This is a genomic window from Rugosimonospora africana, assembly GCF_016862975.1.
GTDB lineage: Bacteria > Actinomycetota > Actinomycetes > Mycobacteriales > Micromonosporaceae > Rugosimonospora > Rugosimonospora africana.
Genome location: NZ_BONZ01000030.1, coordinates 57,672 through 114,575, shown reverse-complemented (window position 1 = coordinate 114,575; position 56,904 = coordinate 57,672). Strand labels below are relative to the sequence as shown.

General features: G+C 70.2%; 51 protein-coding genes and 1 pseudogene (1 of these 52 cut by a window edge). 15 read left to right on the top strand and 37 right to left on the bottom strand.

Features of this window, described 5'->3' with window-relative positions:
* Positions 1–77: 77 nt before the first annotated feature.
* Positions 78–890: an alpha/beta fold hydrolase gene (locus Raf01_RS15550; protein WP_203918589.1), complete on the bottom strand. Its 813-nt coding sequence runs from the start codon at positions 888–890 to the stop codon at positions 78–80.
* A 98-nt stretch (positions 891–988) separates the two neighbouring features.
* Here Raf01_RS15550 and Raf01_RS15545 point away from each other — a divergent pair, with 98 nt between their 5' ends.
* Positions 989–1,576, top strand: a complete 588-nt coding sequence (locus tag Raf01_RS15545; protein ID WP_203918588.1) for a TetR/AcrR family transcriptional regulator — start codon at positions 989–991, stop codon at positions 1,574–1,576.
* 30 nt (positions 1,577–1,606) lie between these two features.
* Here the strand turns inward: Raf01_RS15545 and Raf01_RS15540 are convergent, their stop codons facing one another.
* Positions 1,607–2,650: a YbfB/YjiJ family MFS transporter gene (locus Raf01_RS15540; RefSeq protein ID WP_203918587.1), complete on the bottom strand. Its 1,044-nt coding sequence runs from the start codon at positions 2,648–2,650 to the stop codon at positions 1,607–1,609.
* A gap of 172 nt (positions 2,651–2,822) precedes the next feature.
* Between Raf01_RS15540 and Raf01_RS15535 the strand changes: the two genes are divergently transcribed.
* Positions 2,823–3,404: a mismatch-specific DNA-glycosylase gene (locus tag Raf01_RS15535; RefSeq protein WP_203918586.1), complete on the top strand. Its 582-nt coding sequence runs from the start codon at positions 2,823–2,825 to the stop codon at positions 3,402–3,404.
* 31 nt (positions 3,405–3,435) lie between these two features.
* On the opposite strand, the gene Raf01_RS15530 is transcribed toward Raf01_RS15535, so the two are convergent.
* A complete protein-coding gene (locus tag Raf01_RS15530; protein ID WP_203918585.1) occupies positions 3,436–3,885 on the bottom strand; it encodes a winged helix-turn-helix transcriptional regulator in 450 nt (149 codons plus the stop codon).
* A gap of 77 nt (positions 3,886–3,962) precedes the next feature.
* Here Raf01_RS15530 and Raf01_RS15525 point away from each other — a divergent pair, with 77 nt between their 5' ends.
* The gene (locus Raf01_RS15525; RefSeq protein WP_203918584.1) at positions 3,963–5,012 is read left to right on the top strand and encodes a GlxA family transcriptional regulator; all 1,050 of its coding nucleotides are present in this window, start codon (positions 3,963–3,965) and stop codon (positions 5,010–5,012) included.
* A 257-nt stretch (positions 5,013–5,269) separates the two neighbouring features.
* Entirely contained in the window at positions 5,270–6,286 is a 1,017-nt protein-coding gene (locus Raf01_RS15520) for an SLAC1 family transporter (protein ID WP_203918583.1), read from the top strand.
* A 17-nt stretch (positions 6,287–6,303) separates the two neighbouring features.
* On the opposite strand, the gene dxs is transcribed toward Raf01_RS15520, so the two are convergent.
* The 12 genes from dxs to Raf01_RS15460 all read right to left on the bottom strand — a co-directional run bounded on the left by dxs (position 6,304) and on the right by Raf01_RS15460 (position 18,125).
* A complete protein-coding gene (gene dxs, locus Raf01_RS15515; protein WP_203918582.1) occupies positions 6,304–8,184 on the bottom strand; it encodes a 1-deoxy-D-xylulose-5-phosphate synthase in 1,881 nt (626 codons plus the stop codon).
* Positions 8,185–8,243: 59 nt separating this feature from the next.
* A complete protein-coding gene (locus tag Raf01_RS15510; RefSeq protein ID WP_239133636.1) occupies positions 8,244–9,323 on the bottom strand; it encodes a lysylphosphatidylglycerol synthase transmembrane domain-containing protein in 1,080 nt (359 codons plus the stop codon).
* Positions 9,324–9,602: 279 nt separating this feature from the next.
* Complete coding sequence (locus tag Raf01_RS15505; protein WP_203918580.1) at positions 9,603–10,154, bottom strand: type 1 periplasmic-binding domain-containing protein; 552 nt, start codon at positions 10,152–10,154, stop codon at positions 9,603–9,605.
* Entirely contained in the window at positions 10,151–10,885 is a 735-nt protein-coding gene (locus tag Raf01_RS15500; protein ID WP_203918579.1) for a 2OG-Fe(II) oxygenase, read from the bottom strand. Before Raf01_RS15500 ends, Raf01_RS15505 begins: the two co-directional genes overlap by 4 nt.
* Positions 10,882–11,496 (bottom strand): methylated-DNA--[protein]-cysteine S-methyltransferase, encoded by a 615-nt coding sequence (locus tag Raf01_RS15495; protein WP_203918578.1) that lies wholly within the window; start codon positions 11,494–11,496, stop codon positions 10,882–10,884. The genes Raf01_RS15500 and Raf01_RS15495 overlap by 4 nt, the downstream gene beginning before the upstream one ends.
* Positions 11,493–11,984: an RNA polymerase sigma factor gene (locus Raf01_RS15490; RefSeq protein ID WP_239133635.1), complete on the bottom strand. Its 492-nt coding sequence runs from the start codon at positions 11,982–11,984 to the stop codon at positions 11,493–11,495. The genes Raf01_RS15495 and Raf01_RS15490 overlap by 4 nt, the downstream gene beginning before the upstream one ends.
* Before the next feature lie 49 nt (positions 11,985–12,033).
* Entirely contained in the window at positions 12,034–12,546 is a 513-nt protein-coding gene (locus Raf01_RS15485; RefSeq protein WP_239133634.1) for a methylated-DNA--[protein]-cysteine S-methyltransferase, read from the bottom strand.
* Positions 12,547–12,738: 192 nt separating this feature from the next.
* Entirely contained in the window at positions 12,739–14,760 is a 2,022-nt protein-coding gene (locus Raf01_RS15480) for a sialidase family protein (RefSeq protein WP_203918575.1), read from the bottom strand.
* A 149-nt stretch (positions 14,761–14,909) separates the two neighbouring features.
* Entirely contained in the window at positions 14,910–15,488 is a 579-nt protein-coding gene (locus tag Raf01_RS15475) for a dihydrofolate reductase family protein (protein ID WP_203918574.1), read from the bottom strand.
* Between the two features lie 279 nt (positions 15,489–15,767).
* Complete coding sequence (locus Raf01_RS15470; protein ID WP_203918573.1) at positions 15,768–16,430, bottom strand: DUF4097 family beta strand repeat-containing protein; 663 nt, start codon at positions 16,428–16,430, stop codon at positions 15,768–15,770.
* A 206-nt stretch (positions 16,431–16,636) separates the two neighbouring features.
* Positions 16,637–17,089, bottom strand: a complete 453-nt coding sequence (locus tag Raf01_RS15465; protein ID WP_239133633.1) for a MarR family winged helix-turn-helix transcriptional regulator — start codon at positions 17,087–17,089, stop codon at positions 16,637–16,639.
* Between the two features lie 160 nt (positions 17,090–17,249).
* Positions 17,250–18,125: a LysR family transcriptional regulator gene (locus tag Raf01_RS15460; RefSeq protein ID WP_203918571.1), complete on the bottom strand. Its 876-nt coding sequence runs from the start codon at positions 18,123–18,125 to the stop codon at positions 17,250–17,252.
* A 113-nt stretch (positions 18,126–18,238) separates the two neighbouring features.
* Here Raf01_RS15460 and Raf01_RS15455 point away from each other — a divergent pair, with 113 nt between their 5' ends.
* Positions 18,239–19,483, top strand: coding sequence for an MFS transporter (locus Raf01_RS15455; protein WP_203918570.1), 1,245 nt, complete (start codon positions 18,239–18,241; stop codon positions 19,481–19,483).
* Here the strand turns inward: Raf01_RS15455 and Raf01_RS49575 are convergent.
* Positions 19,480–20,139, bottom strand: a pseudogene (locus Raf01_RS49575) (LysE family translocator). The gene Raf01_RS15455 and the pseudogene Raf01_RS49575 overlap by 4 nt on opposite strands.
* Positions 20,140–20,171: 32 nt before the next feature.
* Positions 20,172–20,453: a hypothetical protein gene (locus Raf01_RS15440; protein WP_203918768.1), complete on the bottom strand. Its 282-nt coding sequence runs from the start codon at positions 20,451–20,453 to the stop codon at positions 20,172–20,174.
* On the opposite strand from Raf01_RS15440, the gene Raf01_RS15435 reads away from it, so the two are divergent.
* The 4 genes from Raf01_RS15435 (at position 20,358) to Raf01_RS15420 (ending at position 26,609) form a co-directional block, all read left to right on the top strand.
* Positions 20,358–20,657 (top strand): cupin domain-containing protein, encoded by a 300-nt coding sequence (locus tag Raf01_RS15435; protein ID WP_203918567.1) that lies wholly within the window; start codon positions 20,358–20,360, stop codon positions 20,655–20,657. The genes Raf01_RS15440 and Raf01_RS15435 overlap by 96 nt on opposite strands.
* 122 nt (positions 20,658–20,779) lie before the next feature.
* Positions 20,780–23,857: an AfsR/SARP family transcriptional regulator gene (locus Raf01_RS15430; RefSeq protein ID WP_203918566.1), complete on the top strand. Its 3,078-nt coding sequence runs from the start codon at positions 20,780–20,782 to the stop codon at positions 23,855–23,857.
* Positions 23,858–24,211: 354 nt separating this feature from the next.
* A complete protein-coding gene (locus Raf01_RS15425; RefSeq protein ID WP_203918565.1) occupies positions 24,212–25,258 on the top strand; it encodes a glycosyl hydrolase 53 family protein in 1,047 nt (348 codons plus the stop codon).
* 13 nt (positions 25,259–25,271) lie between these two features.
* Positions 25,272–26,609 (top strand): right-handed parallel beta-helix repeat-containing protein, encoded by a 1,338-nt coding sequence (locus Raf01_RS15420; RefSeq protein ID WP_203918564.1) that lies wholly within the window; start codon positions 25,272–25,274, stop codon positions 26,607–26,609.
* Positions 26,610–26,687: 78 nt separating this feature from the next.
* On the opposite strand, the gene Raf01_RS15415 is transcribed toward Raf01_RS15420, so the two are convergent.
* The 6 genes from Raf01_RS15415 to Raf01_RS15390 form a co-directional block, all read right to left on the bottom strand.
* Positions 26,688–29,420, bottom strand: coding sequence for an exo-rhamnogalacturonan lyase family protein (locus tag Raf01_RS15415; protein WP_203918563.1), 2,733 nt, complete (start codon positions 29,418–29,420; stop codon positions 26,688–26,690).
* 128 nt (positions 29,421–29,548) lie between these two features.
* The gene (locus tag Raf01_RS15410) at positions 29,549–30,604 is read right to left on the bottom strand and encodes a hydroxyacid dehydrogenase (protein WP_203918562.1); all 1,056 of its coding nucleotides are present in this window, start codon (positions 30,602–30,604) and stop codon (positions 29,549–29,551) included.
* On the bottom strand, positions 30,601–31,530 hold the full coding sequence (locus tag Raf01_RS15405) for a carbohydrate ABC transporter permease (RefSeq protein WP_203918561.1): 930 nt from the start codon (positions 31,528–31,530) through the stop codon (positions 30,601–30,603). Before Raf01_RS15405 ends, Raf01_RS15410 begins: the two co-directional genes overlap by 4 nt.
* Positions 31,515–32,468, bottom strand: coding sequence for a carbohydrate ABC transporter permease (locus tag Raf01_RS15400; protein ID WP_203918560.1), 954 nt, complete (start codon positions 32,466–32,468; stop codon positions 31,515–31,517). The genes Raf01_RS15405 and Raf01_RS15400 overlap by 16 nt, the downstream gene beginning before the upstream one ends.
* A gap of 7 nt (positions 32,469–32,475) precedes the next feature.
* Positions 32,476–33,828 (bottom strand): ABC transporter substrate-binding protein, encoded by a 1,353-nt coding sequence (locus Raf01_RS15395; RefSeq protein WP_203918559.1) that lies wholly within the window; start codon positions 33,826–33,828, stop codon positions 32,476–32,478.
* Between the two features lie 105 nt (positions 33,829–33,933).
* Positions 33,934–35,109, bottom strand: coding sequence for a LacI family DNA-binding transcriptional regulator (locus Raf01_RS15390; RefSeq protein WP_275412992.1), 1,176 nt, complete (start codon positions 35,107–35,109; stop codon positions 33,934–33,936).
* An 83-nt stretch (positions 35,110–35,192) separates the two neighbouring features.
* Between Raf01_RS15390 and Raf01_RS15385 the strand changes: the two genes are divergently transcribed.
* Together Raf01_RS15385 and Raf01_RS15380 are read left to right on the top strand one after the other, a co-directional pair.
* A complete protein-coding gene (locus Raf01_RS15385; RefSeq protein ID WP_203918557.1) occupies positions 35,193–37,163 on the top strand; it encodes a DUF2264 domain-containing protein in 1,971 nt (656 codons plus the stop codon).
* A gap of 165 nt (positions 37,164–37,328) precedes the next feature.
* Positions 37,329–37,784 (top strand): RrF2 family transcriptional regulator, encoded by a 456-nt coding sequence (locus Raf01_RS15380; RefSeq protein ID WP_203918556.1) that lies wholly within the window; start codon positions 37,329–37,331, stop codon positions 37,782–37,784.
* A gap of 29 nt (positions 37,785–37,813) precedes the next feature.
* On the opposite strand, the gene Raf01_RS15375 is transcribed toward Raf01_RS15380, so the two are convergent.
* Complete coding sequence (locus Raf01_RS15375; protein ID WP_203918555.1) at positions 37,814–39,184, bottom strand: FAD/NAD(P)-binding protein; 1,371 nt, start codon at positions 39,182–39,184, stop codon at positions 37,814–37,816.
* 235 nt (positions 39,185–39,419) lie between these two features.
* Here Raf01_RS15375 and Raf01_RS15370 point away from each other — a divergent pair, with 235 nt between their 5' ends.
* Positions 39,420–39,965, top strand: coding sequence for an NAD(P)H-dependent oxidoreductase (locus Raf01_RS15370; RefSeq protein ID WP_203918554.1), 546 nt, complete (start codon positions 39,420–39,422; stop codon positions 39,963–39,965).
* Positions 39,962–41,062, top strand: coding sequence for a carbohydrate kinase family protein (locus Raf01_RS15365; RefSeq protein WP_239133632.1), 1,101 nt, complete (start codon positions 39,962–39,964; stop codon positions 41,060–41,062). The genes Raf01_RS15370 and Raf01_RS15365 overlap by 4 nt, the downstream gene beginning before the upstream one ends.
* 23 nt (positions 41,063–41,085) lie before the next feature.
* On the opposite strand, the gene Raf01_RS15360 is transcribed toward Raf01_RS15365, so the two are convergent.
* The 9 genes from Raf01_RS15360 to Raf01_RS15320 all read right to left on the bottom strand — a co-directional run bounded on the left by Raf01_RS15360 (position 41,086) and on the right by Raf01_RS15320 (position 51,621).
* Positions 41,086–42,246: an LLM class flavin-dependent oxidoreductase gene (locus tag Raf01_RS15360; protein WP_203918553.1), complete on the bottom strand. Its 1,161-nt coding sequence runs from the start codon at positions 42,244–42,246 to the stop codon at positions 41,086–41,088.
* 55 nt (positions 42,247–42,301) lie between these two features.
* Positions 42,302–43,651 carry an LLM class flavin-dependent oxidoreductase gene (locus tag Raf01_RS15355; protein ID WP_203918552.1) on the bottom strand — a complete coding sequence of 450 codons (1,350 nt, stop codon included), beginning with the start codon at positions 43,649–43,651 and terminating at the stop codon, positions 42,302–42,304.
* A complete protein-coding gene (locus Raf01_RS15350; protein ID WP_203918551.1) occupies positions 43,651–44,412 on the bottom strand; it encodes an ABC transporter ATP-binding protein in 762 nt (253 codons plus the stop codon). Before Raf01_RS15350 ends, Raf01_RS15355 begins: the two co-directional genes overlap by 1 nt.
* On the bottom strand, positions 44,388–45,254 hold the full coding sequence (locus tag Raf01_RS15345; protein ID WP_203918550.1) for an ABC transporter permease: 867 nt from the start codon (positions 45,252–45,254) through the stop codon (positions 44,388–44,390). The genes Raf01_RS15350 and Raf01_RS15345 overlap by 25 nt, the downstream gene beginning before the upstream one ends.
* Positions 45,251–46,426, bottom strand: a complete 1,176-nt coding sequence (locus Raf01_RS15340; protein WP_203918549.1) for an ABC transporter substrate-binding protein — start codon at positions 46,424–46,426, stop codon at positions 45,251–45,253. Before Raf01_RS15340 ends, Raf01_RS15345 begins: the two co-directional genes overlap by 4 nt.
* 102 nt (positions 46,427–46,528) lie before the next feature.
* Positions 46,529–47,035, bottom strand: a complete 507-nt coding sequence (locus Raf01_RS15335) for a flavin reductase family protein (protein WP_203918548.1) — start codon at positions 47,033–47,035, stop codon at positions 46,529–46,531.
* A gap of 299 nt (positions 47,036–47,334) precedes the next feature.
* Positions 47,335–48,555, bottom strand: a complete 1,221-nt coding sequence (locus tag Raf01_RS15330) for an ROK family protein (protein WP_239133631.1) — start codon at positions 48,553–48,555, stop codon at positions 47,335–47,337.
* A gap of 421 nt (positions 48,556–48,976) precedes the next feature.
* A complete protein-coding gene (locus tag Raf01_RS15325; RefSeq protein ID WP_203918547.1) occupies positions 48,977–50,854 on the bottom strand; it encodes a sialidase family protein in 1,878 nt (625 codons plus the stop codon).
* A 344-nt stretch (positions 50,855–51,198) separates the two neighbouring features.
* Entirely contained in the window at positions 51,199–51,621 is a 423-nt protein-coding gene (locus tag Raf01_RS15320) for a hypothetical protein (RefSeq protein WP_203918546.1), read from the bottom strand.
* Between the two features lie 259 nt (positions 51,622–51,880).
* Here Raf01_RS15320 and Raf01_RS15315 point away from each other — a divergent pair, with 259 nt between their 5' ends.
* Entirely contained in the window at positions 51,881–53,503 is a 1,623-nt protein-coding gene (locus Raf01_RS15315) for an NB-ARC domain-containing protein (protein ID WP_203918545.1), read from the top strand.
* A gap of 44 nt (positions 53,504–53,547) precedes the next feature.
* On the opposite strand, the gene Raf01_RS15310 is transcribed toward Raf01_RS15315, so the two are convergent.
* The gene (locus tag Raf01_RS15310; RefSeq protein WP_203918544.1) at positions 53,548–54,366 is read right to left on the bottom strand and encodes an NAD(P)H-binding protein; all 819 of its coding nucleotides are present in this window, start codon (positions 54,364–54,366) and stop codon (positions 53,548–53,550) included.
* Positions 54,367–54,485: 119 nt separating this feature from the next.
* Between Raf01_RS15310 and Raf01_RS15305 the strand changes: the two genes are divergently transcribed.
* On the top strand, positions 54,486–54,902 hold the full coding sequence (locus Raf01_RS15305; RefSeq protein WP_203918543.1) for a winged helix-turn-helix transcriptional regulator: 417 nt from the start codon (positions 54,486–54,488) through the stop codon (positions 54,900–54,902).
* 135 nt (positions 54,903–55,037) lie between these two features.
* Here Raf01_RS15305 and Raf01_RS15300 read toward each other — a convergent pair whose 3' ends face one another.
* From Raf01_RS15300 to Raf01_RS50540, 3 genes are all read right to left on the bottom strand, one after another.
* The gene (locus Raf01_RS15300; RefSeq protein WP_203918542.1) at positions 55,038–55,826 is read right to left on the bottom strand and encodes an SDR family NAD(P)-dependent oxidoreductase; all 789 of its coding nucleotides are present in this window, start codon (positions 55,824–55,826) and stop codon (positions 55,038–55,040) included.
* Positions 55,823–56,614, bottom strand: a complete 792-nt coding sequence (locus tag Raf01_RS15295; protein WP_239133630.1) for an alpha/beta hydrolase — start codon at positions 56,612–56,614, stop codon at positions 55,823–55,825. The genes Raf01_RS15300 and Raf01_RS15295 overlap by 4 nt, the downstream gene beginning before the upstream one ends.
* Positions 56,615–56,757: 143 nt before the next feature.
* On the bottom strand, positions 56,758–56,904 hold the end of the coding sequence (locus Raf01_RS50540) for an ATP-binding protein (protein ID WP_203918540.1). The gene runs 2,649 nt beyond the window's last position; only the last 147 of its 2,796 coding nucleotides appear in the window; its start codon lies beyond the right edge, outside the window — the gene reads right to left on this strand; it ends in the stop codon at positions 56,758–56,760.

Genomic DNA, 56,904 nt, shown 5'->3' with positions numbered 1-56,904 from the left:
GCAGCCCGGGTGCCACCAATTCGCACCACGGACCGCGGCACGAGCGGACACCGAGGTCGGCCACCTTAGCGCTGTGGTCAATGAGCCAGGGCGTCGGCCAGCGCGGTGGCGAACTCGTCCGGACGAGACCAATAGCCGGTGTGGTCACCGGGGAACTCGGTGAGTTTCTGGTTCCAACGGTCGGCCAGCGCGGCGGCTGGACGAGAGGGGAAGTGTGCACGTGATTGTCGGCCCGCCGCGGCGGTGATGCGCGTCTGCTGAGCGTCGAGCGCGGCGAGGTCGGGGTTGTAGCTGGGGGCGTTCGGCACCTCCTGGGTCAGGATGGTGTGGACGTTTCCGCTCATCCGCCCGATCACCTCGGGGTCGACGTGGGGCGGCCGTTCGGCGGCGTCCATTCCGATGCCGGTCATGAACTTCTGCATCGCCGGGCCGGCGCCCTCGGTGTGGTACATGGTGCTGACGTCCTGGAAGAACGTGCGCCATCGCGCGGCGTCGGGCAGCAGTTCGGCCAGTGGCGGTTCGTGGGCGATGAGCGTGGCGACCTGCTGCGGGTGGCGGCTGATGAGGTCGAGCCCGATGACGGCGCCGGCGCTGCTGCCGAACACGTGCGCCGGCCCCGCGGCGACGGCGTCGAGCAGTTGCCGCGCGTCCTCGGTGTGCGCGTCGGCCCACGCCACCGACCCCTGCCGCGAGATCGGGCTGCGAGAGAATCCCCGCCGGTCGTAGCTGATGACGGTGTAGCGCTCGGCGAGCCGGTCGGCCAGGGCGGCGTAGAACCCGGCATCGCCGTTGCTTCCGGGGATCAGCAAGAGGGTGGGGCCCGAGCCGCGTACCTCGTAGTAGAGGCGTGCGCCGCTCACGTCCAGGGTGTCGCACCGCCGCGTAGCCATCGTCACTGCTCCTTCGCAACTCCAGATAAGATGCGGACCGCATCTAATATGCCGGACCGCGATAAGATGCGCAACGCATCTAAGGAGTCGACATGGAAATGAGCCGACGGCGTGGGGTACGCCTGGAGCATGCGATCCTCGACGCGGCCTGGGACCTGCTCGGCGAGGTCGGCTACGCGAAGCTGACCATGGAGGCCGTAGCCGCCCGGGCCGGCACCAGCCGGCCGGTCATTCACCGCCGCTGGGCCACCCGGGCGCAACTCGCGTTCGCCGCGGTGGAGCACCGCGCGCCCGTCGAAACCGACACGCCCGACACCGGCAGCCTGCGCACCGACCTGCTCACCCTGATGGAGCGGCTCGTCCGCCGGGTCAACGCGGTCCACGGGGAGGTACTCGCCGGCATTGCGGCCGAGACCGCCCGCGACCCGGAAGCCATGCACGCGCTCCGCGGGCGGTTGGCCGCGACAACGCAGGGCCGGCACGTCACGGCGATAGTCCAGCGCGCCGCGGAACGGGGCGAGATCCCCGCGGTCCAGTTGCCCGCCCGCGTGGCCAGGCTCCCGACCGACCTCGTCCGCAACGAGGTCACCCTGTACGGCCAGCCACCCGACAGGAAGGCGATCGCCGAGATCGTCGACCGCATCATCCTCCCCGCGATACGCGAAGCCCCCACCCCGTCGCGCTGACCGAGCACTGGCCCCCGAACAGCGCGCACTTCAGCATGACCGTCGACTCGATCGGGCCGCGGGCCGCTCTGCACCGGGACGGGAGGGGTCGCGTTGGAACATCGCCACGACGGCGGCGATCACGAGCAGTGTCACGGAAAGCCACAGGCCCCCGGTGATACCGCCGGAGGCGTCCGACAGCAGTCCGGCCACCAGCGGGCCGACCGCCTGACCCGCGCTGAACGCGACCGTCAGCAACGCGATCACCGAAGCGGCGCCGAGCAGGATGAAGAACGCGGATTCGGCGGCGAGGCCCAAGCCCTCCGCGTGCAGGAAGGCGACCACGAACGTCATGTAGGAGACGTAGCCCGCACCGAACAGGATGTACCAGCCGAACGTCGGCGCCAGCCGCCGAAGGTCGGCCGGCTCGTGACCGTCCATCGTGGACGCCGCGGGTACCTGAGCCCGCCTGACCGCCCAGACCGCCGGCAGCACAGCCGCCACCGCGAGCAGACCCATCGCGAGCCAGCCCAGTCGCCACCCCGCCGCACCGAGGCCGGCGATCGCGGCGGGGATGACGGCACCGGATACCACGATGCCGATGCCCACGCCGCTCATGTACAGCGCGACGAGGAAGGCCGAGCGTTGCTGGAGCGCACCGGCGTGGATGCGGGCGGCCAGGACGGAACCGACCACAAATGTGACCGCCGTCGCGGCGCCCCCGACGAAGCGGATCCCCGCGAGAACCGGGTAGTTTCCGGTCGCCGCGGTGGCGAGCAGCATGACCGCGCTGATGAGGATGCCGCCGACGAAGGCGGCGCGACCGCCGACGCGGCGCGCCCACCAGGCAGAGGTAGCGGCGCCCGCCACGTAACCGATGGCGTTGGCGGTGTTCATGCCGCCGGATGCCGCGAAGTTCCAGTGCAGTTGGTCGCGCATCGCGGGCAGCAGCAGGGCGTACGCGAAGCGGGTGAAGCCGAGCGCGACCACTGGTCCAGCTGCCAGCCCGAGCGCGACGAGCGGCCCAGCGGGACCGCGGCCGGAGTTCGCGGCGCCCTTCGTTTCCGCACTGGCTGTCTCGGGCGGCGAGGTCATAGTGGTACTCCGGCTTCCCTGGCGGTGGTTACGCCACAGTTCAAGGCGAGTACGGTCGACCACCATTGCCGGGTTTCCGGACACGCTGCCCACAGATCGGGACAGCGACAGGTCGAATGCGGGAAACGCCCGGGCGCCGCGCCCCACCGGCGCGGGTCAGTAGAGTTCGGCTGTGGGATTTAGCCGTACCGAGCTGGAAGCGTTCCGCGGTGGGACGTTGCCCGACCTCATCGGCCCCGGCGTGCGGCTGCTGTTTGTGGGTATCAACCCGGGCCTGCGCACGGTCGCCGTTCAGGCGCACTTCGGCCGCCGGGGCAACCGCTTCTACCCGGCCTTGTTCCGTGCCGGTATCACCGACCGGCTCATCGACGCCTCCAACGGAATGGCTGACGAGGACCGCGGCCATCTGCTGGCGCGCGGCGTCGGCATCACCAGCCTGGTGCGCGGCGCGACGGCACGGGCCGACGAACTCACCGCGGCCGAACTGGTCGCCGGCGTCCGATCGCTGAGGGACCGGGTGGCACGCTGGAATCCGACGGCGGTGGCCTTTCTCGGCATCACCGCCTACCGCATCGCGTTCGCTCGCCCGAAAGCCGTTGTCGGCCGCCAACCGGAGGCTCTCGCGGGCGCGCAGCTCTGGGTGGTACCCAATCCCAGCGGCCTGAACGCCCACGCGACCATCGCCGCCCTCACCGCCGCCTATCGCGAAGTCGCGGTCGCGGCGGGAGTGGACGTCTACGACGCGGTGCGGTGATGCCGCGCGGGTAAGCGCGTGGTGTCCTGGGTCACCGTGTCCCGGCGCCCGTTTCCTCCAGTACAGTCACCAGTCCGCCTCCCTCAAGGGGTTCGCCGCATTCAGCGCAGACGACCCGGGTCTTCACGTCGGCACCGCAGGTGTGCACGAATCGCGGCGCGGGCGGCGGGTCCTGCAGGTGCCGGATGCCCCACTCGCGCAGCCCGATCAGGACCGGCTCCAGCGCCTGGCCGGCGGGAGTCAGGTGGTACTCGAAGCGGGGAGGGTGGTCCTGGTACCGGCGGCGCTCCAGGATGCCCGCACTCTCCAGAGACCTCAGCCGCTTGGTGAGAACGTCCCGCGGCGCTCCGGTGTTGGCGCGGATGTCGGCAAAGCGACGGACCCCCAGGAACACCTCACGCAGTACCAGCAGCGACCAGCGTTCTCCCACGAGGTCGAGGGTTCCGGCGATGGGGCAGGCGCGCGGCTGGATGTCTACCATGCGGCAATACTAGTCGGTTTGTTTTACGGACTCACTGTGGCTAGCATCGGCGGTACTCGCGGGTCCGGAGGCATTCGATGAACCACAGACACACCGGAACCGGCTCCCTCATGGTGACGATCTTCGTCTTCCCCGGGGTCCGGTTGTTGGATGTGACCGGCCCCATCGAGGTGTTCGCCTCAGCCAACGAATTCGGCGGCCGCTACCGGTTGAACCTCGTGTCGGCCGACGGCAACGAGGTCACGACCTCCGCCGGCACCCGGCTGCGCGCCGACAGGTCTGTCGATGACGCGCGGGAGACCAGCGACGTTCTGGTGGTCCCCGGGGGGCCGGACTGGGATCGGATGATCAGGGACGACGCGCTTCTGGACATCGTCCGGAGGCTCACCGCGAATTCCCGCCGTACGGCTTCCGTCTGCACCGGCGCCTTCCTTCTGGCCGCCGCCGGCCTCCTGGACGGCCGTCGTGCCACCACACACTGGCGCTACTCGCGGCAACTCGCCCTGCGGTTCCCCACCGTCCGGGTCGACCCCGACGCGATCTTCGTTCGGGACGGCACGGTGATGACCTCGGCCGGAGTCAGCGCGGGCATCGACGTCTCGCTGGCTCTCGTCGAGGAGCACTGCGGGGCCGAGGTGGCCCGCGCCGTAGCCAAGGACTTGGTGGTCTTCATGCAACGGCCCGGCGGACAGTCCCAGTTCAGCGTCCGTTCCCGTACGCCGCACTCCCGCCAGGAGATGCTCCGCAAGGTACTGGACGCGGTCGCGGAAGACCCCGGCGCCGACCACACACTGTCCGCCATGGCCCGCAGGGCCGGCATCAGCTCCCGCCACGTGACCCGGCTCTTCTTCGACGAAGTGGGCGCGACGCCGGCCCGCTATGTGGAGCAGATCCGGCTGGAGGCGGCACAGGCGATGCTGGAGACCGGCGACGATCCGCTGGCTGTGATCGCCTGCCGCGCCGGGTTCGGCTCCCCCGAGACGCTGCGCCGCGCCTTCGTACGGCATCTCGGCGTCACCCCCAGCGCGTTCCGGGCGAGTTTCCGCACCACCGGGATGGCGGCCGCCACGGCGCCCGCGGCCGCCGGGTACCCCTCGGACTTGGCGGCGAGCCAGCCGGTGCCGTGACCGGCCCTCCGGTTACGTTGCGGCTCAACGGCTTCGGGGCGGGATCCGGCCCGAGGAGCCGCGTACCGCGCGGCGGCTTCGGCGAGAGCGGGACCACGGGAGGCCGGTCCCGATAACCTTGGTGGTGTAGCTACCTCTCGCGGAGGCACACCTCCGCCACCGGCGACCGTCGCCGCGGAGGCAGGTCCACAGTAGACCGTTCGTCAGTCGATGGACGCGATTGCCGGAGCGACAGCTCTTCCTGACGAGGGGACCTGATGCAAGCCACACATCAGCGGGCCGCCTCCGGCAAACGGCCGCTCCAGTTGCCGGCGAGTCTCTTCGCCATCGCTTTCGGCATGGCCGGTCTGGCGCAGGCATGGTCGACGGTGACCCGGCTCGCCGGCGATTCGAGCTGGCCGGCAAACGCGCTGTGGATCGTCACGGCCGTGGTCTGGCTGATCACCTTGGTCGCCTATCTGAGCAACGTCGCCGCCCGGCACCGGAAAGCCGAGTTGTCCGACCTGACGTTCGGACCGTTCACCGCCCTGATCGTCATCGTGCCCATGTTGCTCGGCGCTCCGCTGGCTCAACAGGCCAAGCGCGCGGGAGAGGTTGTCTTCATCTGCGGCGCCATCCTGATGGTGCTCGTCGGTGCCTGGATCACCGGGGGCTGGGTCACCCTCGACGGTGACATCCAGCGCTGGCACCCCGGCTACTTCCTGCCCACCGCCGCCGGTGGCCTGCTGGCCGGGGGCGAGAGCGCCATGCTGGGCTTCACCACCCTGTCGCGTGTCCTGTTCGGCCTGGGCCTGGGCTGCTTCCTGATACTCGCCTCGATCATCTCGTACCGGCTGTTCGTCGTGGCTGCCCTGCCGCCGCCGCTACTGCCGACGATCGCGATCGAACTCGCGCCGCCGGTGGTGGCGGGCAGCGCCTGGTTCGCCATCAACGGCAACCGGGTGGACATGTTCGCCGGCATCCTGGCCGGTTTCTCGGGGCTGATGCTGGCGGTACAGCTGAGGTTGATTGCGTTGTACCGGCGGGCGAAGTTCGGTCCCGGCTTCTGGGCCTTCTCGTTCCCGTTCGCGGCCGCGGTCACCGACGGCGTCCACTGGCTGGCCGCCGAGCACGTGCCCGGCCGCGGGGCTATCGCGTACGCCCTCGTCGGCGTTCTCAGCGCCGGATTCGTGTTCCTCGCGGCGCGGACGGTCGTCGGCCTGGCGAACGGCACGTTCCTGCCACGGGTACCGGCGGCCGACCAGGGCGGTGCGGCTCCGGCGCAGTCCCGATGAGAGGGCCGGCCGTGTCTTCAGGCCGTCAGGGCGACGCCCGCGACGGAGATGACAGCCTCAGCGATGCCCTGCGCGGTCAGCCCGGCCTCGGTCAGCAACTCGGCGCGGGTGCCCTGTTCGGGAAAGCCTTCCGCCATTCCCAGGACGCGGACGTCGACGTCGATCCCGGCCTCCCGCAACGCCTGCATCAGCGCCGTCCCCACGCCGCCGGTACGCAGGCCGTCCTCGACCGTCACCACCACGGAATGCCGGGCGGCCAGCCGCAGCAACTCGGGCGGCAGCGGTTTGACCCAGCGGGGATCCACCACCGTGGTCTCCACTCCCTGCCGGGCGCACCGGTCGGCCGCCTCCAGCGCCGTACGCGCCATGACACCCACGCCGACGAGAAGGATCCCGCCGCCAAGTGACTCCCGCAGCACATCGACGCCACCGGTACGGCGCAGCGACGGGACGGCCTGTCCCACCGCGCCCCGGGGGAACCGTACCGCCGTCGGGGCATCGCTGACCTCCAACGCCTCCCCCAACTCCTCGGCGAGCGTGGGAAGGTCGCGGGGCGCGGCTATCCGAAGGCCCGGAACCGCCTGCAGCAGTACCAGATCCCACAGACCGTTGTGACTCGGGCCGTCGTCGCCGGTGACGCCTGCCCGGTCGATCGCGAGCGTCACGCCGAGCCGGTGCAGCGCGAGATCCATCAACACCTGGTCGAGAGCGCGGTTGAGGAACGTACCGTAGAGCGCCACCACGGGATGCAGGCCACCCATCGCCAGCCCGGCAGCCGAGGCCACCGCGTGCTGTTCGGCGATCCCGACGTCGAAGAAGCGCGACGGGTAGCGCTCCGCGAAGTCGGTCAGTCCGACCGATCCCGGCATCGCGGCCGTGATGGCGACCACGTCCCGGCGCTCGGAAGCGACCGAGATCAGTTCCCCGCCGAAGGCAGCGGACCAGCTGAGCCCGCCGGGCCGCAGCGGGTTGCCGGTGACCGGATCGATGACACCGACACCGTGGAAGTGGTCCGTCGCATCCTCCTCGGCCGGGCGGTACCCCCGCCCTTTGCGGGTGACGCAGTGCACGATGACCGGGGCCGGGTATGCCTTCGCGCGTTCGAGTGCCTCCTCCAGCGCCGGGATGTCGTGGCCATCCACCGGACCGAGGTACTTCAACCCCAGGTCCTCGAACAGCACCTGCGGCGCGAGAACATCTTTGAGCCCCTGCTTGGCGGCATGCAGGGCGCGGTAGACCGACTGCCCCGGGATGCCCGCGCTGTCGAGCGCCTGCCTCCCCCAGCCCAGCAGCCGTTCGTAGCCGGCGTGCAGCCGAAGCGCCCCCAGGTGCCGCGCCAGTCCGCCTACGGTCGGAGCGTAGGACCGCCCGTTGTCGTTCACGACGATCACCAGCGGACGTTCGGGAGCCGCCGCGATGTTGTTCAGGGCCTCCCACGCCGCCCCTCCGGTCAGCGCGCCGTCTCCTACGATCGCCACGATGTGCCGCTCCGTGTCCCCCGAGAGCTGACGGGCCTTGGCCATCCCGTCGGCGTAGGACAGCGCCATGGAGGCGTGCGAGTGCTCGATGTGGTCGTGAACGGACTCGGTACGGCTGGGGTAGCCGGACAACCCGCCCCGGTGTCGTAACCGGGCGAACCCCGCGGCCCTGCCGGTGACGAGCTTGTGGACGTACGCCTGGTGACCGACGTCCCACAACAGCGTGTCGCGCGGGGAATCGAAGCAGCGGTGCAGTGCCAGCGTCAGCTCGACCACGCCCAGATTCGGCCCCAGGTGGCCGCCGGTCTCCGACACGTGCCGGACGAGAAACCGGCGGATCTCCTCGGCCAGGTCGGCGAGCTGTGCGTGGCTCAGCGTGCGCAGGTCCGCGGGCTCCTCGACGTGTTCCAGCAACGACATGCGTCGAGGCTACGGAGGATTCCCCGCACGGCGGCACGCGCGAACGCGCCAGTACTGCGTCAGATCAGGACATCGTCCGGCGAGTCTGCGGCGTGGGCGACAGGGTTCACGGGTACGTCGGCGGCCTTGCTCAACACTTGGGCGGCGACGCCACCGGCCGGGATGAGAATCCAGTAGGACAGCAGGCGATAGATGATGACCGCGGCGGCGGCGCTCGCCGCGGTGTCTCCCGCCGCGACGAACGCGGTGACGTACACCGTTTCGATGACGCCGACGCCGCCGGGCGTCAGCGGGATCTGCCGCACGATCTGGACGCCAAGGTAGATACCCGCCAGCGTGGTGATGCCGATCGGGAATCCGGCGGCTCTGGTCGCCGCACCCAGGCACAGCAGGTCGGTGAGCCGGTTGACGGCGGCGAACGCGAGGGCGGCCAACCAGTGCGCCGGTCGCAGCCGGGCACCCGTGCGCAGAGCGTCGCGGGCCATCGCGCGCACCCGGGCGGTCAGCCGGCCGAGCCGGCCGCTGGACCGGCGCGTCTGACGTGTCGTTGACGCCGACCAGACCCGAAACCGGCGCGTTCGGCGCACCAGGACTGTCGCGATGGCGCCCAGCACGGCGAACCCGATGATTGCCGACAGCGGCCACGTCCACAACAGCCGCGGCGACCGTACGACCAGTCCCGCGCTACCGATCAGGTAGAGCGCGACCACACCACCCACGGACGCCACCCAGGCGGCGACCATGGTCACGGTCGCGGCCTCCGCGGTCGCGCCGGCCCGGCGGTACTGACGTACCGCGTATCCGGCCGAGAGCGCGGCCCCGGCCGGGAAGGTCATGGAAATCGACGACCGCGCCGTGGCGATGGCGACCATCCGCCACCGGCGTACCCGCACTCCGAGACCGGCGAGGATCACCCGCTCCTGCGACGCGAAGGCATCGATCGACAGTGCCTGCAGCACCGCCGCGGCCGCGATCCACCGCCAGTCGGCATCGGCCAGCGCCGCGCCGATCTGCCGGGGACTGGGCAGCCGCCCATGCAGCCCGATGATGGCGGCGAGGACGGCCACGACGACGAACACCAGCCACGGCCACCGGCGTCGCCGCGCCCGGCCCGACGCGTTCGGGCTGTGCGAAGCCACGGATGTGGCCGCGCGCGGGGAGGTGGGCGCTTGTTCATCCGGCGGGCTCGCCGTCGCTTGCTCACCCGGCGGGTTAGCCGTCGCCGGCCAGGCGACCTTCGGTCGGCGCCGGAGACGCCGCAGGTCGGACAGGTCTCCCGCATAGTGACGAGCGGTCTGGACGAGGGGCAACATGGGCAGTCCAATCGCTCGGAGCGGGTTATGCCCGGTTGCCCGCCGGGGCGGGCGAACAATCCGCTGCCGACGTGCCGAATATATTCGTCGAGGGCATCGCCGTGCTTACCGGCCAGTGAACGATGCGGACGAATCGCATGGCCGGTGCGCCGGCCGGATGAGCTGGCCGTCGGAGACCGTCCAGGTGGTGGCATCGGCGGCGACGCCGGCCAGCCCGTCGAGACGCCGTACGCCGACCAGGTCGAGGGCCTCACGGGTACCGATCGCGGCGGTGGCCAGGGTACGGTCCGGGCGCCAATCCGTGGACGCCAGCAGGCGGCGGGTCAGCTGGGCCCAACCGACCGGCGGGCCGGTCATCACCCAGATGTCGGGCGCCGCGGCGGCGAACCGGGTGGCCTGCCGCAGCCAGGACGCCGCCGTCTCGGGCCAGCTGACCGTGGCCAGGACCTGACCGCCGTCCGCCTCCCAACGCGCGCTCAGGCTGCCGGCCGCGACCCGCGCGGCGCGGGTGCGGCCGTGGCCGACGGCGATGGTCCGCGCGCCGCGCTGCCGGGCGAGCGCGACGAGCCGGCCGAGTTCGGCGTCGGTGGCCTCCGGATCGACCCGGTGCGACGGCGACCCGGTCAGCAACGGGCTGGCCGGCAACAGGCTCGTCATGCCGCGTCGTGGAACACCAGCGCCAGAGTGTGGCGCTGGCCGGAGCGGATCGCGGACACACCGTGGCGCACAGGCGCGGCCGACCAGCCACGGGCCGAGGCGACCGGGCGGTCGCGGGTGGTGAACACGTATCCGTGCCCGTGCGGCAGCAGCGTCGCCGTCCCGCGGGACTGCGCCCGCGGCCGCTGTTCGAGCAGCAGGAACTCGCCGCCGGTGTGGTCCACCCCCGGCTCGTTGAGGTTGATGACGACCTGCAGGGGGAACACGAGTTCGCCGTACAGGTCGCGGTGCAACGCGTTCCAGTCCCTCTCCGCGTACCGCAGCAGGATCGCCGTGGACTTCGTCTGGCCGGCGTCGTGGCACATCCGCAGCCAGTCGTCCAGGGTGTCCGGCCACGGGGCAGGTCGGCCCAGCTTGCCCCACCAGTCCCGGGCGATGGGCAACAGCCGCGGGTACAGGGCCTGCTTGAGCGCTTCGATCGGCTGCGGGTACGGCGCGTCGAAGTACCGGTACTCGCCTTCACCGAAACGGTGGCGGCCCATGTTGACGGTGCTGCGGAACAGCGCGTCCCGGTCGTACAGCTGCCGGATCCGCACGGTCTCCTCCACGGTCAGCAGCTGTGGCAGCAGTGCCCCGCCGTACTCGTTGACCTCGGCGGTGATCGCCTCCCAGTCGCCGGAGTCGACGCGGGAGCGCCACGGGTCGGCGGCTGCGTTCGTCGTGCGGGTCATGCGGCCTCCAGGTTGATCAGGGCGGTCTTGGCCTCCGTGCCTCCGATGTAGCCGCCGAGCGTGCCGTCGGTGCGCAGCACCCGGTGGCAGGGCACGACGATGGGCAACGGATTGGTGGCACAGGCGGTGCCGACCGCGCGCACCGCCTTCGGGTTGCCGACCAGCTCGGCGACCTGCCGGTAGCTGCGGGTCGTCCCGTAGCCGATCTCGGGTAGGTGCTGTTGGACGAGCTGGCGGAACCCGCGCGACAGGGACAGATCCAGTCGCAGGTCGAAGACCTGCCGGCGCCTGTCGAAGTACTCGTCGAGTTCCCGCGCCGCGTCCTCCAGACGCTTCGGCGCGCGCAGGATGCGCAGGCTCAGCTTCTGTCCGAGGACCTCCAGCACCCGGTCGTGGTCCTCGCTGGCATAGGCCACCCGCACCAGACCGCGTCCGGTCGCGGCCAGCAGCAGCTTGCCCACGGGAGAGTCGACGGTGGTGTACGCGACGTCGATCAGACCGGCCCGCTCGGCCTGCTGTTCGAGACGGCGGTGCAGGCGACCGAGCGTCTCGGCGTGCACGGGCGCCGACAAGAGGGCGATGACATCGTCATCGGGGCGAGGGTGACTCATGATGGTGCTCCTTCCCGGCTCGCGTCCGGATAGTTCCTGCGCAGGTTCCTGATGCCGTCGGCTGCCGCCCTGCGTGCCGCGTCGACGGTGCCGCCGAGGATCTGGGCGATGTCGGCGTACGGCAGCCCGGCCACGTAGTGGTACGCCACGGCCTGGCGTTGTTTGTCCGGGAGGTCGCGCACCGCGCGCCACAGGTCCGGGTCGTCGCGTGCGGCGTCGCCGGGTCCGGTGGGCTCCTCGGGCAGCTCGTCCACCGGCACGGGCAGGCGTCTGGCCGCGCGCAGCACGTCGATCGCCTTGCGGTGCGCGATCGTCACGAGCCACGCCTGCACGTTCGCCGTCTCCGGAAGGTCCGGGTAGGCGCGCATGGCGGACAGGAACGTCTCCGACCAGGCGTCGTCGGCGTCGTGCGGTCCGAGGATGACCCGGCATACCCGCAGCACCGTGTCGGCGTGCTGCGCGACAATGTTCTCGAACGGCTGTTTCATACCCATCTCATCGAAGACGCGCCCGGGACCCGATGCGTGAGGTTCGCGCTCAGAACAGTCTGCCGGTGGACACCGCCGCCGGCTCTTCCAGCTCCAGTAGCGCCCGCTTGCGCGTCAGGCCGCCGGCGTAGCCGGTCAGCGCGCCGGTGGCGCCGAGCACCCGATGGCAGGGTACGACGACGCACAGCGGGTTCGCGCCGACGGCCTGGCCGACCTTCTGCGCGAGCGCCCGGTCGCCGAGCCGCTCGGCGATCTCGCCGTAGGTGATCGTCTGCCCGTACGGGATGTCGCTCACGATCTTCCACACCGAACGCTGGAGATCGTTGCCGGCCGCGTCGAGCGGAAGGTCGAAGGTGGTCCGCTGCCCGGCGAGGTACTCCAGCAGCTGCTGGCACGCCTGCCCGAGGAGCGAGTCGCTGATCATGGGAACGCGCGGCCCGAACGCCTCCTGCCGGGGACGGCGAGCGTGCCGGTCGAAGTAGAGGCCGGTGATCGCGTCACCGGTCGCGACGATCGTGATCGGCCCCAGGTCGGTGTCGGTCACCGTGTGCCGTGTGTTCATCCGCATTCCTTCCGCCGCGGGGAGGACGCCCCGTCACGGGGAAGACCCCCGTCACGGGAAGACGCCCCGTCAGAAGGAAGACGCCGCAGACGAACGCGACGTGAGATCGTCGCCGGAAAATTCTGCCGAACGCGGTCGCCGGGCTCCCACCGACCGCTCGAGTCAGTGGGAGCCCGGCAGGCGCCGTCGCGATCAGCCCTTCGCCGGGTCGATCCGGTCGAACGGCAACCTCAGCACAAGGCCGCCGGTGAGGGGCGCGTTCGCCGACCGCACCTGACCCAGTTCCGCGGTGGACAATGCCCGGTTGTAGACGCGTACCTCGTCCAGCGAGCCGTTGAAGTGGAACGCGCCGTCGAGCCGCTCGCCGACCTGGAGCTGGAACGACACGGTCTCGCTCACCGAGCCGGCGACTGCCGGTCCCGCCGCCACCTGGACGCCGTCCACCCACATCAGCAACTGGCCGGTGGACCGTTCCAGGGCCACGTGGTGCCACGCCCGGTCGTTGTACGCCGCTGTCGAGCTGATCTGCTTGGTACCGTTGCGCGTGCTCATCGTGGCGATGAGCCGGTGGTTGGCCGGTTCACCGCGCAGCCAGACCTGCGGTGCGGTGCTGTTCATCCCGCCCAGCCACATGATGACCTGGTTGCCCGAGGTCGCCCCGTAGTTGAACCACGCGGACCAGGTGAAGTCGCCGTCGCCGGGCAGTTGTGTCTGGTCATAGGGCACCCGGACGTAGTCGTCGACGCCGTCGAGCACGAGTGCCTTGCCGAACTTGCCGGTACCCAGCGTGGCGCCGCCCAGGACGTTGGCGGACGCGGCCGGGCGGGACAGGTCAGGGGTGCGCGGGCCGGCCGAGTTGCGGTAGCCGAGGTACTCCGTGTTGAAGACTGCGAACCGGATCTCGTCGGCCGCCGTGGCTGTGCCGCCCTCGTACATCAACCCGACCACAGTGTCGTCCGCCGAGGGATCGGAGATCTGCACCATGTCGGAGTACGCCGCCCGGTCGTTGCTGATGATCGTGCCCTGGTCGGCGTTCTCCCAGGTGCGACCGTCGTCGTACGAGGATCGGATCATCATGGTCTGGCGTAGGTCGGTGTTGGCCGGCGAGGAGAACAGGATGCGGTTGCCGGCGTGGTCCCCGGTCAGCCGCAGCACCGTGCCCTGCACCATCGGGGTCACCAGGTCGGGGATCGTGGTGAACGGCGTGCTCCAGGTCTGCCCGCCGTCCCGGCTGATCGCGAAGTCGCGGTTTCCGATGTCGGTACCGCTCTGTTCGCGCCCGGCCGCGTAGATCACGCCGCCCGGCAACTCCAGCAGGCTGAGTTCGGACGGCTTCTGGGGAAACGTGCCGTCGGGTGCGAATGCGACGCGGTCAACCGCGCCGACCTGCCAGGTCTTCCCGTCGTCGTCGCTGTAGGCCAGCGCGCCGTAGTTGGCGTCCTCGACGGTACCGGTGCCGCTCTCGGCGTTGATGCCGACGACCAGCCGGCCGGCGTGCGGACCCTGGGTGAGCTGGAGGGCGTGCCCCGGGCCGGTCACGAACCACTCGTTCCAGAGGGGCAGCTTGACCTGACTGGTGATGTCGCGCGGCGCCGACCAGGTCAGGCCGTCGTCGTCGCTGGTCTGCTCGTAGGCGGTGCGGTCGCACGGGATCGGGCAGGCGGTCGTGCTCGTACCACCGGGATTGGCGTTGCTGACCAGGATGATCTGCCCGGTGCGGGCGTCCACGACGGGCGTGGGCTGGTCGTGCGAATCGCCGTCACCGCGGTTGAGTACCTGGAGCGGGCCCCAGGTCCGGCCGCCGTCGGTGGAGCGCTTGAGTACGACGTCGATGTCCCCGGCGTCACCGCAACTGGTGACCCGGCCCTCGGCGAAGGCGAGCAGGGTGCCGTGGGTGGACTTGACGATGGCGGGGATGCGGAAGCAGGCGTACCCGGGGTCCTGGCCGGCCTTGAAGATCACCTGCTGGCTGAAGCTGGGCGCCGGGGCGGCGGGGACGGCTGAGGCGGGGGCGGCTGGGGCTGGGATGACGGCCGCGGTGCCGGCGGCGCTCGCCGGAGCCGCGGTGGCCACCAGCAGGGCGCCGACCAGCGCCGCGATGGCTGGCAGGGCGGCTGGTCTGGGTCGTTGCGTGGCGACAGACGCGCCGAGCCAGGCCAGTCGGAGTCGATGCCGATGGCTCGGCGTGGCGTGCCGGAGGGACGGTCTGGACATTCAGAGTCCTCTCTGCGACCCGAGGGATAGGACATCCCACGTGGGATGTCTCCGGACTGTAGTCACATCGACGCGCGCCGGGCAAGGGCGCGATCGACGTGCCGCTCCGGCACGGCCAGCCGAGCCAGGCAGGGGTCCGATCCGCCCCCTCAGCGGACGACGTCGTAGACGAGCTTGGTGATGCCGTTGGCGTACGTCTCGGACTCGGCCACCTTCAGCAGCTGCTTGTCCTTGTCGGTGTCGCTGAACATCCGCTTGCCGGCTCCGAGCAGCACCGGGAAGACCAGCAGGTGGTAGCGGTCGATCAGGCCGGCGTCGGAGAGGTTGCGGGCGAGGGTGGCACTGCCGTTGATGATGATCGGTCCGCCGTCAGATTCCTTGACCGCCGCGACGTCCTGAAGAGAGCGCAGGATCGTGATGTCGCCCCAGTTCTTCACGAGGGCGTCCTCGCCGAGGGTCGTCGAGACGACGAATTTCGGCAGTTCCTTGAGAGCGGCGAAGTCCTCCATGTCCGGCCACACCGGCGCGAATGCCTCGTAGCTGGTCCGACCGAACATCAGCGCGGCGGCTTCCCCGATCTCCCGGCCTTTGAGTTCGTACGCCTCGGGCAGGAACTCGATGTCCCGGAAGGTCCAGCCGCCACTGCGGTGGTTCTCCCCGGGGCCACCGCCGGGAGAGTCGACGACGCCGTCCAGCGAAACGAACGCGGTGTAGATCAACGTGCGCATTTCCCTGTCTCCAATCCGTTGGTCTGGGCCGGTGCCCGACCTTCGCCAGCCTACGCACGCCGGCCTCCGGCACGCGGTGACGTTCGCGGCCACCCGGACTACGGCTGCTCACCGAGGCAGGCCGGCAACTCGAACGAACCTAGGCCGTGGGCCGAGCTGCCGGCGCCGTCCACTGTGGACGGCCGGTCCGGTCCCGCTAACCCCAGGCACGGACGGCCGGGCCGTCACCGACGACTCTCGATCGCGGTGGGGCCCGGCCGTGGTCCCGGTCCTGCTTCTTCACAGGCTGCGGGCGGTGATGTCGCCGTGGGTGGTGGTGGCGCGGATGTCGAGTTCGGCGGCGCCACCGTTCTTGAGGGCGTTGCTGACGCGGCCGTAGCCGGTGCCGGCGTCCAGGGCGGCCGGGACACCGGCGGCGGCTGCGACCGAGATGTTGCCGGACTGGGTGCGCAGCACCACCCTGCCGGAGGTGGCCTCGGCGATCCTGATGTCGCCCCGCGCGGTGCTGATCTCCGCGGGTCCGCCCAGCCGGCCGACCTGGACATCGCCGTCGACCGCGGTCAGCCGGACGCTCGCGGCCTCGTCGAGCTTGATCTGACGGTACGCACCGTCGAACACGACCTCGCCCAGGCGACCGACGCCGCGCAGTTCCGAGGCGGCGGTCTTGGCCTCGACCCGGGAGCCGGCGGGCAGCTGGACGGTGACCTCCACGGATCCGGGGCCGAAGAGCTTGTTCTTGGACTCCGGAGTGTGGATGCGCAGGACGCCGTCGGAGTAGGCGACGGTGGTCTGCTCGGCGACCCGCACGTCCCGGCTCTTGCCGGGGTTGACGGGCAGGACCTCGACGGTGGTGTCGGCCCGGTCGGCGGCGATGAACCGCACCCGCCCCGCGGGGATGTCCAGGACGGCGGAGATCGGGGCCGGGGTGTCGAACTTCTGCATCATGCTCTCCTGTGCTCGCTCTTTGTTTCTGACACAGGAAACGCTACGTTGCATTCCACAATCCGGCAACATGCTTGTTGCCCTGTGTCAGCATCATAGCTGGTCGGAGCCTAGATATTGTTGCAACGAGCCTGTCGCTAACGCAACGACGTTCGATGGCGGCCGTTGCAATGGAATGAGAGTGAACGCGCGAGTCGACGACCCCGCTATTCGCCGGCCGCGCTCTCGTACGCGGCCAGGGTGTCGATGAACAGCTTGCGTTGGGCGGGGGTCAGCGGCTCGAGCGCCTTGCGCCAAGCGCTGGCTCCCCGGCCCAGCCAGCCGTTGATCGCGCCGTGGTACTCATCGGCGATGCTCACGATCGTCCGCCGCCGGTCGGCCTCGTCCTCCTGCCGGCACAGGATCCCCTTGCGGCTCAGGTCACCGACCATCAGGCTCACCGTCGCTGGGGCGACCTGGAGGCGGGCGGCCAGTTCGTTGACGCCCAGCGACCCCTCGAACAGCAGGTACGACAGCAGCGAGAGGTGACGCGGGGCGAGCGAGAACGACGCGAGTTCTTCGGGTACCGGGATGCGCTTGATCCGCCCGACCAGGCGCGGCATCAGTAGCAGCAGAGTGCGGATCGCCTCGTCGACGTCGGGTCCCTGCGACCTTGACACGCCTTGCTCCTCAAGTAGCTTTGCTTTCAAAGCAAATCCGTTCGACGCTGCGAGGATACTCAGGTCCGACTTCAACCAGGAGGTCATCGGGGAGTTTGCGCGGCGAGGAGCGCGACCGGCTCTCCACCGAACAGGGAGAGCCGCGCGTCGAGTTCGGCTTCTACGCGGCCGGGATGTCGAGAATCGCGAGGAAGGCCGTCGCGGCCGGCGCGCGGCCGCCGCGGCTCCAGATGGCGTATTCGACGCGGGCCGGCGCGTCGGCGACCTCGATGGTGACCACGCCGGTCAGCTGGGACACGTAGGCGGATGGCAGCAGGGCGACGGCCAGGCCCGATCTGACCAGTCGAGCGGTGAAGTCCGCGGTGGTCACCTCGAACGCGACCTCACGGTCGAGGCCGGCGGCCGAGAAAGCCTGGTCGGATTCCTCACGTCCGGCCGTGCCGGCCGGCAGGTCCACGAACACCTCGGAGCAGAGCCCGCGAAGGGTGACCGTTGGTTGGTCGGCGAGCGGATGCGCCGGTGCGACCACGGCGACGAGCCGGTCGCGGGCAAGTTCGTGGGCGGCCACGCCGTCGGGTCGCGTGGTGGTCGGCAGCCCGAGGAAGGCCACGTCGATGGCGCCGTGCTTGACCCTGTCGATGAGGTCCTCGCTGGGGCCCACCCGCAGGCTGATCCGCACGTGCGGGTACTGCCGGCGGAACTCGCGCAGCGCATCGGGGATGTCGACCGCGGCGACCGTGGAGATCACGCCGACGGCCAACCGTCCGCGCACCTCGCCGAGCGCTGCCGCGGTCTCGGCGGCGGCGCGATCCGCGGCCTCCAGACACTGGCGGGCGGCCGGCAGGAACGCCTCACCGGCCGGCGTCATCCGCACCCGGCGGCTGGTGCGCTCGAACAGTCTCGCGCCGAGTTCCCGTTCCAGGCGGGCGATCTGGTGGCTGAGGGCGGACTGGACCACCAGGCACCGTTCGGCGGCGCGGGTGAAGCTGTTGGTCTCGGCGACCGCGACCACGTAGCGCATCTGCTGGAGTTCCATGGATCCATCTTGTATCGAGATGGATGCCGTGACAAACATGCGTTGGACTCATCGATTGCGGCCGGGTGAGACTGCGAGCCGACAGGTCCGCTCGTTTCCCTGAGAGAGAAGACATGGCCACCACACGCGATGAACATCCGTACTCCACCTGGAGAGCCTGGCTGGGTGTCGGTGCCATCACCGCCAGCCTGTTCGCCTTTGTCACGACCGAACTGATGCCCGTGGGTCTGCTCACCCGGGTCAGCGCGAGCCTGGATGTACCGGTCGGAGTCGCCGGGCTGATGGTCACCTTGTACGGCGTGTCCGCGGGGTTGGGCGTGCCGTTCATCGTGGCGTGGACCCGGCGGGTCGACCGACGGGTACTGCTGTGCGCCCTGCTGGCGGTACTGGCGCTGGGAAACCTGGTCACCGCCGTCTCGCCGAACTTCGCGCTGGTCTTGACCACGCGACTGGTGATGGGATTCGCCAACGGGGTGTTCTGGGCCATCGGCGTGAGCATGGCGATGCGCCTGGTGCCCGCCCGCCACGCGAGAAGGGCGGCGGCCATCGCGCTGTCGGGCATCTCGATCGCCACCGTGGTGGGCATGCCCCTCGGAACCTTCCTGGAAAGCCTCACCGACTGGCGCACCACGTTCCTGGTCTGGAGCGGCCTCGGTGTGCTGGTGCTCGGCGCGGTCGCCGCGGCGATTCCGTCCCTACCGTCGGACAACGCGGTATCGGTCCGGGAAGTCTTCGGGCTCCCGGTCACCAACGTGCGGCTGCGTCTGGTGATGGTCACCGTCATCTTGTATGTACTCGGCCATTTCGGGGCCTACACCTTCATCCGGCCCTTCGTGGAAGACAACTCATCCGCGAGCTCCGCCGCCATCACAGGGCTGCTGATGATCTACGGTCTCGGAGGCGCGGCCGGAAACTTCATCGCCGGGTACACCGTGACCAAGCACGCGAGGGCCAGCTTCGTCGTCGCCCGCGCGGGACTGGTCGCGTCCCTGCTGTTGCTGCTCGCGATCGGCCACGGGTGGCCCGGTCTGATCGTCTCGGTGCTCCTGTGGGGGCTGTCCTTCGGCGCGGCGAACCTGTGTCAGGTCAACACGACGCTCGCCGCCGCACCCGACACCTTCGAAGCCGCGATGTCAATCAACACCCTGGGGTACAACACCTCCATCGCGCTCGGAGCGCTCCTCGGCGGGCTGTTCGCCGACAGTCTCGGTGTCCGCAGCGCCGTCTGGCTCGGTGTGGCGCTGACGACGGCGTCGCTTCTCGTCACGCTCGGCGCGCGGCGGAGCGCCTCGGGCACCGGCCTCGCAGACGAGTCGGCGGCGGTGGATCAGCCGGCACCCACCGGCAGCCCGGTCTAGTGAGCCTGACCGGTGACCGCGACGGTGACTCCCAGCCCGATCATCGCCATGCCGCCCGTGCCACGCACGAGTGACATCCGCCGTGGAGAACGGCCGAACCAGGCCCGGGCGGCGGAGGCCGTCAATCCCCAGACCGAGTCGGATGCCAGTTGGAGCAGCGCTCCGGCCAGCCCGAACAGCAGCATCTGCACGACCACGTGGCCCGCGCTCTGGTCGACGAACTGCGGAAGCACAGCCATGAGGAACACGATGCTCTTGGGATTGGTCACCCCCACCGTGAACCCCTACCACACGTGCCACGGTCCCCCGCGTACCTCTGCTCGCGCGGCACTTACGACCAGTCCGGCTCGGCGCGTCTGGCGCCGCGTCACGACCCGGACCAGTCGGTCAGCGGCAACGGACCCGCGGCGGCCGCGGATCGCCTGGACCCCGAGCAGGATCAGGTACAGCGCCCCGGCAATCCGGATGACGTTGAAGACCACGACCGATCTCGCCACCACGCTGCCCACTCCCAGGGCCACGGCGATGACGAGGACATAGCCGCCGAGCGCGTTGCCGAACACCGATGCCAGTGCCACCCGCCGGCCGTGCGCCAGGGCGCGGCCGACAACGAACAGCACGCTCGGTCCCGGGATGGCAGACAGCAGAAGGGACATCGCGCAGAAGGCAGCTAGCCGATGAGGATCAATCACCGGTGCATCCTCCCCACAAACCCTCCGCCGGGACAGACAGACTTTAGACCTAGGACCGGATAACACCCCGGGCCGGCACGCATGCCCTCCCACGTGCCGAGCGCTACGTTGGCGGAATGAATGACTTCGTGATTCGTCGATGGGATTTGGATCATTATCCCGGTGATCAGGCGCCACCTCACGTGCATCACGGATCGGATGAGGCGTTCTGTGTCCTTCGCGGCCGCCTCGAGGTACTCGTCGGCGGCGTCCGGCGGGTTCTCCAGCAGGGCGAACATGTGACCGTCCCGGCCGGGACCACCCACACCTTCGCCACCGTCGACGCCGCCGGCGCCCAGGTGCTCGCGGTGATGACGCCCGAGGTGGACCAGTTGGTATCGGCACTGCACGCCGCCTCGTCGGACGAGGAGCGAGCCGAGGTGTGGGCGCGCTACAACTCGGAGGTGACACACCTGCCCGGTCCCGCCCGGTACGAGTCATGAGTGACGACACACCGCGGTCCGCAGCCTCACCGACCCGACCGAGCGGATTGCTAACAAAGTGTTAATGTCCGAGTCGTCCGGGACGCGACACTCGCGTTCCTCGACCGGCGAGGTGACCTGTCGTGGAGTTTCGGCTGCTGGGGGTGGTGGAGGCAGACGCCGATGGGCGGGCACTCGACACCGGCTCTCCCCAGCAGCGACGCGTGCTGGCCGCGCTCGCGGTCGACGCGGGCCGGCCGGTCACCACCGAGACGCTCATCGACCGGGTGTGGGACGAGGCCGTGCCCGGCTCCCGGCGTACGCTCCAGGTCCACCTCACCCGGATCCGGCGGCTGCTCGCCGATGCCGGTGGCACCGACCCGCACCCGGCACGGCTGGTCCGCCGCTCCGGCGGGTACCTGCTGGACATCGACCGCCAGCGGGTGGACGTGCACCGGTTCGGGCAGTTGCTGGCACAGGCCCGTGCGGCGGCGCTACCCACTCGCGAGCGGGTCGCGCTGCTGCGCGAGGCTCTGTCGTTGTGGCGGGGTCAGCCGCTTTCCGGCCTGTCGGGGCACTGGGCCGCGCGGGTCCGCGAGGCATGCCGGCAAGACTTCCTGACGGCAGTCGTGGCCTGGGCCGACGGCGAGCTGGAGGTCGGTGACCCGCAGGCCGTCGTCACCCGGCTGACCGGCCTGGCCGGCGAGTACCCGCTGGAAGAGTCACTGGTGGCCGCGCTGATGCGGTCGCTGCACCTGGTCGGGCGCAGCGCCGAGGCGTTGACCCAGTACGCGAGCCTGCGCCGGCGTCTCGCCGAGGAGTTGGGTACCGACCCGGGACCCACGGTGCAGCGCGTCCACCAGGCGATCCTGCGAGGGCACCCGCCGACGGACCTAGCCGACGAGCCGCGTGAGCGCTCACAACCCAGCGACCGTCTCGTACCGGCGATGCTGCCCGCCGCGCTCGCCGACTTCGTCGGCCGCGATGCGCTGATCGCCGAACTGGTGCGGCTGCTGCACACCGCCGGCGACACCGGGCGACCCGTCCCGGTACCGGTCGTGGCGCTCGTCGGGCGTGGCGGCATCGGCAAGACCGCACTGGCGGTACAGGTGGCGCAGCGCCTGGTCCAGCACTTCCCGGACGGTCAGCTCTACCTCGACCTGCGTGACGGGCAGTCCCAGTCGTTGACGGTCGGCGCCGCGCTCGGCCGGTTCCTGCGCGCGCTGGGGGTGGACGGATCGGTCATCCCCCCGGACCCGGCCGAGCGGGCGGCGCTGTACCGCACGCTGCTGGCCGGGCGGAGGGTCCTGGTCGTCCTCGACAACGCCGCCGACGCCGCGCAGGTGAGCCCGCTGGTACCGGGCGGCCCGGGTTGCGCGGTGCTGGTCACCTCGCGTACCCGCCCGGCCGAGGTACCCGGCGTCCAACTGGTCCCGGTCGAGGTGCTGGAACCCGACCAAGCCGTCGCACTGCTGGGTCGGATCGCCGGGCAGTCCCGGGTGGACGCGCAGCACGAGGCCGCGGAACGCATCGTCGACCTGTGCGGGCTGCTGCCGCTGGCGGTACGGATCGCCGGCGCCAGGCTGGCCCGCCGCCCACACTGGCGGTTGGACGTTCTCGCCGAACGCCTGCGGGACGAGCAACGCCGGCTCGACGAACTCGTCACCGGCGACCTGGACGTGCGAGCCAGCCTGGCGCTCAGCTATCAGGAGTTGGAGGCGCCGGCCGCCCGCGCGCTGCGGTGCCTCGCGTTGCTCGACGCACCCGACTTCGCGGCCTGGGTGGTGGCGCCGTTGCTCGACATCGACGTCGACCGCGGCGCGGAGCTGATCGAAACACTCGCCGAGGCGCACCTCATCGACGCGGTCGACGCGGTCGACGCGGTCGACGCGGGCGGCCAGGTGCGCTTCCGGATGCACGACCTGGTGCGCATCTACGCTCAGGAACGCGCGGCGGCGCACGACGACGAGCCGGGCCGGCAGGCATCCGTCGAACGGGCCCTCGGCGCCTGGCTCACGCTCGCCGAGCACGCCGACTCCCGGCTTCCCAACCGCAGGCTCGCTCTCGTGCACAGCGCGGCCAAGCGGTGGACCCCGCCCGAACCCGACGCACTGGTGCCCGACCCGCTGGCCTGGTTCAGCGCGGAGCGGGCCAGCCTGATCGCCGCGATCGAGCAGGCATGCCGGCGGGGGTGGACGGATCTCGCGTGGGATCTCGCGGCACGCTGCGTCGACTTCTTCGACCTGCGCGACCTGCACGACGACTGGTACCACACGCACCGGGTCGTCCTGGCGGCGTGCCGGCGGCACGGCGATCGCCGCGGCGAGGCGGTGGCGTGTCGCGGACTCGGGGATCTGGCCACGCTCACCCCGATCGCGAGGACCGGCGACCACCTCACCACCGTGATCCGCGCCCGACGGATCTTCCACGACTCCGGCGACCGCTCGGCCGAGGCGGACGCGCTCACCGTGCTGGCCAGCCTGCAGCGGGCCGGCGGTCAGGGCCGGCGGGCACAGGTGCTCCTCGACGGCGCGTCCCGCCTCGTGGACAGCGGAGCCGATCCCGCCACCGCGACCGCTCTCTTCCTGGAGCGCGGGTTCGTCGCGCAGGAACTCGGCCAGTACGAGCTGGGTCGGGACTTCGCGCAGCGCTGCCTCGAACTCGCCCGCGCGCACGGCTGGCGGGCCCAGCAGGCTGACGCCCTGCAGCTTCTCGGCTCGCTCTACGACAGCCTGGGACAGCCGCACGATGCCGTGCACCACCTCGAAGAGGCGCTCGGCATCGCCGTCGAACTCGACCACGAGAGCCTGCAGGCGTGGATCCTGTGCGTGCTGGGGGGCCGGTACCTGAGCCAGCACAGGCTCGCCGACGCGGGTGCGGCGCTGGACCGTGCCTACGCGCTGTTCCGCCGGTTGCGGCTGTCCACCGGACAGTCCGCCGTGCTGCGGTGGCGCGGACAGCTCGCGCTGGCCGCCGGCGATCCGGCCCGCGCCCTGACGGATCTGGCGGAGAGTCTGGCGCTGAGCCGCCGCAACCGGGCCCCCTACCTGGAGGCTCACGTGCTCAAGGCGATCGGCTCGGCGCACGATGCGATGGGCGACCGGACGGCCGCCGAGCACCACTGGGTGGCCGCGCGCGACGTGTTCGCCGCCCTCGGCAATCTCGCCGAGGTCGGAAAGACCCGCGAACTGCTGGCCCGATCCGGCGAACCGGCACCCTGACCGTCTGCCCGGGCACGCCGCCGGGCACCGCCGGACGCCTGAGAACCGCCGCCGGGCACCGCCGACGCCTAAGCATCGCCGTCGGCCGCCGACGGGCCGCGACGGCCTCGGGCACACCACGACCCAGGGATCGAGTCTGATCGATCGATCGAAGTACCTTGACTGGACCCGCCGCCGGGCCGCAGGATGCCAACACTCGTTAGCCGGCCGACTTGCCGGCCTTCGGGCTGGAGAACGAACTCCGCCACACCCCAGCCGACAGCGGCGTCCGGCGCAACGGGATGAGTCGACGCGCCACGCCACTCGCCATACCACCGGGTCCGCAATGGACAGCCAAGATAAGGGAGGTTCGCCATGCACGAAAGGCAAGCGACCGGACCTGTTCACCTCTCGCGACGCACCGTGCTTCTCGGCGCCGCCGCCGGTGCCGGCGCGCTTGTGCTGGGCGCCGGTGCGCTGGCGCCAGCGGCCGAGGCCGCGTCCTTCATCAAGGGCGCGGACATCAGCTGGATGCCGCAGATGGAGGCGCAGGGCTACTACTGGAACAACAGCGCCGGTACCCGGCAGGACCTGTTCACCGTTCTCAAGGGCTACGGGCTCACCGCGGTCCGGTTGCGCACCTGGGTCAACCCGTCGAGCGACCCGGCCAACGGGCACTGCTCGATAGACGAGACCGCGGCCCTGGCGGTCCGGGCGCAGAACGCCGGCATGCAGGTGCTCATCGACTACCACTTCGGCGACACCTGGAACTCGGTCGGCACGCAGCGCCCGCCCGCCGCGTGGGCGAACCTGACATACAGCCAGATGCTGCAGGCGATGTACGACTACGTGTACCACACGATGAACGTGCTCAAGTACAACAAGGTGACGCCCACCTGGGTGCAGATCGGCAACGAGACCAACTCGGGCATCTGCAAGCCCACCGGCAGCATCAGCAACCCGGCCCAGATGACCGGGTTGCTGATGGCCGCGCACGACATGGTGAAGGAGGTCTCCCCGTCGACCGCCGTGCTGGTGCACCTGGCCCAGCCGCAGAACCTGAGCAGCGTCCAGAACTTCCTCAACGCGTACCGGAACAACGGCGGCCAGTGGGACATCACCGGACTCTCGTCGTACGCGCAGGGCGGCAACGTACCGGCCGTGCTGGCCAACATGCAGACCATCCAGAGCAGCTACGGCAAACCGGTGATGCAGGTGGAGTACGGCGGCCCGCTCAACAAGCCGACCCAGGTGCGGGACTCATTGCGCGCGTTCATCACGGGCCTGAAGGGCTTCGGTGGCCTGGGCACGTTCTACTGGGAGCCGGAGGGCTACTCCCCGTTCACCGACTACGGCAGCTCCGCCTGGGATCCCACGACCCGACGACCGACGGCGGCCCTGGACGGATTCCTCAACGTGTGACCGGAGGTAAGCGATGAAACACGCCGGGTTTGTTGTGCGTGCCCTGTTGGCCTCGGTGGTCACGGTGGCCCCCGTCGCGGTCGTGGAAAGTCTGGCGGGCGTGAGCCACGCGGCGGGAGGGGTCTACTACGTCGCCCCGAACGGCAGCGACAGCGCCGCGGGGACGCAGTCCGCGCCGTGGGCATCGGTGGCCCACGCCGAATCCGTTGCCGGCGCGGGGGACACGGTCTACCTCCGGGGCGGCACGTACCGCTTCACCCACGCGAACAAGGCGTGCGCGAGCCAGACCGACCGGGTCGACGCCGTCACGCTGAACAAGAGTGGCACCTCGGGCAGCCCGATCCGTTACTGGGCCTACCCGGGCGAAAAGCCAGTCTTCGACTTCTCCCCCATGACCGACGACTGCCGGATCAAGGGCTTCGACGTCACCGGCAGCTACATCTACCTGAGGGGCCTGGAAGTCAAGGGCGTACCGCAGAACAACAACCTGAACCACGAGTCGTGGGGCATCTGGATCTCCGGAAGCAGCAACACCTTCGAGCTGATCAACACCCACAACAACTCGGGACCCGGGCTGTTCATCCAGGACGGGGGCGGCAACCTCGTGCTGAACTCGGACTCACACGACAACTACGACGCGCGCAGCTCCAGCGGGGCCGGCACCAACGCCGACGGGTTCGGCGCGCACATCTCCGCCAACCATCCCGGAAACGTGTTCCGCGGATGCCGGTCGTGGTGGAACTCCGACGACGGCTTCGACCTCATCAACGCCTTCTCGCCGGTGACCATCGAGAACTCGTGGGCGTGGCGCAACGGGTACGTGCCGGAGACGACCACGGGTGCCGGCGACGGCAACGGTTTCAAGGCCGGTGGGTACGGGGGTGGCTACGTCTCCAACGGCGTCAAACACACCGTCCGCCTGTCCGTCGCCTTCAACAACCGGGCGGCAGGCTTCTACGCCAACCATCACACCGTCGCGAACGACTTCTTCAACAACACCAGTTACGCGAACCACCCCGACTACAACATGCTCGGCGTCAGCCCCAGCGGAGCCGCGATCGCGCTGGGCAACCTGCGCAACAACGTCGCCTACGGCGGGACGCTGCTGTCGAACGAGACGGGCGCCAACGACGCCAACAACTCCTGGAACACCGGCGTCACCATGTCGGACTCGCAGTTCCAGAGCGTGTCGACGTCGGGCTGGGACGCGGCCCGGCGCGCGGACGGCACCCTGCCGGCGCTGCCCTACCTCCGCCTCGCGGCGAACAGCACGCTGATCAACAGGGGCGTCAACGTCGGCCTGCCCTACCAGGGAAGCGCGCCGGACCTGGGCGCGTTCGAAGCCGCCTGAGTGCGGACCGCCGCCACGAGGCTTCGCGGCGGCGGTCCACTCGGCAATCTCAGATCGGTCGATCCGGCACCCGCCCGGTCACGGGGCCTGGTCCGGGGCCACCGCGAGCAGCGCGATGATGGCCAGGCTGCGCTGGGCGACGTCGTTGGTGTTGAAGCCGGACAGCGGGATCTCGTCGACGGGGGTGAACGTGGCCGCACCGTCGACGTGTACCGGTGCCGGCCACCGTGCCGCCGTGCCGTCGCCCAGCAACTCGGCCCAGCCGCGCTGCTGGACCGTCGGCTCGCCGAGTTGTTCGCCGGCCCACGCCGTCATCCGCGAGTAGACCGCGCCGGGCGCCTGGGTGTTGAAGCTGAACCCGAAGTGCGCCTGCTGCTCCTGCGACGGCGCCTGCACGTAGCGGCAGAACTCGATCAGCTTCGCCCGGAACTCCGGAACGTCGACCAGTTCGATGGCTTCCCACATGATCTGCTCGCCGCAGAACGACATCGTCAGGTTCACCTTGCCGTAGTCGCCGCCGAGGTGCAGGTCGCTGATGTGGGCGGTCGCCGGGTCGAATCCGACGGCACCGCCCTGCTGGCCGGCGAACAGGCCGGCGGACAGTGTGGCGAGGTCCCGCATGCCGGTGACGATCCGGTCGCGCCAGTGGGTGTCGCCGGTGCGCTCCCACTCGGTCAGCCAGTTGCTGACCAGCGCGTACCAGTCCGGGCCGATCCGGATGACGGTCGGCACCCCGCTCGGGGCGGCGAGGTAGTCGCGCAACGGCGGGTACTTCAGCAGCGTCTTGTCCAGTTGCAGCGTGGCGCGCATCGCGTCGCCGATGAACTCGTCGGCGGTCAGGTAGTACATGAACCGCTTGGTGAACGACTCGGAGACCCTGGCTTCCTTGCCGCCGTCGCCGAAGTGCTGGACGTCGTGGCGCGAGCCCAGCCCGGCGAACGGTCCGGAGTGGTGAGTGTCTGACTCGCTGACGTGGCGGGTCATCGCGCGCGCGAGGTGGAACGTCTTCGCGTCGCCGGTGCGCAGGAACGAGTACCACAGCGCCGCGTCCGAACCCAGCTCGGCGTTGTCCCACGCGTACCCGCCGACGTCGTAGCGCCACGCGTGCCGGTCGTTGTCGTAGGTGTGCATGATGTCGCCGTAGTGCCAGAAGCCGTACCACTGTCGCTGCTCGACCTGGCCGGCGTAGAAGTCGACGATGCCGGTGATGGAGTCTTCCAGACCAGCGCGGGCGGGCGTGCCGCGGTCGGGCAGGCTCCACCGGCCGAACACGCCGGCGTCGTGGTAGGTCTGCGGGTCGGCGACGATCTGTGGCCGCCCGGCGAGCGCGCCGGCGAGGTCGGCGACGGTGTCCCGTGGCGGTGTCGTCTCGAAGGCCCACAGTTGCAGGTCGGTGGAGCGGGAGATCCCGGTGGAGATGCCCCAGCCGTAGCGGGTGTCCTCGTAGGCGAGGTCCAGGCCGTGGCCCGCGGTGTCGTACGGGCGCAGGTCCATCGCCTCCGCGTGCGGCGACCACGACCACAGGGTGACGGTGGCGGTGTCGCCGGTGGCCTGGCGGATGTCCAGGGCGCGCGGGAACTGCTGCCAGAAGTCCCGCAGCCCGAACCCCAGCCCGCCGCTGACTCCGCCGACGAATCCCCAGCCGGGAGCCCGATCGGCGAAACCGGCGTGCTTGATCCAGCTGGCCTTGTCCGAGGTGCGCTTCCACACCGCGCACTGCGCCGCCGAGTGCTGCGCGAGGGTGAAGTCACCCCAGGCCGGCAGGTCCTGCCATTCGGACTGGGTCGTCGCCTCCCATTGCGCGGGCGGCGGCGTCGCGGTGCCGGCGACCTGCGCGGCACGCACCGCCGATCCGGGGTCCCGGCGCAGGCCGGTCAGCCCGACCACGGCCTCACCCCAGACGCCGCCGGCCGGTCCGGCGAAACGGACGTGCCGGTCGTGGGGCGCGTCGCTCATCGGCACCTGGATCTGAAGGCCCAGGCCTCTGATGAAGTCGCGGCTGTCGTCGCCGTCCCAGACGAAGTGGTGCATCACCCGCATCGAGCCGTCGCCCGCGTTCAGGTAGACGCGCATCGTCCAGGGCAGGATCTCGCGGTGACCGTTGCCGTACCCGGACTTGGTGTCCTCCCGGTAGTGTCCGGTGAGCTTGACCACCGCGCGTACCGGCCCGGACTGTTCGATGTCCGCGGTCTCCACGAGGCCCGTCCACGAGGTGCGACGCGGACCGTCTGCGTCGTCGGGCTTGTCCTGCAACAGCAGCACCAGCCGGCCGTCGTGTGCGGTGACTCGGCTGCCCCGGGTGATGCTCGGGATCGCGAGGGGACCCGAGGTGGCCAGACGGACCTCGACCACTCCGTTGGTCAGCCGGATCTGGTCGCCGGATCTGGCGGCGTGCACCGCCTGCGCGGGCGCCGCGGGCGTGCCGGGCGCCAGCCGGAAGCCGGCCGCGAGGGCGGTCGAGTCGACGGCATGGCCGCTCCATTTGAGCGTGCCGTCCGGCCAGTACGCCAGCGGCCAGGACTGCACCGGCACGGCATTGCCGCGGTCGTCGCGCAGCGCGAAGGTCGTACGGGCGCTGACTGCGCCCTTCGGCCACGGCACGCCCCAGCTGCTGCCGGTGGTCGCCGCCGGCTTGCCGTCCACCCAGTGCAGGGCTACGCCGTCGGCCACGTCCGCGGGCTGGGCCGCGGACTGGGCCGCCGCGGGGGTGGCGGCGGCCGCGTTCGTCGTGGGCACCAGTGCCGCGGCCGCGGCGGCGGCGCTCGCACCGGCGAGGAAGGTGCGCCGGGTGATCTGATGTGGTTGTGACATGCGGTTCTCCTCCACTGGTAAACGCTTTCCGGTGCCCGAGATGATTCTCAGGCCAGACAGGTGTTGCCGTGGGTGAGGGAACGTGGACAGGTGCCGTCGTGGTCAGGCGTCGTGGTCAGGCGTCGCGGTCAGGCCGAGCGTTCGAGATCGGCGTAGCGCACCGGGTACGCGAACGGCTCACCGGTGGCGTACCGGATCAGCTCGTCGACCGCGGATCGGCCCAGTCGGCGTAGTTCGTTGCCGTGCGATCCGGCGATGTGCGGGGTCAGCAGGACGTTCGGCGAGTCGTACAGCGGCGAGTCGTCGGGGAGGATCCTGGGATCGGTGTGGTCGAGTACCGCGTAGAGGCGGCCTGAAGCCACCTCGCGGGTGAGCGCCGCGGTGTCGATGAGCGTTCCCCGCGCTGTGTTGATCACCGTGGTGCCGGTGCCCATGGCGGCCAGACGCGATGCGTCCAGCAGGTGCCGGGTGCTGGGCAGCGCGGGGGCGTGGAGGCTGACGATGTGCGACCTGCGGCACAGTTCGTCGAGGTCGACCAGTTCGACGCCCAGCCGCCGGGCCTGGTCGGCCTGCAGGTACGGGTCGGCCAGCAGGACGTGCAGGTCATACGGTCGCAGCAGTTCGATGACCCGCCTGCCGATCCAGGACGCGCCGACGATGCCGACCGTGGTGCCGTAGTTGCCGATGTCGTGCGGGATTTCCGAGGCGTGCCAGGCGCCGCGCAGTTCACTGTAGCGGCGCGCCAGCCACAGGGTGCGCTTGTTCGACAGGAGAATCATCGCCACGGTGTGCTCGGCGACCGGTACCGCGTTCATGGCCGCGGCTGACGACACCTGGATGCCCGCGGCGCGGCAGGCATCCGTCACGATGCCCTTGACCGATCCGGCGGCGTGGATGACGGCCCTCAACCGCGGCAGTGCGGCGAGCGTGGCCCCGTCCAGCCGTGGTGCCCCCCAGCAGGTGAGCAGAACCTCCGTCTCGGCCAGCCCGGCCTCGGCGTGGATGGGTCCGTGGACGACCGTGTCCGGGTCGATGGACGCGAACGTACGCAGCCGCTTCCGGGCCTCGGTGTCGAACAGCGCGGGAACGAACTCCGGCGCCATGGCCAGGACGGTCGCGGGTCGCCGGGACGGTTCCGCGTCGCGCGCGGCGTCGTCCGCTGATTCCCTGGTGCCCGTGGTCATTTCACGCTCCCCGCGGTCAGCCCCGCCTTCCAGAACCGCTGCAGGCTGATGAAGATGACCAGAAGCGGAAGGATGGAGATCAGCGACCCGAGCATGACGACCGGCAGCAGCGCGGGCCCCTCCGAGCTCAGCGACGAATTCAGCTCGTAGATGCCGAGGCTGACCGGAAACAGGCGCTGGTCGGTGAGCATGACGAGGGCGAGAAAGAAGCCGTTCCAGATCGTCGAGAAGTGGAAGAGCAGGATGGTGGTGTAGCCGGAGCGGAGCATCGGCAGCGACAGGCGCAGGAACATGCGCAGTTCCCCGGCGCCGTCGGCACGCGCGGCTTCCAGCACCTCGTTCGGTACGTATCCGGCGGAGAACACCCGCGCGAGATACACCCCGAACGGGTTGACCAGCGACGGGATCAGCACCGCCCAGTAGGTGTTGACCAGGCCGACCTTCGATGCCAGCAGGTACAACGGCAGCGTCGTGGCCGCGGCGGGCACCAGGACGCCCAGCAGCACGAGGCCGAAGAGCTGGTCCTTACCCCGGAAGTCGTACTTGTCGAAGGCATACCCGGCGGCGACACAGATCAGTGCGCCGAGCCCGGCGCCCACGCCGGCGTAGAGGATCGAGTTGAGAAACCACCGCTCGTAGACCCCGCCCTGGAAAGTCCACAGTAGTCGGACGTTGGCGACGACGTTGAAGTGGCGAAGGCTCAGGACGTCGCCGGTCTGCACCGCACCGGCGGACTTCAGTGCGGCGAAGACGGTCCACACGAGCGGGAAGAACGTGTAGCACGCGGTGATCAGCAGCAGCAGGTTCACCGTCATCGACGAGGGCGACCACCGGCGATGGCGCCGGCCGGGTCCGGCGGTATGGGTCGAGGGAGCCGCCGTCGCGGCCGGTGCCGCGGCCACGATCGCGTTCAGGTCTGTTGCCATGGCTTCGCCCATCGGCTGACGAGGAACGACAGGACGGCGGCGAACGCGGCCAGCAGCAGTGCCGCCGCGGCCGCCACGCCGTAGTTGTTGCTCCGGGTGAATGCGGCGGAGTACGCGTACAGGTTGGGCGTCCAGGTCGGTGTGATGCCGACCGCTCCGGCGTCGGACAGCAGCAGCGGCTCGGCAAACAGCTGCATCGCGCCGATGGCTGAGAAGATGGCGGTCAGAGCCACGGCCGAGCGGATGAGCGGCAGCTTGATGTGCCAGGCCGTGCGCCACTCCCCCGAACCGTCGACGACCGCCGCCTCGGTCATCTCCCGGGGAATCGCCTGCAGGCTCGCGTAGTAGATCACGATGTTGTATCCCAGGCTCTCCCAGAGCACGACGTTGACCAGCGTCGGGTAGCTGAAGGTGTGGCCGAGCAGATTGACGTGGACACTGAGCCGGTTCAGCGCCGAGACCACGGGACTGACCTGAGGCGTGTACAGGTAGGCCCACAGCAACGCGGCGATCACGCCGGGAACCAGGTGCGGCACGAACAGGCCCAGTTGGGCGGCGCGGCGCCCGAAGGCGTACGCGCTGTCCAGCAGCAGCGCCACCGCCACGCTCAGCCCCAGCACGAGGGGTACGGCGACCAACGCGTACACCGCGATGTGCAGGTAGCTCGACGTGTAGCCGCCGTCGGTGAGCACGCGCACGTAGTTGTCGAGGCCGACCCACACCGTACGCGTACCACCGAAACCCAGACCACTGGCGCGCTGCGCGAACAGGCTCAGATAGATGGCGTACCCGATCGGGGCCAGCGTGGCGAGCGCGAACAGGACGAAGAACGGCGCCATCAGCACCAGCGCGGCACCCGTGCCCCGCCGGTTCCGCCCGGCGACCGGTCCGGTGCGGGTACCGCGACGCGGCACCGCACCGCGGCTCTTGCTCAGCATCGTCGACTCAGCCCTGGACCCGCACGTTCAGCCCGAGCGTGGACATCTCCTGTTTGGCGTCGGCTGCTCCCGCCGCGATCGCGTCGGCGACCGTCGTGCCACCCGACAGCCCCTTGAGCTTGGTCGTCAACACCTGGTTGGTGGCCGTCATCGTGGGTCCGAAGGTCCACGGCTTGAGTGCGTGCTCGGCGGTGTCGAAGGTGTCGTAGATGTCAGTGCCGTAGTAGCCGGTGTCGAAGCCGTCGCGGGCCACCTGCAGGGCGGTCCGGTTGGCGTAGTAGGCGCTGGATCCGCCGCTCGTCCGCGCCTTGATGGCGTCGGCGTTGCTGGTCATCCACAGCGCGAATTCGGCGGCCGCGGCGGTGTTCTTCGAGGACTTCGAGACCGCGTAGGTCGATCCGCCCAGCACGCCGCTGGTCGGCTGGCCGTCGAAGCTCGGCAGCAGGCTCACCCCCCACTTGCCCGCCAGGCTCGGGTAGTTGGTCATGTTGTAGGAGGCGTTCCAGTTCACCGAGACCAGCGACAGGATGTGCCCGGCCGCCACGTCGGCGGTGTATCCGGTGGTATTGCTGAACACCGGTGCGAGCAGCTTCTTGTCCGCGAGGCCCTGCCAGAAGTTCGCCACCTGGGTCGTCGCCTGGTCGGTGAAGTTCAGGGTCCAGGAGTCTCCGGCGGTGCTGAACCAGTTGGCGCCGGCCGCCGACGCGAGCGCTTCGAGCACCAACGGGTCGTCGACCGTGTAGTTCGCCAGATACAGCCCCGGTTTCCGCGCGGTCAGCTTCTGGGCGTCGTCCTGGAACTGCTGCCAGGTCGTGGGCACCGTGAGGCCGTACTGGGCGAACAGATCCTTGCGGTAGTAGAGCACCTGTGCGCCGATGTCGCTGGGCACGCCCCACTTCCGTCCGCCCAGGGTGACCATCTGCATCGCCTGCGGCAGGTAGCCGGAGGTGGCCTGCGGGGTGAGGTAGCTGGTGAGGTCGGCCACCTGACCGGCCGCGACGAAGCTGGGCAGGGCGACGTACTCGGCGTTGAACACGTCGGGTCCGTTGCCGGCCTTGAACGCGTCGGAGACCTTCGCGTAGCCGCCCTTGGAGCCGCTGGGCGTCTGCTGGAAGGTCACGTGGATGTGGGGATGCGCCTTGTTGAACGCCTCGACGGCCTCGGCGCTGCCCTTGGTCCACGACCAGTAGGTGAGGTTGTAGGTCTTGGCCGGATCCACCGCCGAGGAGGACGAGCCGCCGCTGTCGGCCGCACCCGAGCATGCGGCGACCAGGGATACCGCGAGCAGCGCGATCGATGCCGCAACACCTGCGCGCCCCCGCGTTGTACGTCTCGTGCTGCGCTCAATGGACAGGTTCATCTCGATGAACTCCTTGAGGGGGGACGGGGAGCTCTCCAACCCGACGATCCGTTACCCGGCCGGCGAGCAAGTGCTAGGCATCCTGCGACCGATGTCGCGACCCGGTCAAGGTCGTTTGATCGTTCGATCATAATCCGATCGCGCCACGGCCGGCGCACCGCACGACTCGCGTATCCGCAGCTCGGGCAGCAACTCCAGGTGATGACGCGGCGCGCTCGGCAGCCCCGGTACCGCCCGGTGCCGCTCGCCGAGCCTGCCGATGGCCAGCCGCACCGACGCCTGACCGATCGCGAACTTCGGCGGCGCCACCGCGGTGAGCGGCGGGTCGGCCAGCCCGGCGAGGTCGTCGTCGTACGCGACGACCGCGATGTCGTCGGGGACCCGCAGTCCCTGGCGCTGCAACTGTTGGACGAACTGCATCGCGTCCTGATCGGTGTGCACCAGCGCGGCGTCGATCCTGCCGCGCCGGGCCTGCGCGACGACCGCGGCCAGCGTCGCCTCGACCTGGGCGGGGTCCGGGCGCGGTGGCGTGGTCCGCACCACCCGCGAGGAGCGCGGGAACCGCAGGTGATCGAGTGCGGCGTGGTAGCCGAACTCCAACTGGGCGGCTGTGGGCGAGCCGCGGGCGATCAGCCCGATCCTGCGCCGGCCGAGGTCTGCCAGGTGCCGCACGGCGAGGCAGCCGCCGTCGGCGTGGGCCGAGCACGCACGATCCAGCTCACCGACCGGGAACCCGAGCTTGCCGCGGCGCTCCACCAGCACCGTCGGCACGCCCAACCGTGCGGCCCGTTCGGCCTCCTCGTCCGGCGAGGTCCCGGTCGGCCAGGCCGGGGTCAGCAGCAGGGCGTGGACACCCCGCGCCTGCATCTGCCGGATCTGCTCGCGTTCGGCGTCCAGGTCGTAGTTCGTGATGCCGATGACCAGTCGACCATTGGCCTCCGCGACGGCGGCGCGCGCGCCACGGATGACGTCGGCGTAGTAGTACGTGGCATTCGGCACGACCATCCCGATCACCGGCGCGGTCACCGCCGGGGAGGGTTGCCGCAGGGAGAGGTGCACCCTGCCGGCCGGATGCTGCGGATGACCGGCCGTCGCCGGTGCGTCGATGGCGATCGCCACGCCGTGGGTGCGGCGCAGAGCGCCCTGCTTGGCCAGGGTCTCCACGTCGCGCCGGGCGGTGATCGGCGAGATGCCCAGCTCCCGCGCCAGGTCGGCGACGCGGATGCGCCCGCGCTGCCTCAGCATCACGAGAATGTGTTCCTGCCGTTCCGGTATGGGCACCCGCACACTCGCATGGTGCCCAACCGCGATCGTTCGGTCAAACGCTCGTCAGTCGCGCGCTGTCGTGCCGTACGGTGTGGGCCATGTCGGACAGCGTGCCGCGCGGCTCATCCCGCCCCGGGTGCCCGGACCCGCCGGAGCCCTCGGGCAGCGTGTCGCCGCACACCGGTCTCGTCCGGGCCGACTGGGAAACGTCCGCGGACAACCTGCTCGACGCGGTGCGCCCGTACGCCAGTGCGTCGTTCGCGCGCATCTCGTTGCCCGGGGCACCATCCTGGGCCGGGCCGGACAGCGACGCGCTCGAAGGGTTCGCCCGCACATTCCTGCTCGCCGCGCTGCGAATCGCGGGCGCTCAGGGCGATCCGGCGATCGCCGGGCCGCTGCTCGACCGGTACGCCCGCGGGCTCGCCGCCGGTGCCGACCAGCGGCACGCCGACGCCTGGCCGCGCATCGACGCCGACGGCTGCCAGCAGATCGTGGAATCCGCGTCGATCGCCATCGCACTGCAGCTAACCCGGCCGTGGCTGTGGGACAACCTGCCGGCCGCGGCCCACGACCATATCGTCCAGTGGCTCGGCGGCATCGTCGGACGCCAGACCCCACGCAGCAACTGGGTGCTGTTCCGGACGGTCGTCGAAGAATTCCTCGCCATCGTCGGCGGACCGCACCGGCACGACGAGATCGTCGATGGGCTGCACGCGATCGCCCGGTGGCAGCTCGATGACGGGTGGTACACGGACGGCGAGGGACGCCGCGTCGACCACTACAACGGTTGGGCGCTTCACCTGTACCCGCTGCTGTGGACCGACCTCGCCGCCTCCGGGCCGCGGTCGGCACTCGCCGCGGAGCTGCGCGAACGGTACCGGGCCCGGCTGCGCGCGTTCCTCGCCGACTACGTCCAGCTCATCGGCGGCGACGGCGCCCCGCTGCACCAGGGCAGGTCGCTGACCTACCGCCTGGCGACCGCCGCTTCGCTGTGGACCGGGGCCCTGTTCGACGCCACGCCGCTGGCACCCGGGCTCACCAGGCGCGCCGCCAGCGGCATCCTGCGCTACTTCACCGATCGCGGTGCTCCCGACGACGCCGGGCTGCTGCGCCTGGGCTGGCTGCGTCCGTTCCGGGGCACGATCCAGCCCTACTCCGGGCCGGCGTCCCCGTACTGGGCGTCGAAGGGATTCCTCGGACTACTGCTGCCGCCGTCGCACCCGGTGTGGGTCGAGGAGGAGCAGCCGCTGCCCGTCGAACGCCGCGACGTCCTGCACGCGCTTCCGGGGCCGAACTGGCTCGTCCAGGCGACCCACGCGGATGGCATCGTGCGGGTGCACAACCACGGTTCGGACGGCGTGGCCCGTGGGTCGACCACCGACAACCCGCACTACGCGCGGCTGTGCTTCACCACCGTGACCGCGCCGCGGAGCGTCCCGACCGGCCCGGTCGCCGACGCGAGCATCACGGTGACCGACCCGGACGGGACGCAGACCGGCTGGGGACGTATCCAGCCGCTCGGCGCACAGGTCACCGACGGGGTCGGGCACGCCGCATCATGGCACTCCCCCGCACCCGGCGTGCGGATCGAGTCACACGCGCTCGCGTTCGGCCGGTACGAGGTGCGGCTGCACGCGGTCCGAGCGCCACGCGGCTGGCTCGTGCGCGACTCCGGATACAACCTCAGCGGCACCGGCACCGCGACGGTACACCGCGGAAAGCGCTGGACCAGCGCCTCGGACCGGGCCGGTCGCTGCACGGCGGTGGCCGGTTTGCACGGCTACCGCACTTCAGACGTCGACCTTCAGGAGGAAGTCGACGCTCTGGGAGGGGCATCGGCCGTCCCCTACCTGCTCGCGCAGCATCCCGGCGACGATCGGCTCTACGCGTCCTGCCTCGTGCTCAGCGGCGAGCCACTGGACGCGGACGCGGAACCACCCGTTGTCCTGTCCGTCGTGGCCGACGAGGTGACAATCGAGTTGCCCGGCGGCGACGTGTGGGCCTGGCGTTTCGCTCCGGCCGAGCAACCGCCGACGCTGGTGCCGATCAGCCGTTCGAATCACCGGTGACCGCGGCGGTCCCGGGGGCGTGAGGCCGGACCACGCGAGGCGGCACGATGCGTGCGCGGGTCAGCCGGACATAATGCCTACCGGAGAAGTAGGATCAGACCGCTCAGCCTTCCCAGGGTGGCCTCCCGCGAGGCGACACCCGTGACGACGCCGTCAGGAGTGCGTATGCGTGTCTCCGCCCGTGGTGATTACGCGGTTCGTGCCGCCCTCGCCCTCGCCGCCCGTCACCCGGCGACCGTTTCCACCCAGGCGCTGGCGGATGAGCAGCGCCTCCCCCGCAAGTTCCTGGAGGCCGTGCTGGCCGATCTGCGCCGTGCCGACGTGGTGCGTGCGGTACGCGGCTGTGACGGCGGGTACCAGTTGACCCGCGAGCCGAATCAGGTGGCGGTCGCGACGATCCTGCGAGCCGTGGACGGGCCGCTGGCCGAGGTACGCGGCATGCGACCGGAGGAGGTGGCCTACGTGGGATGCGCGGAGCACCTCTCCGAGTTGTGGGTCGCGGCCCGGTCGGCGCTGCGCGATGTCCTCGACGAGGTCAACCTCGCCCAGTTGGCCAGCGGCAGGTTGCCCAGCCGGGTTCGGCGGCTGGCCGCCGCGCCGGATGCCTGGCAGCCACGCTGATCCGGCGCCGCGGGACCGCTGGCACCGGGTCAGGCGGCGATCCGGGAACGGGGAGCTGGAATGCTCAGCAGTCCCCGCGCCTGCGCTCTGATCTCCGGTACCGCGTCGGTTTCCCACCACTGGCCACGCCGCGGCGGCCCAATCGCCAGGATCCTTTCGTGGCTGCGACCGGTGCCGGAGACGAGGCGGCCGTCGGTGTCGACGTCGATGCCCACGCCGAGCGGGTCGGGGCGGGCCAGTCCGTCAGCCAGGAGTCGGCGACCCAGCGATGACCGTGCGGCACTGCCTCGACCGGTGCAGTTGACCACGGCACCGACCCGCCAGCGTGTGCCCGGCCCGCTGTCGACGATGAACCGATCCGCCTCGACGTCTACAGTGGACAGAGCCGCCGCTCGCACGCGAAGCGCGCCGTCGGCCAGCAGCCCGTGAACCAGGACGGCGACCGAGGGCGCCATCCGGTGCCGGTGAATCTCCCAGTACCGGCAGACATGGCGCAGGAAGCTGTCGCGGTCCTCCAGGCGCAGCCCGGCCCACAGCTCATTGGCGCTCGGGCGGATGCTGTCGACAACGTCGCGCCAGTCCGGGGCGCCGCGGGCGCTCACCTGGATCCGGTGGATGAGGGTTCGGAGGGCATCCGGTGTGGGCGGCACGGCAACAGGCGGCACGGCAACAGGCGGCACGGCAACAGGCGACGCGGCAACGAGCGGTGCGGTGGGTTCGGCGGTGTGTACCAGCGGCAGCAGCCCGTGCCGGGAGACCGCGTGGATCGGTGCTCGCATGCCCCGGATCTGAAGTGCCAGGGCCACATCCACAGCGGTCAGGCCGGTGCCCAGCAACAGGACGGGCCGATCCAGCGCGATGGCGTCAAGCGCTCCGGGCCGCCACGGGTCCGGCACGTATCCTGGGTGGCACGCGGCGGATTCACTGAGCTGGCGCGGCCGGTTCGGTGAGCCGTGTCCGATGGCGAGCACGACTCGGTCTGCTCGCAGGGTGGCGCCCCGGTCGGTGACCACCTGGACACGCCCGTTCGGGCTCAGTCCGGTGACCCGGGCACGGAGGTGGGTGAACCGGCCGGGGTTGTCGAGGGCCGCCGCGTCCAGCAGGTCGTGGAGGTACCGTCCGTAGTCACGGCGGACAGCGAATCCGACCGGGCGCAACGGGATGGCCTGTCGGCGTGTCCAGACCAGGAAGTCGTCCGGGTCGTCGGGATCGCCACTCATCGCGGCGGCCCGGGAGTTGAGCACGTGCGCCACCACGGGCGTGCGGTATGCGATCCCCGCGCCAAGGGTCGCGCCGGACTCCACCACCGTCACCCGATCGGAAGTGTGCCGGAGCAGTTGCACCGCCGCGAGCACCCCGCTACACCCGCCGCCCACCACCACCGTGCTTGTGCGTCCCATCGAATCTCTCCTCTGGATACCACTTAATTCCTATCGGGTTGGTCGACTAAATGTCAAGGCGCCTGTGACCGACAAGGCCGACCTCAACAAGCCGTATTACCTACTTATCCCATAGGGATTGACCGCAACGCGAAGAGCGCTCTAGCCTGGGTGCGGGTCCGATGGCAGCCACGGCGCGAGCGGGAGAAGCGCCGTGAATGACCGTTCAGCGATCGACCCCAACAAAGGAGACCGCATGTCGGACGTCGTCGCGCTCATCGGCAATCCGCGAGCCGGATCGAGGACCCGGACACTGGCCGAGGCGACCGCCGCCAGCATCCTCCCGGCCGTGACCGCAGCCGGGGGACCCGCGCTGTCCGGGGTGCGGGTGCTGGAACTTGCCGAGATCTCGGCCGTCTCCTTCGGTCCCGAGCCTGTTCGGCCCATCACCGTACTCGACGATCCGCACGCCGTGACCCGTCGGGCGCGGCTGCTCTTTCTTGCCACGCCCACCTACAAGGGAACCTACACCGGGCTGTTGAAGGTTTTCCTGGACCAGTACGGGCATCGGGAGCTGGCCGGCGTCGTCGCCGTACCGGTGGCGATCGCCGCCGCCGAACCGCACCGGGCGGCGGTCGCGGCCGCCCTGGAGGCGTTGCTGGACGAGCTGCGAGCGACGGTTCCGGTGCCGGCCCTGGCGGTCCTCGAGTCGGCGCTCGCCGACCCGAAACGGCTCGCCGCGCAGTGGGCGGCCAAGCACGCACCCGCCATCGCCGACGCGCTCGGTTCGGCGACGCGGTGACTTCCGGCGACGCGGTGAACTCCCGCGGCGCGGTGACTTCCCGCGGCAGGGAGCTGGACCTCTTCGTCTCCGGGGCCGTGTTCCTCGACATCATCTTCACCGGGCTGCGTGAACTGCCGGCGCCGGGCACCGAAGCGTGGGCCCCGGGCATGGGCTCGTGCCCGGGCGGGATCGCCAATCTCGCCGTGGCGGCCGGGCGGCTCGGCGTACGCACCGGTCTGAGCACGGCGTTCAGCACCGACGCGTACGGCGACTTCTGCTGGCAGATCCTCAGCCGCCAGGAGGGTCTGGACCTGTCATCGTCGCGCCGGTTCGACAACTGGCACACACCGGTCACGGTTTCCCTGGCGTACGACCGGGACCGCTGCATGATCACGCACGGACACCCGGTACCGGTGAACACCACCGGCCTGGTCGCGGAGCTGCCGGCGGCACGCGCCGCCTCCGTCAGCCTCACCGAGCGGCGACCGGCCTGGCTGCGCACAGCCAAAGACGCCGGCACGCTCGTCTTCGCCGATGTCGGCTGGGACGACAGCGCGGCCTGGTCGACCTCCGCGCTGGAAGTCCTCGACGACTGCCACGCGTTTCTGCCCAACGCGGCCGAGGCGATGCACTACACCCGCACCGACACTCCCGGCGACGCGCTGCGGCGGCTGGCCGACCGGGTTCCGGTCGCCGTCGTGACGTGCGGATCCGACGGAGCGCTGGCCATCGACTCCGACACCGGCGCGCCGGTCAGTGTGCCGGCGGTTCCTGTCGAGGCGCTGGACCCGACCGGTGCCGGCGATGTGTTCACCGCCGGTTTCATCGCCGGCACGCTGTGGGGACTACCGCTGCGCCAGCGACTCGCCTTCGCCACTCTGGTGTCGGCGCTGTCCGTTCAACACTTCGGCGGCTCCCTGTCCGCGCCCGGATGGGGCGACATCACCGACTGGTGGCGCACGACCCGCACCCGGGCCACGCGCCACCACGACGAGTCGAGCGAGGCCGCGCTGGCCGCCCGGTACGGATTCCTCGACGACCTTCTCCCGCGGGACGAGCGCCGGACGCCGCGGCGGGCGCCGGCGACCATCACCCGGCTGCCGGACGCCGCCTGACGAGGGTCGCGGCGGCCACCCTCTTACGGCGCGGCCACGGTCACCGGCTCCGGCTCAGACAGCGAAGACTCAGACAGCGAAGACTCAGACAGCGAGGGCTCCGGCAGCGGCTCAGGCAGCGGCCGCTGCGCCACCGAGTCGCGCAGCCGCCCGATGAGCGCGTCGCCGACCCGGACCGTCTCCTGCTTGTAGGGAGTGTCGGACAGGACGAAGTGCCGGATGCCCAACTCGGCGTACCGGCGCAGCGCGCTGGCGACATCGTCGGGCGAGCCGACCAGCCAGGTCGTACCCGCGCCTCCGCCGCCGTACCGTCCGGGCGCGGTGTAGAGGCAGCTGTCGAGTACGTCGCCGCGCGCGGCCAGGTCGAGCAGCCGCTGCTGCCCGACCGCGGGGCCGCGGTGCCGGTCGGCGAGCCCTCCGGAGCGCTCCGCCATGGCGGCGACCTTCGCCTCCGCGTCCCGCCACGCCTCCTCGGTCGTGTCGCGAACCAGCGTGGTGATCCGCAGCCCGAACTCCAGCGGGGGCAGGTCGCGGTCCAGCTCCGCGCTGAGGCGGCGGAGTCGGTCGACGCGTTCGGCGATGCCGTCCAGCGGCTCACCCCAGAACAGCTGCACGTCGGCCTCGGTGGCCGAGACCCGTTCCGCGGCCGTGGACGCGCCGCCGAAGTACAGGCGCGGACCGGCTCCGTGCGGCCGCGGTACCACCGTGGAATCGGTGACCCCGAAGTACTCGCCCGCGTAGGTCACGTGCTCCTCGGTCCACAGCCGCCGGACGATGCGCATGAACTCCTTGGTCCGCGCGTAGCGCTGGGCCTGATCGCCCTCGGCGTCGCCGTACGCCGCCAGGTTGTCCTGCCCGCTGACGACGTTGACGAGCAGCCGGCCGCCGCTGAGGTGGTCCAGGGTCGCCGCCGCGCTCGCGAAGTGCGCCGGCTGCCAGTAGCCGGGGCGGATGGCCGCGAGCGGCCGGAAGGTCGTGGTACGGACCGCGAGCGCGGTGGCGACCGTGAACGTGTCGGGCCGACCCCACCCGGTGCCGATCAGCGCCCCGGACCAGCCGTGCTGCTCGGCGATCCGGGCCAGGTCCACGGCGTGGTGGAGGCTGCCGTAGCCGTCGACGGCGTCGTCGCCCCGGTGTCCCGGCTCGACGGTGTTGGGGATGTACCACAAGAACGTCAGGCTCACTGTGTCTCCGATCGGATGCTGTCGTCGTGGTCGGGGTTGCCGCGCTGGTCGAGCCTCATGACGCCGAGCGCCCCGGCGCGCTGTCCGCCGTCGTGAACTGGTTGACCGGCCGAGGCAGCCCGTAGTGCTCCCGCAGCGTGGAGCCTTCGTACTCGGTACGGAACAGGCCGCGCTCCCGAAGGATCGGTACCACCTTGCTCGCGAACGCCTCGATTCCCGAAGGCAGTACCGCCGGCATGATGTTGAAGCCGTCCGCGGCGCCGTTGTCGAAGTAGTGCTGGATGGTGTCGGCCACCTGCACAGGCGTACCGGTGAAAGTACGGTGACCGCGCCCGCCGCCGAGCCGGCCGATCAGCTCCCGTACGGTCAGGTTGTCCCGCCGGGCCCAGTCGACGATGAGGGTGTACCGGCTCTTCGCACCCTCGATCTCATCCTCGCTGGGCAGGTCCGCGGGGAGTTGGTCGTCCAGCTTCAACCGTTCGGGGTCCACGCGCAGCGTCTCGGCGAGCTGCGTCACGGCGTACCGCGGGGCGATCAGCCGATCCAGCTCAGCGTCGAGCTCGCGCGCCTCCACCTCGGTGTCGCCGATGACCGGCACGATTCCGGGCAGGATGATGACGTGATCCGGGTCGCGACCGGCCGCCGCCGCGCGGCGCTTCAGGTCGGCGTAGAACGCCTGGCTCTCCCCGAGAGTCGGCTGGGCGGTGAAGATGGCCTCGGCCCACTTGGCGGCGAACTCCTTGCCGTCCTCGGAGGAGCCGGCCTGCACGAGCAGCGGGTGAGCCTGTGGTGAACGCGGCAGGTTCAGTGGCCCGTTCACCCGGAAGAACGTCCCGCGGTGGTCGATGCCGCGAACCCGGTCCTGCCGGGCGTGGACACCCGCGTCCTTGTCGGCGACGACCGCGTCGTCGGCCCAGCTGTCCCACAGCTTGGTCGAGACCGCGAGGAACTCGTCGGCCCGCTCGTAGCGCGTCTTGTGCGACGGCTGATGCTCCAGGCCGAAATTGCGTGCGGCGGAGTCTCCGGCGGTGGTGACGATGTTCCAGCCGGCGCGGCCTTTGGACAGGTGGTCGAGCGAGGCGAACCGGCGGGCCAGGTTGTAGGGATCGTTGTACGACGTCGAGGCCGTCGCGATCAGCCCGATCCTGCTCGTACCCACGGCGAGCGCGGCGAGCAACAGCGTCGGCTCGAGCTTGCCCGACGGCCGGCGACCCGGGTCGCTCCACAACACAGGGCTGTCGGCGAGGAACACGGAGTCGAACTTCGCGTCCTCGGCGATCCGCGCCAGGTGTTGGTGCGCCTCCAGCGAGAGGTTGGCCCGCGGGTCCGACTCGGGCAGCCGCCACGACGCCTCGTGGTGGCCGGTGTCGTGCAGGAACAGATTGAAGTGGAGCTGGCGGGCCATCAGGCGGTCACCTCCGCGGTGAGATCGTTGACACCCAACTGGTCGAGCAGGAACGCGCGTAGCTCAGCGAACCCGGGATCGGCCTGAGAACGGTGGGGCAGCTCCACCCGTACGTCGGTGCGCACGACACCGGCATCGAGCAGGATCACCCGGTCGGCGAGCACGATGGCCTCGTCGACGTCGTGGGTCACCAGGAGCACCGACGGCCTGTGCACCTCGCACAGCTTGCGCAGCAGCGCGTGCATCCGGATCCGGGTCAGCGCGTCGAGCGCACCGAACGGCTCGTCGGCCAGCAGCAGCGCGGGTTCGCGGACGAGCGAGCGGGCCAGCGAGGCGCGCTGCTGCTCGCCGCCGGACAGTTCGTCAGGCCAGGCCCGTTCGCGGCCGGCCAGGCCGACCTCGGCCAGTGCCTGCCCGCCGCGCTCGGCCGCGTCGCCGGCACGCAGACCGAAGACCACGTTGTCCAGGACCCGTTTCCAGGGCAGCAGCCGGGAGTCCTGGAAGACCACCGACACGGCGTCCGGGACGCGGATCTGACCGTACCCGGCGACGTCCCGGTCCAGTCCGGCCAGAGCCCGCAGCAGAGTGCTCTTGCCGGTGCCGGAGCGCCCGATCAGCGCCACGAACTCGCCGGGGGCGATGTCCAGGTCGAGCCCGTCGAGCACTCCCCCGTTCTCGCTGAAGCTCCGGTGCAGATTGCGTACCCGCACCGCCGGCGCGTCCGCGGTGTTACGGATCAGCCCTCGATCGTCCGTCGCCATGACAGCGCCCTCCTCTCCGTGAGCCGGACGGCGGTGTCGGCGAGGAAGCCGAAGACGCCGTAGAGCACCAGGCCGACGACGAGCACGTCGGTTTCGCCGTACTCCTCGGCGAGCGTCATCATGTGGCCGATGCCGCTGGTCGCGTTGTACTGCTCCACCACGACGAGGCCGAGCAGCGCCGACGTCACCGCGAACCTCATACCGAGCAGGAATCCCGGCAACGCCCCCGGCAGCACCACGTGCCGGATGAACTCGCCGCGCCCGATCCCGATGGTCTCGGCCAGCTCGGCGTACTTGCCGTCGATACTGCGCAGCCCGTTGTGCGTGTTGACGTAGACCGGGATCATGCTGATCAGTGCGATCGTCACGATCTTCATTTCCTGGCCGATGCCGAACCAGGCGACGAACAACGGGATCAGCGCCAGCGTGGGGACCGACCGCTTGATCTGGATCGGACCGTCGATCAGGGACTCCCCGATCCGCGAGAGCCCCGAGGTCACGGCGAGCAGCGTGCCGCCGACCACCCCGAAGGCCAGTCCGAGCCCGGCCCGCTCCAACGAGGCGGCGATGTCGCCACCGAGATCGTGGTTGACCCACTGGTCCTGGAACGCTTGCGCCACGTCCCACGGCGCCGTGAGGACCGCCGGGTTGATGACGCCGACCTTCGAGCCGATGGCCCAGACGGCCAACAAGAGGATCGGTCCCACCCAGAAGGCGAACCGGATCCGGCGGCCCGGACCGAGCCGGCGGCGTACGACCCGGGCATCGGTCTTCGGGGCGCCCGCGCCCGGCACGGTCGCCTTGGCCACGGTGAGCGCGTCGATGGCGCCGGTCGTGGTCATGACGCGTCACCGGTGACCACATCGGAGCCGGCGGCCGCTGCCTCGATCTTCTCGAAGCGGCGGTCCACGAGGATGCTCACGTCGAGTTTCTTGTGGCCCTGCTCCCTGGCCAGCAGGTCGGCGGTTTCCTGGAGCCGAGTCTGCGCGTTGTCCCAGGTCGACGGTATGCCCGCGGTCCCGTCGAGCGCGTTGACCGTCTTCGCGTCGGCGGCGCTGAGCCCCTGGACGTCCTCGAGGTACGCCTTGGCGTACTCGTCGGGGTGCTGGTTCTGCCACAGCAACGCCTTGGTGCGGACCGCGACGTACACCTTGAGCGCGGCAGCCTTCGCCTCGTCCTTCACGGAGCTGGTCAGGCAGTAGAGCGTCGACGCGTCGTCACGGATGCCGGTCGGGATCGCGGTGCCTCCCGGGTACTTCCCCTCGTAGATCTTCACGTTGGCGGCCCCGAGTGGCGCGACGTCGACGGCTTTGCCGCCAAGCGCCGTGACGTACGAGTCACCGGTGCTGGTCAGGTCGATCAGCTTGACATCCTTCTGAGTCAGGCCCGCCTTCTGCAGTACCCGCAGCACGAGCGCGCCCTGCGCCTGGCCGGCACTGTAGGCGATCTTCTTGCCCCGGAGGTCCGCCAGCGAGGTGACCGTGACCCCGGGAGCCACACCCAGTTCGTAGATGGGGTGCTCGAGCGGATCGACCGTCACCGACTGGAAGATGATTCTGGTCGAGGTTCCGGTCCAGGCGGCGAACAGCGAGGGGATGTCGGCGACCGAGCTGCAGTCGAGCTTGTTGCCGCGGAAGGCTTGAATGCTCTGCGGACCGCCACTGATGTTGGCCCACTGGACTTTCACGCCGGCGTCCGCCAGCTGTCTGCTCAGGCCCGAGGTCTGCACGATCGCCTGGATCGACGGATCACCGATCCGGATGACTGTGCCGCCGGGGACCTTGTCGGGCAGTGCGGCCGACAGCTCCAGGGTTGCGCCCGAGTCCTTGCTCCCGCAGGCGGTCAGGCCGGACAGTGCGACGGCCAGCACCGCGACGCACGCGAGCGCCGAACGGCGCGATCGGTCGGTGCGCCGCACGCGGCCGGTCGCCTGCCCGACGCCGCCGCGATCAGCCGCGCGGCGGTGGGTTCGGCGGCCGGCGTCGAGGGCCGGGGGCTGGGGCGATGTGGTCATGACCGTCCTTCTCTGGCGAGGGGTTTTCAGAGGGCCTGGCTTTTCGAGGCGTGGTTTTCACAGGGCGTGGTTTCAGCGGGCGTGCTTTCAGAAGGTGTGCTTTCAGAGGGCGTGGTAGGTGCCGTCGTGATAGAGCAACGGGCCGCCGGCTTCGGCGATCCCCACCTCTTCGATCAGGCCGATGACCAGATGCGAACCGCCGGCGGGGTGGCGGTGTTCGAGCCAGATCCGCAACCAGGCGGCGGCACCGTCCAGGACGGGTTCGCCGGTCGGCAGCCGGCGCCAGCGGGTCGGCGCGGCGAACCGATCGATACCGCTGGTGGCGAAGGTCCGCGCCAACTCGGTGTGCGCCGCTCCCAGCAGGTGCACGACAGCAGTGTCGGCGTCCCGAAGGTGCGGCCAGGTCGACGCGGTCGCCGAGATGCTGAAGGACAGCAGGGGCGGTTCGGCGGACAGCGAGGCGAGGGATGTCACGGTCACGCCCGCGGGGCCGCGTCCCGCGTCGGCGGTCACGACAGCGACACCCGCTGCGTGGCGCCGGAACACCTGGCGGAACAACGCGGCGTCGACCGGTAGGGATAGGCGTGATCGGGGGGCGACGGTGGTCATAGGGGTCGGCTCCGTTCGGATCTGAGGTCGGCTGCTCGGATCTGAGGTCGGCTTCCGCTCGGATGTCGAAGTACGCCAGGGCGAATCCGGCCCGCGGCACGGCGGGCGGGAGCGGGCGTCGGGCGTGTGTGCCGGTGTCAGCGATGACAGGACGCGACCGGACACGCCCGGTCCGAGATCGGACCGCTCGGTGTCTGGGTCATCGTCAGCACAGAATTCATACTAATCCGATGGGCTTAGTTGACAACTATGCGCCGGGCTGAATTAACTACGATTCCTCCGACGGCGAAGGACGGCAATCAGCACGTGTCCAGCGGCGCGGCATACACCCGGTCGAGGGCGACCGCGCCTCCGGCGACCGCGAGTACGTTGTCCGGAAAGCTGGTCGGCCGAATGACTCTGGCCGCGGCGGCGCCCCCATCCGACCAGGCCGCCGCTTCGGCTCGTACCGTCCCGAACAGTCCGGGCAACCGGTTCGCACCCGCTTCCACCACAACGAGAACCGCCGGGTCGAACAGGTCGAGTAGCGCGCCCGCGGCCCGGCCCACGACTCGGGCCCGCTCCTCGAACATCGCGACCGCCTCTTCGTGTCCGGCGACGGCCGCACCCACCAGGGCGCGGAAGTCGGGCCGGTCGATCAGTCCACCGGCCAGCGCACGGCGCACGAGCGTCTGGCCGGAGACAACGGCCTGCAGGCAGCCGGTGCGGCCACAGGCACAGACCTCACGGCAGCCCTCCACCGGCAGGTGAGCGACAGCGCCGGCGGCAGACCGGACACCGCGATGGACGGTGCCGCCCAACGCGAAGGCCACGTCGACGGCATCTCCCACGAAGAGCTGAACCGCGCTGTCCCGGGCACGCCGGGCGGCGGCGCCGAACAGCAGTTCGGCGGTGAGCAACGCGCGGGAGTTGCCGTCGAGACGCACCGGGAGCCCGGTGGCCTCGGCCAGCACGCCACCGACCGGAACGTCGTGCCATCCGAGGAGCGGATGTTCGACGACCGCGCCGTTCGCGGCGTCCACCCAGCCGCCCGTCGCGGTACCGAGGCCGAGGATCCGGCGCCCTCGGCCGTACTCGTCGCGGAGGGCGGCCACCCGTGAGGCGAGTGCGGCGAGGACGTCGTCCGGGTCGCTACCGCCGCGCGGATCCCGGCGTTGCGCGATGACCCGTCCCCGAAGGTCAAGCAGGGCAACCGTCGTGTGTGTGACCGCGATGTGCGCGCCGATGACCGCGAAGCCGTCGGTGTCGATGTTCAGCGGCACGTGCGGCCGACCGACACCGGGTGGCCCGGCCGCCTCCGGAACCTCACGGACGAGTCCACGGTCCAGCAGCGAGGCAGCGACGCCACTGACCGAAGCCGCGGACAGGCGCGCCGCCCGAGCGACCGAACTGCGCGCGATCGGCCCATGGTCGAGGATGGTGCGCAGCACCTCCCCTGCCGTGTCTCGCGACTTCTGAGGCACGGGCGGTGGCAGGTCGCCCCGCCGGGTCGTACGCCCGATGCCGGCCGGCTCGTTCACGAACCACCTCGCCACAGGTGAGTCACCCGGAAGGATGAACGCCGTCGCGGCACAAGCCCGCGTGGCATCAGATATCGCTAGCGGTCGCGGATGACCGGAGAAGCGGGGATCCCGCCGGGCCCCACTACGAGGTGCCGCCGGCTCGATGGATCAGATTGGCCCCGCTGACAATGGCGGGCGCCGCGGTGCGAACGGTAGAACAGCCAGTCAGCGCCGACACAGCGCACTGGCGAAGAACGCGAGGTCGATCTCGCGCCGGGACCAGAGCAGTGAGCCGTTCACGATCCCTACTGTACCCATAGGCTTAATGGAAGTTGAACCGTGTCTCACATCACGGTCCCGCGCCGGGTGGTTCGCCAGCGCGGTGCCCCGCCGGACGCCTGGATTCTCATAGGCGTCCGGCGGGGCACCGTCGCCGCGGCTATTGCTGAGGTTTGATGGTCGTGAACGGGAGGCGGAGCCGGAGCTGCCCGGCGATGGGTACGTTGTGCTGCCGGATCTCCCGCAGTTCCTCATCGCTGAGGGCGCGGCCGTAGACGCGGAATTCGTCGAGGGTGCCGTGGAACGGGTCGACGTTGGTCTGGTCGATCCGTTGGCCGAGGATGATGCTCTGGATGCCGAACTCCTTGCCGGTGGTCACCGAGCCGCGGGGGGCGGCCACGTCGGCGACCGTGGCGCCGTCGATGAGGACCTGGACCCGGGTCGCCGTGCGTCGCATCGCGACGTGGTGCCAGAGCCCGTCGTTGTACGCACCCTGGATGGTGATGTTCGCGTCGCCTTGGCCGGTGCCGACGACGGCCTGGATGCGGTTGTTCACCGGGTACGCCCGCAGCCAGATCTGTGCCGCGCCGGTACCCCATTGGTAGAACCACCAGAGGGTGTGCTGACCGGTGGTCGCGCTGTACCGGAACCACGTCATGATGGTGAAGTCGCCGTCTCCGAGGTCGACGTCGCTGTTGTACGGCACCTCCACGCGGTCGTCGACGCCGTCGAACGCGAGCCCGTCGCCGAAGCGCCCATCGGTCAGCGTCGCCCCGCCGCGCACATAGGCGGTGTTGTCGTAGCGCGGTGACGCGTCCGGGGTGGTCGGCCCCGGCGCTGGCGGCGGCGGCAGGTTCGGCGGTGTGCCGTTGGGGGTGTCGAGGTACGCCTCGTTGAACCTGACGAACTCGATCACCTCGTACAGCGCGACCGTGCCGCCTTCGTACAGCACCCCGGCCACGGGCCCCTCGACGGGATCGTTCCCGATCTTCACCAGGTCGGAGTACCCGCCCGGACCCCAGCTGATGACCTTGCCTTGCTGCCACGTCTGCCAGCTCTGCGCCTCGTCGAACGACGACCGGATCGTCAGAGCCTCACGCTTGCCGGGGTTGGCGGGTCCGGCGAACAGGATGCGGTTGCCCGCGTCGCCCTGGTCGGTGGCGTCCAGGCGCACCATCGATCCCTGCACGACAGGCATCGTCAGCTCGGGCACCATCTGGAACGGCGCGTCGTAGCTTTCACCGCCATCGCTGGAGATCGCGTACGCCCGGGTTCCCAGGGCCGTTCCGCCCTCCCGCACGTTGACGTAGATCCGCCCGTCGGTCAGCTCCACCAGACTCGACTCGTTGACGGCGATGTCGGGGGTGGCGCCACCGCCGTCGGCGCCCATCTGCCACGTGTTCCCGTCGTCGTCGCTGTAGGCGAGGAGGATGCCCGGAGAAGGCGTCCCACCCTCGTGGTTGGCGCTGATCACCAGCCGGCCGGCATGCGGGCCACGCGTGAGCTGGATGGCGTGCCCGGGACCGGTGGCATACCAACTCGTCCACTCCGGACGCAGCAACTCGGTCATTTCCCGCGGAGCGGTCCAGGTCGCCCCGTTGTCGTCACTGACCTGCAGGTACGGAACCCGACCGCCGGTTCCGGTGCCCGGGTTGTGAGTCGTGAACAGCACGACCCGACCGGTACGTTCGTCCACGACCGGCATCGGGTTGCCATGCGTGTCGCCGTTGCCGCGCGACACGATCTGCAAGGGCCCCCAGGTGCGGCCGCCGTCGTGCGACCGTTTGAGCACCAGGTCGATGTTGCCCCGGTCGTTGCAGTTGTCGACCCGACCCTCGGCGAACGCGAGCAGATCCCCGTTGGCGGCCTTGACGATCGCCGGGATCCGGTAACAGAAGTGGCCTTCCGTGTTCGCCGTGAAGACCGCGGTCTCCTCGTGGTACGGCTCGGCGGCGTACGCGGTGCCGGTGGTGAGCAAGGCGGCCGCCATCGCCGCAATCACCACAGTGGACAGTAGACGGCGTCTTTGTCTGATCATCGAATTGCGATACCTCCACGGGTCACCGCCGGGGAGGATCGCGTCGAACGGCCGGCGAAGGGGCCGTATGACGACGCCTACCTGTCGACCTCCGGGTACGACAGGTAGGCGGACATCCCACGTCCCAAGCCGGACAACCGCGATCCTTCCAGCCCCATCGGCCTTGGCGTACGTCGATGAGGACATCCTACGTCCTACGTCGAGCACCGCAAGCCCCTTGGGGCGACCCGTCTCCCGGCATCGGCTGTGCCTACGGTTACGGCAAAGCGTCCGACGGCTCCTCCGGCCGCCGGACGCCCGCCTCATTCGAGGGAGGTGATTTCGAATTCGGGTATTGGCAATCGTCAGTAGGTCTCGACGGGGCTCTTGTAGGCATTCACATAGCCACCGGACGCGTTGTAGAGCGAGACCACCGAGTAGGCCGTTCCATGTCCGCCAGGCGAACTCGTGATGGATCCATAGTGGGTGGTCGGCGACGTGATCGAGTAAGTGCGGTTGGCCGGGGGGCCGTCGCAGGCTGTGTGCCCCGACGGGCACACGACGATGTTGAGAGAACCTTTCCACCCACTGGCGATCGGATTCCACTTGGTGACGTAGAAGTCGGCGGAAAGCCCGACACCCGTCTTCCAGCTGATGCACACCTGTAGGCCCTCGCTGTATGGCTGGCACCCACCCCCGCTCGCCGCCGGATGAACCGCGGCGGGCTCCGCCGCGAGCGCGGGTGCGGCTCCGGCCGTGAGCAGAGCCGCGGACACCGCGGTGGTCATGAGCAACTTCCGTAGCATGATGCCTCCCGGCTGGATCTGAAGGACTGGACCATCCCGGCCCGGTTGAGCCCAGGTGGTTACCGACATCGACTGTCGCCGAACCGCGGGACGGTGGCGAGAAATCCGGACGATCCCGGATGGCAGTCCCGTCCGCGTGACCGGGCCTGAATTCTTCGCAGCCGTCATGGTCCCCAATGCGGCCGGGTTGCCGTTAACATGATTCCGGCTGTCAATGGTCTTCAATACGGGGAGTTGACCGATGACCGAGCCGGTAGTAGTGCGTGCGTTCGGGATGCCTCCTGACCCGAGTCAGGCGGGCACCCTCGCGGAACTCATTGACGTCTTACGGGCATTGAAGGCTTGGGCCGGAAACCCGTCTTATGACGCCATTACCCAGCGCGTAAACAGGATCTGGTCGGCGGCCGGACGCCCGCCCGGCGAGCGCGCGAGGAAGTCCACGGTCGCGGACTGTTTCAAGACAGGGCGGCGGCGGCTCAATGGCGATCTGCTCATCGCGGTCGTACGCGCGCTGCACACCGACGTGGGCTACCTGGGCGGGTGGCGGCAGGCGTTGCGTGACATCGGCGCGAAGGCCCACACCGCCAGCGAGATCCGCGCCCAGGACATCCTGCCGGAGGATCTGCGGTGGTTCACCGGCCGCGGCCGGGAGCTACGCGCGCTGCGGGACCTGGCCGGCTCCGGCCGGCCGGCAGCCATCACCATCGAGGGATTGGCCGGTGTCGGCAAGACTCAACTGGCCGTGCATGCCGCGCACGAGTTCATCCGCCAGGGACTCTTCGAGCGCGTCCTGTACGTCAACCTGCGCGGCTTCCATCCCGATCCCGCTCAGGCACCGGCCGACCCGGTCACCGTGCTCGACGGCTTCCTGGGTCTGCTGGAAACGCCCGCTGCCGACCTACCGCGTCAAACCGACGCGCGGACAGAGCTGTTTCGTCAACAGCTGACCGGCGCGCGGATCCTGATAGTGCTCGACAACGCGGCCGACGCGAGTCAGGTCGAACCGCTGCTGCCACAGACAGCTGGCTGTCTGGCCCTGGTCACCACACGGCGACGGCTGAACCTGGCCGGCCAGGCGGTACATCGGCTGGTACTGGACGTTCTCACTCCCGAAGAGGCCACGACCTATCTCGCTCGCGCCGTCTCGGGCACGACGGCCGGAGTGGACGCGGACGCGCTGATGCGCATCGTGCGGCACTGCGACCGCCTTCCCCTGACCCTGAGCCTGATCGCCGCGCAGATCGGGGCCAGTCCCGGATGGACGCTGGCCGACCACGCCGAGCGGATCGAGGATCGGCACCGCCGCCGACGGCTCGAGTCGCAGGTCGAACTGGCCCTGCAGCTGTCATATCAGCACCTTCCCGCCGCACGGCGTCGCCTGCTACGGCTACTGACTCTGCACCCCGGTCAGGACCTGAGCGCGGACATCGCCGGCGCGCTCGCGGGCACGAGCACCGCCGCGGCGGCCGACGAACTGCGACACCTGCACGACGACCATCTGCTCCAACGCACAACGTCCGGCCGGTACGTTCTGCACGACCTTGTCGCCACGTTCGCCGCGGACCGCGCCTGCGACGAGGACGCGCCGTCGGCTCAGCGGGCCGCGTTGACGCGTCTGTTCGACTACTTCCTGACCGAGGCGACGGCCGCGGCGAACAGCCCGTACTCCACGCGGCCCGCCGCCGCACCGATCGGCTCGGGCACCGCCCGTTCCTGGCTGGATGCCGAGCGCACCACGCTCAACGCGATCGTCAGGCGAGCCGCGACCGGCGGCTGGCCTGAACACGCCGTCCGTCTTTCCGCGATCCTGCACAGCTACGTCGATGGCGGCTACTACCCAGGGACGGTGGGCGTCCACAAGTGAGGGTCACCGCCGATGGCGGCCACGCACCGGTCGACCGGGCGGCCTCACCGGAAGGCTGCGAGGTGGCGGCCCAGCCAGTCGGCGAAGGTACGCGGCGCGCGGCCGAGAACCCGCTGGACGTCGGGGCTGATCCGCTGCTCCGCGGCGGTCGGTACACCGAGGATGGCCAGGGTGCCCTCGACCACCGGCTCGGGCATGAACCGCAGCATCTGGGCGCGGGCCTCGTCACGGGTCTGCTCGATGAACCGGACCGGCTCGCCCAGCGCGGCGCCGATCGCCTCGGCCCGTTGCCGCGGCGACATCAGGGCCGGCCCGGTCAACTCGTACACCCGGCCCGCGTGCCCGTCCCCGACCAGCACCGCGGCCGCCACCTCGGCGATGTCTGCCGGATCGATGCCCGGCAGGCCGACGTCGCCGAACGGTGCGGCGACCGTGCGCTGTTCCCGTACGCCCGGCGCCCAGGCGTACGCGTTGGAGTCGAACCCGCCCGGCCGCAGTACCGTCCACGCCAGGTCCGACCCGGTGACCGCCTCCTCGAAGGCACGCGGGTGGCGGTAGGACTCCGGCCGGGTACCCGCGCCCTGCGTCGACAGCAGCACCACCCGGCGCACCCCGCCAGCCTTGGCGGCATCCAGAATGCCGTGTGGGTCGTCCCCCGCCACGAGCAGGAACAGCGCGTCGGCACCGTCGAGGACCGGCCGCAGCGTCTGCGGATCGGCCAGGTCGGCGGCCCGGTACCCGACGCCTGCCGGCCGCCCGTCGACCGGTCGGCGCCCCACGGCGGTGACCGTCTGCCCGGCCTCGGTGAGGGCCTCGATCAGCGGCCGACCGACGTTCCCGGCCGCCCCCGTAACGATAATCATCATCAAGCTCCTTCGAGAAAGCGCTGGGATCCAGCGCGCCGCCCGCGGCGACTCGACGAAGCTAGCACCGCCGGTATAGTAGGTACCTAGAGGAAAGTGACTACCCCGAGGGACACCACATGCCCACACCCGAGGCGCCCACATCCAAGGCACCCGCGCCGGCCAAGAGATCCGCGCCGATCGACCCCGAGCAGGCTTGCCCGATCGCGCCCGTGGTCGACATCGTGTTCAGCCGTTGGACGACACCGATCCTCTGGGCTCTCAACGAATACGGCCGGCAGCGGTTCGTCGAGCTGGAACGGTCGATCTCCTCGATCACCCCGAAGGTGCTGACCCAGCGGCTGCGCCAACTCGAACGCGACGGGCTGGTCGTGCGGACCTACCACACCGAGGTTCCGCCCCGGGTGGAATACGAGATCAGCGACCTCGGTCGCAGCCTCGCCCCGCTGTTCGCCAGCCTCTCCCAGTGGGCCACCACCAACCTCGACAAGGTCGACCGGGCCCGGCGCGACTACGACACCAGACCGACGCGGTAACCCGGGCGACCGCTCCGTCGTCCACACTGGACAGACACGGGCCGCCCGGTCCGATGTCCCCCGCCGCACTCGGCGGCCGGCCCTGCCGGCCGCCGAGTGCGGCGGGCGGCCGGCGGGGCCGGCCGCCGAGGCACGCTAAAGGGTGCTGACCATGCCGCCGTCGATGAGCACGTCGGCTCCGGTGACGTTGCCGGCGGTCTCGGAGGCAAGGAGCAGCACGACCTGGGCGACTTCGTCCGCACGGGTGAAACGCCCCGTCGGAGTGCCGGCGACTGCGGCCTCCCTCACGGCCACAGGGTCGAGACCTCGTGCCCGTCCCACGGTGTCGGCCACACCGCCGGGCCCCAGCCACAGAGACGTCTCCACGGGCCCTGGGCTGACCGTGTTGACCCGGACCCTTGACGGACCCAACTCCTTGGACAGCGACTTGCAGAAGCTTCGCAGCGCCGCCTTGGCGGCGCTGTAGTCGATGACGCCGGGATCCGGCAGCGAAGCGTTCACCGAGCAGATGGCGACGATCGCCGAGGGGGCGGACCGGACCAGGTGCGGGATCGCCGCCCGCGTGGCGCGGACGGCAGACATGAGGTTCACCTCCAGCGCCCATCGCCAGTCCGCGTCGGTGACCCCGAGAAAGCCTTCGGTGCGGGGATGGACTCCACCGACGTTGCTGATGAGCAGGTCGATGCCGCCGAAACGGGCCACGGCCTCGTCGACCAGCGATTGGCATCCGGCCGCCGTCGTGAGGTCGTCGAGAACGATGGCCACCTCACCCTGATCGGAGAGTGCCCTCAGCTCGGGCGAGCCGTTGCGGGCGCCCGCGGCGACCCGGACGCCCTCGTGGAGCAGTGCTTGGGCCACCGCGAGTCCGATGCCCTTGCTGGCGCCCGTCACCACGGCGGTCCTGCCGGCAAGGCCCAGGTTCACAGTGACTGTTCCTTCAGCCAGGTCAGGCAAGCCTCCGCCACCTCGCGCCACCCCGAGTCGACGGTCAGCGAGTGCGATCGGTCAGCGAAAGTCACGATGTCGGTGACGGCCTCGGAGTGGCGGTACTGCTTGAGCGTCGCGCGGGTGACGGACTCCGGGACCGTGTTGTCCTTGCCGCTGGCGATGAGCAGCAGGGGCCCGCGGGTCTGGTTGTCGGTGGCGACCTTGGCCGGGGAGTGCGGGTTGAAGTTCGCGGCGGCTGCTTCGAAGAGCGGCCGCCCCGGCGCCGGGATCGTCCAGCGTTCGAAAAGCTGGTCCGATTCTTCCTCGGAAACGGCATTCGCGAAGGCGAACCGGAACTGCTCCGGGGTCAGCGAGACGGCTCGGTGCCTGTTGGCAGGGTTCTTGAACACCGGCAGCGTCGCCTTGAGCGCCGACAGCGGCACTGGGAGCACACCCTTGATCTGCGCGGCGTCGATCGCGATGGCGGCCAGCGCCCGGTCCTGGCCCAGCAGCTTCTGCGCGATCATCCCGCCGAACGAGTGCCCGATCAAGATCGGCGCCGACGGCAGCCGCTCGATGATGCCGGCATAGTGCGCGACGACGTCGTCGATGCCGTGGTCACCGATCGCGTCCGGGTTCGCGCGCGACGCCTCGACCGTGTCGCTGTCGCCGGGCCAGCCCGGAGCCTGCGGTTCGTAGCCGGCGTCCCGGAACAGCCGCACCCACGGATCCCAGGACGAGGCGTGCAGCCAGAGGCCATGGACGAAGAGCACGGGCGTTCCCACGGTTGTCTCCACTCATCACGAGCTGTGCGCCTGACGCACCACAGCGGTCGCAAGCACAGTAGGACGACGCGGGGCCGCCGGACTTCAGTCGTGGCCCTGCACGAGGTGCCCAGGCGTCCGGTGCCCGGGGGCGGTGTCTAGCGTCAGATGACTGAAGATGCCGGCGAGACCTGATAGCCATGGTCGGTCAGCGCGTCGGCCAGCTGACCCCGGGAGGCGACTCCGAGCTTCGGGAAGATCCGGTACAGGTGTGAACTGACCGTCCGGTGTGACAGGAACAGGCGCTGGCC

What these genes read in the sequence shown, in the direction of transcription:
- Raf01_RS15550 (WP_203918589.1), bottom strand. Translation starts at nt 890, where the DNA reads ATGGCTACGCGGCGGTGCGACACCCTGGACGTGAGCGGCGCACGCCTC.
- Raf01_RS15545 (WP_203918588.1), top strand. Translation starts at nt 989, where the DNA reads ATGAGCCGACGGCGTGGGGTACGCCTGGAGCATGCGATCCTCGACGCG.
- Raf01_RS15540 (WP_203918587.1), bottom strand. Translation starts at nt 2,650, where the DNA reads ATGACCTCGCCGCCCGAGACAGCCAGTGCGGAAACGAAGGGCGCCGCG.
- Raf01_RS15530 (WP_203918585.1), bottom strand. Translation starts at nt 3,885, where the DNA reads ATGGTAGACATCCAGCCGCGCGCCTGCCCCATCGCCGGAACCCTCGAC.
- Raf01_RS15525 (WP_203918584.1), top strand. Translation starts at nt 3,963, where the DNA reads ATGAACCACAGACACACCGGAACCGGCTCCCTCATGGTGACGATCTTC.
- Raf01_RS15520 (WP_203918583.1), top strand. Translation starts at nt 5,270, where the DNA reads ATGCAAGCCACACATCAGCGGGCCGCCTCCGGCAAACGGCCGCTCCAG.
- dxs (WP_203918582.1), bottom strand. Translation starts at nt 8,184, where the DNA reads ATGTCGTTGCTGGAACACGTCGAGGAGCCCGCGGACCTGCGCACGCTG.
- Raf01_RS15505 (WP_203918580.1), bottom strand. Translation starts at nt 10,154, where the DNA reads ATGACGAGCCTGTTGCCGGCCAGCCCGTTGCTGACCGGGTCGCCGTCG.
- Raf01_RS15500 (WP_203918579.1), bottom strand. Translation starts at nt 10,885, where the DNA reads ATGACCCGCACGACGAACGCAGCCGCCGACCCGTGGCGCTCCCGCGTC.
- Raf01_RS15495 (WP_203918578.1), bottom strand. Translation starts at nt 11,496, where the DNA reads ATGAGTCACCCTCGCCCCGATGACGATGTCATCGCCCTCTTGTCGGCG.
- Raf01_RS15490 (WP_239133635.1), bottom strand. Translation starts at nt 11,984, where the DNA reads ATGAAACAGCCGTTCGAGAACATTGTCGCGCAGCACGCCGACACGGTG.
- Raf01_RS15485 (WP_239133634.1), bottom strand. Translation starts at nt 12,546, where the DNA reads ATGAACACACGGCACACGGTGACCGACACCGACCTGGGGCCGATCACG.
- Raf01_RS15480 (WP_203918575.1), bottom strand. Translation starts at nt 14,760, where the DNA reads ATGTCCAGACCGTCCCTCCGGCACGCCACGCCGAGCCATCGGCATCGA.
- Raf01_RS15475 (WP_203918574.1), bottom strand. Translation starts at nt 15,488, where the DNA reads ATGCGCACGTTGATCTACACCGCGTTCGTTTCGCTGGACGGCGTCGTC.
- Raf01_RS15470 (WP_203918573.1), bottom strand. Translation starts at nt 16,430, where the DNA reads ATGCAGAAGTTCGACACCCCGGCCCCGATCTCCGCCGTCCTGGACATC.
- Raf01_RS15460 (WP_203918571.1), bottom strand. Translation starts at nt 18,125, where the DNA reads ATGGAACTCCAGCAGATGCGCTACGTGGTCGCGGTCGCCGAGACCAAC.
- Raf01_RS15455 (WP_203918570.1), top strand. Translation starts at nt 18,239, where the DNA reads ATGGCCACCACACGCGATGAACATCCGTACTCCACCTGGAGAGCCTGG.
- Raf01_RS15440 (WP_203918768.1), bottom strand. Translation starts at nt 20,453, where the DNA reads ATGTTCGCCCTGCTGGAGAACCCGCCGGACGCCGCCGACGAGTACCTC.
- Raf01_RS15425 (WP_203918565.1), top strand. Translation starts at nt 24,212, where the DNA reads ATGCACGAAAGGCAAGCGACCGGACCTGTTCACCTCTCGCGACGCACC.
- Raf01_RS15420 (WP_203918564.1), top strand. Translation starts at nt 25,272, where the DNA reads ATGAAACACGCCGGGTTTGTTGTGCGTGCCCTGTTGGCCTCGGTGGTC.
- Raf01_RS15415 (WP_203918563.1), bottom strand. Translation starts at nt 29,420, where the DNA reads ATGTCACAACCACATCAGATCACCCGGCGCACCTTCCTCGCCGGTGCG.
- Raf01_RS15410 (WP_203918562.1), bottom strand. Translation starts at nt 30,604, where the DNA reads ATGACCACGGGCACCAGGGAATCAGCGGACGACGCCGCGCGCGACGCG.
- Raf01_RS15405 (WP_203918561.1), bottom strand. Translation starts at nt 31,530, where the DNA reads ATGGCAACAGACCTGAACGCGATCGTGGCCGCGGCACCGGCCGCGACG.
- Raf01_RS15400 (WP_203918560.1), bottom strand. Translation starts at nt 32,468, where the DNA reads ATGCTGAGCAAGAGCCGCGGTGCGGTGCCGCGTCGCGGTACCCGCACC.
- Raf01_RS15395 (WP_203918559.1), bottom strand. Translation starts at nt 33,828, where the DNA reads ATGAACCTGTCCATTGAGCGCAGCACGAGACGTACAACGCGGGGGCGC.
- Raf01_RS15385 (WP_203918557.1), top strand. Translation starts at nt 35,193, where the DNA reads ATGTCGGACAGCGTGCCGCGCGGCTCATCCCGCCCCGGGTGCCCGGAC.
- Raf01_RS15380 (WP_203918556.1), top strand. Translation starts at nt 37,329, where the DNA reads ATGCGTGTCTCCGCCCGTGGTGATTACGCGGTTCGTGCCGCCCTCGCC.
- Raf01_RS15375 (WP_203918555.1), bottom strand. Translation starts at nt 39,184, where the DNA reads ATGGGACGCACAAGCACGGTGGTGGTGGGCGGCGGGTGTAGCGGGGTG.
- Raf01_RS15370 (WP_203918554.1), top strand. Translation starts at nt 39,420, where the DNA reads ATGTCGGACGTCGTCGCGCTCATCGGCAATCCGCGAGCCGGATCGAGG.
- Raf01_RS15355 (WP_203918552.1), bottom strand. Translation starts at nt 43,651, where the DNA reads ATGGCCCGCCAGCTCCACTTCAATCTGTTCCTGCACGACACCGGCCAC.
- Raf01_RS15350 (WP_203918551.1), bottom strand. Translation starts at nt 44,412, where the DNA reads ATGGCGACGGACGATCGAGGGCTGATCCGTAACACCGCGGACGCGCCG.
- Raf01_RS15345 (WP_203918550.1), bottom strand. Translation starts at nt 45,254, where the DNA reads ATGACCACGACCGGCGCCATCGACGCGCTCACCGTGGCCAAGGCGACC.
- Raf01_RS15340 (WP_203918549.1), bottom strand. Translation starts at nt 46,426, where the DNA reads ATGACCACATCGCCCCAGCCCCCGGCCCTCGACGCCGGCCGCCGAACC.
- Raf01_RS15335 (WP_203918548.1), bottom strand. Translation starts at nt 47,035, where the DNA reads ATGACCACCGTCGCCCCCCGATCACGCCTATCCCTACCGGTCGACGCC.
- Raf01_RS15325 (WP_203918547.1), bottom strand. Translation starts at nt 50,854, where the DNA reads ATGATCAGACAAAGACGCCGTCTACTGTCCACTGTGGTGATTGCGGCG.
- Raf01_RS15320 (WP_203918546.1), bottom strand. Translation starts at nt 51,621, where the DNA reads ATGACCACCGCGGTGTCCGCGGCTCTGCTCACGGCCGGAGCCGCACCC.
- Raf01_RS15315 (WP_203918545.1), top strand. Translation starts at nt 51,881, where the DNA reads ATGACCGAGCCGGTAGTAGTGCGTGCGTTCGGGATGCCTCCTGACCCG.
- Raf01_RS15310 (WP_203918544.1), bottom strand. Translation starts at nt 54,366, where the DNA reads ATGATTATCGTTACGGGGGCGGCCGGGAACGTCGGTCGGCCGCTGATC.
- Raf01_RS15305 (WP_203918543.1), top strand. Translation starts at nt 54,486, where the DNA reads ATGCCCACACCCGAGGCGCCCACATCCAAGGCACCCGCGCCGGCCAAG.